The organism is Streptomyces decoyicus (assembly GCF_019880305.1).
Classification (GTDB): Bacteria; Actinomycetota; Actinomycetes; order Streptomycetales; family Streptomycetaceae; genus Streptomyces; species Streptomyces decoyicus.
In genome coordinates this window covers 3,314,520-3,372,190 of sequence record NZ_CP082301.1, presented here as the reverse complement: position 1 = coordinate 3,372,190, position 57,671 = coordinate 3,314,520, and the positions used below count along the sequence as shown (strand labels likewise).

Sequence of the window (57,671 nt, the reverse complement as noted above, 5' to 3'; positions counted from 1 at the left end):
TGGAAGGGCTGGCGTGCCACTGACCACGCAGGCAACACCGACGACGTACTGGCTCGAACACGCCTGGCTCGGCACCCACGTCGAGCCGGGCGTCACCCTGGACGTCGCGGACGGGCGGATCACGGCCGTCCGCACCGGGGCGGACACCCCGCCGCCCGGCGCCACCGCGCTGCGCGGTCTGACCCTCCCCGGCCTCGCCAACGCCCACTCGCACGCCTTCCACCGCGCCTTGCGCGGCACGGTCCAGGTCGGCACCGGCACCTTCTGGACCTGGCGCGAGATCATGTACAGCGTCGCCGACCGGCTCACCCCGGAGACCTATTACGCTCTCGCCCGCGCCGTCTACGCCGAGATGGCGCTGGCCGGCATCACCTGCGTCGGCGAGTTCCACTACCTCCACCACGCGCCGGGCGGCACCCGCTACGACGACCCCAACGCCATGGGCGAGGCGCTGGTCTCCGCCGCCGAAGACGCCGGTATCCGCATCACCCTGCTCGACACCGCCTATCTCTCGGCCGGCTTCGGAGCCGCGCCCAACCACCACCAGCTGCGCTTCTCCGACGGCACCGCCGAGCGCTGGGCCCAGCGCGCCGACGCACTCAAGGAGCGCGCCCACGCCCGCATCGGCGCCGCCATCCACTCCGTACGCGCCGTCCCCGCCGGGCAGCTCGGCACCGTCGCGGACTGGGCCCGCGAACGGCAGGCACCCCTGCACGTCCACCTCTCGGAGCAGACCGCCGAGAACGACGCCTGCCGCGACGCCCACGGCCGCACCCCCGCACAACTGCTGGCCGACCACGGCGCGCTGGGCCGGCGCACCACGGCCGTGCACGCCACGCACCTCACCACGGAGGACATCGAGCTGCTCGGTGACTCCCACACGGGCGTGTGCATGTGTCCCACCACCGAACGCGACCTCGCCGACGGCATCGGCCCGGCCGCCCGGCTCCAGGGCCGCGGCAGCCCGCTGTCCCTCGGCAGCGACAGCCACGCCGTCATCGACCTGCTCGAAGAGGCCCGTGCCATGGAGCTCGACGAACGGCTGCGCACCCGCACCCGCGGGCACTGGACGGCCGCCGCCCTGCTGCGCGCCGCGACCGCCGACGGTCATGCCGCCCTGGGCTGGGACGACGCCGGCGCCCTGGAGGCCGGCGCGCTCGCCGACCTCACCACGATCGCACTGGACTCCGTACGCACCGCCGGACCACTGCCCCGGCTGGCCGCCGAAACGGCCGTATTTGCCGCCTCCGCGGCGGACGTACGGCACACCATCGTCGGCGGCCGGCAGATCGTCCGGGACGGGGTGCACACCCTCGTCCCCGACGTACCCACCGCCCTCGCAGAGTCCATCGCCGCGGTACGCGGCTGAAGGAGAACACCCCCGCGATGACGACGACTTCCACGCCGACCACCACCGCCATCACCCACATCTCCCAGCTCGTCACCAACGACCCCTCCCTCGGTGAAGGCCCCCTCGGCCTGATCCAGGACGCCGCGGTCGTCATCGACGGCGACCGCATCGCCTGGGTCGGTGCCACCAGCAAAGCACCTGCCACCGACAACGCCGTCGACGCGGGCGGCCGGGCGGGCATTCCCGGCTTCGTCGACTCCCACTCCCACCTGGTCTTCGCCGGCGACCGCACCGCGGAGTTCAACGCCCGGATGTCCGGCCGCCCGTACTCCGCCGGCGGCATCCGCACCACCGTCGCGGCCACCCGCGCCGCCACCGACGAGGCGCTGCACGCCAACGTCGCGCGCTATCTCGCGGAGGCGCTCCGGCAGGGCACCACCACCCAGGAGACCAAGTCCGGCTACGGACTCACCGTCGAGGACGAGGCCCGCGCACTGCGCATCGCCGCCGAGCACACCGACGAGGTCACCTTCCTCGGCGCGCACATCGTCTCGCCCGACTACGCCGACGACCCGGCCGGCTATGTCGACCTGGTCACCGGCCCGATGCTGGACGCCTGCGCCCCGCACGCCCGTTGGGTCGACGTCTTCTGCGAGAAGGGCGCTTTCGACGGCGACCAGGCCCGCGCCGTCCTCACCGCGGGCAAGGCCAGGGGCCTGGTGCCGCGGGTGCACGCCAACCAGCTCGGCCACGGCCCCGGCGTCCAGCTCGCCGTCGAGGTCGGTGCCGCCTCCGCCGACCACTGCACCCACCTCAGCCGAGCCGACATCGACGCCCTCGCGCACTCCGACACCGTCGCCACGCTCCTGCCGGGCGCCGAGTTCTCCACCCGCGCCCAGTGGCCCGACGCGCGTCCGCTGCTCGACGCGGGGGCCACCGTCGCCCTGTCCACCGACTGCAACCCCGGCTCGTCCTTCACGAGTTCCATGGGGTTCTGCATCGCGCTGGCGGTCCGCGACATGGGGATGACGCCCGACGAGGCCGTGTGGTCGGCGACCGCGGGCGGCGCCCGTGCCCTGCGCCGCACGGACGTCGGCCGGATCGCCCCCGGAGCCCGCGCCGACCTCGCCCTCCTGGACGCGCCCTCGCACGTCCATCTCGCCTACCGGCCGGGCGTCCCGCTCGTCTCGGCCGTGTGGCACAAGGGAGTTCGCGTCTGATGGTCACGCGCGCAGGGTGACGTCCGCCCCGGCCTCACGGAGCCGGGCGCGGGCGCTCTGCGGCAGTACAGCAAAGGAGGGCCCGTCCCGAGCAGTCCCGGGGCAGGCCCTCTTTTGCGCGGGCGGCTGCCGGCCACGTGGGCCGGCAGGGACCGCGGTCCCTCACTCCTCGACCATCAGGCCCTTGCGGAGCCGCACGAGAGTGCGGGAGAGCAGACGGGAGACGTGCATCTGGGAGATGCCCAGCTCCTCGCCGATCTCGGACTGCGTCAGGTTGGCGACGAAACGCAGCGAGAGGATCTTGCGGTCGCGCGGCGGGAGTTCGGCGATCAGCGGCTTGAGGGACTCGACGTACTCGATGCCCTCGAGTCCGTGGTCCTCGTAGCCGATGCGGTCCGCCAGCGCGCCTTCGTTGTCGTCCTCCTCGGGCTGGGCGTCCAGCGAGCTCGCCGTGTAGGCGTTGCTCGCGGCCATGCCCTCGACGACCTCGTCACGGGTGATGCTGAGGCGTTCGGCGAGTTCGAGCACGGTGGGGGCGCGGTCCAGCTTCTGCGCTAGCTCGTCGCCGGCCTTGGCGAGGTCCAGGCGCAGCTCCTGAAGGCGCCGCGGTACCCGCACCGACCAGCTGGTGTCACGGAAGAAGCGCTTGATCTCGCCGACGATGGTCGGCATCGCAAACGTCGGGAACTCGACGCCACGGCTGATTTCGAAGCGGTCGATCGCCTTGATCAGGCCGATCGTGCCGACCTGGACGATGTCCTCCATGGGCTCGCTGCGGGAGCGGAACCGGGAGGCCGCGAACTTCACCAGCGCGAGGTTGAGCTCGACCAGAGTGTTGCGGACGTACGCGAATTCGTGGGTGCCTTCCTCGAGCGTTTCGAGCCGCTCGAAGAGGGTCTTGGACAGAGCCCTCGCGTCCACCGGGCCCACCTCGTCGAACGGCGGGATCTCGGGCAGAGCCTCGATCTCAGTCATTTCTGCCAGATCTGATTCGGCAGGGAGCGACTGGGAAGGGATGTGCCCGGTCGGGTCGGACGGGGGTGTCGACGATGCGGGCTGCCGGGTGTCGTCGGTGCGCAGTTCGTCGAGCCGGGGTGACATGGTCTCCTCCATCGTTCTCGGCATATGGCTGCCGATGCCTCTACGTGAAGCTGCGGTGTGCGGCGCCTCCAAAGCCGGCCGTTTCGAATGTGTGCTTCTACGCCTACCTGGCTTTGCCTGAAGATGGCAAGTGCGTGTTGTCCGTATATTGAGCAATATGCGGATTGTTCAGCTACCGGGAGGCGTCAGGAGGGCGTAGGGTTCGACGAGCGCAGTCGTAAGCAAACAGTTGTCTAGACAGCAAGAGGGGTGCGCGCGCATGGACCGCGGGACGGTCGGCAGTGCAAGCCGGGGCCGGCTTCATGTCGAGATCCGCCATCACGGCGCCAGCGCGGTCGTGACGGTTTCGGGTGAGTTGGATCACCACACCGCAGACCTGTTGCGTGAGTCACTCGAGGGCTGCGTGGACGATGGATATGCACGCCTGGTGGTGGACTGCTCACCCCTTGAGTTCATGGACTCCACCGGCCTCAATGTGTTGCTCGGCGCGCGCCTGAAGGCGGAGGCCGAGGGGGGCGGAGTTCATTTGGCCGGGATGCAGCCGGTGGTCGCCCGCGTCTTCGAGATCACTGGCGCGGAGGCGGTCTTCACGGTGCACGACTCGCTCGACGCGGCCCTGGCCGAGTGACATGGCGGCGGTGTCCGGAACGTTGCATTCCGGGCACGTAGTCCGTGTCACAACTTCCGTACCCAAGAAGTGGGTGTTCTCACGGTCCGGTCGGGCAGGAGACATCTGAATCCGTTGAATCAGTCAGTATCTGTTTTCCGTGAACAGGCGAATCGGTGAGGTGAAGCGCTGATGAGCACCACCCGGCCGTATCCGCCGGGCGATCTCGGCCCGGAGTCGGGCGGCGCGGGCGCTTCCGCCGCCCCGGCTGGCGCCACCCCGGTGGGCCAGATCCGCCGGCTGCGCCTGGCGGGCACCCGAGGCGCCGTGGCGCGTGGCCGTGACTTCGCCCGGCAGGCCCTGCACGACTGGGGCTGGCTGCCGGCCGCCAGTGCCGACCGGCGTGCCGCGGCCGAGGATGTGCTGCTCGTCGTCTCGGAACTGGTCACCAACGCCTGTCTGCATGCCGAAGGGCCCGAGGAGCTGCGGCTGCGCTGCACCTCCAAAGTGCTGCGCCTGGAGGTCAGCGACCTCGGTGCGGGCTCGCCGGCGCCGCGCAGCCCGCACCGTCCGGGCCGCCCCGGCGGTCACGGCATGTTCATCGTGCAGCGCCTGTGCCTGGACTGGGGCGTGGTGCGTCACCCCGACGGCACGGGCAAGACCGTCTGGGCGGAACTCGCCGCGCCGTCCTGAACGGCGGGCGGAGGGGTCGGAGAAGAGCTGGGCGCGGGCCTGTGGGCCCGCGCTTCGTCGTGTGCGGACCCTGCCGCACGGCGCCCCCGGGCCGCCGCGCACACGGCCGGATTTCCCCGCCGCACGGGCCGCGGGCCGATCGGGGCTGCGCATTGCCTTCCCTCGGCAAGGTCCCCGGCGTACCTTGAGCGGCCAATCTGATGTGCCGTCAGTAACATCCGGCGGTGCGCTCACCGGGAGAAGGGGAATCCGAGGTGGCCCGCTTCTACGAACAGCACGGCAGGCGCCCGGGGCGGACGGCCGGCCTCGCCGCGGCCGTGGCGATGGCGGCGGGATCCGCGGTGATGCTCACCGCACCGGCTGCCCACGCCGAGGTCGTCGACGTCAACTACCAGTGCAAAACGCCGATCGGCAACAAGGGCGCGGTCTCGCCCATCGACATCAGGAGCACCGCCGACGGTGGTGCGTACAAGCTCGTCATGTCCTTCCAGAAGGGCGTCTCCTCCAGCCCCGTCGAGCTGGGCAAGGGCGCCATGAAGCCGAGCGCGCTGATCAGGCTGGGCGGCGCGGAGAGCGGTACGGTGCCGGTCGCCGGACCGCCGAACGACAAGGCGATACCGGCCAACACCCCCATCAAGATCAGTGACTTGAGCGGTACGTACACCCCCAAGGGCAGCGGCAAGGTCACCTTCACGGCCGCCACGCTCACCATCAAGGCGCTGGGCACCACCACCACCTGTACCCCGAGCAATCATCCCAAGCCCTCGCTGACCCTCGATGTGAAGGGCTCCGGCGGCTCGGGCGGCGCCTCCGCAAGCGCCGGTGCCTCCGCCACGGGCGGTGGTTCGTCCGGCGGGCAGCTGCCGCAGACCGGACCCGCGGACTCCGCGATCGCGCTGGGCACCCTCGGCGGCACCGTGCTGCTGGCCGGTGCGGCCGGTGCGCTCTGGCTGACCCGCCGCCACCAGCGGGTGTGACGCGCCGCGCGGGGCGCCAGGACCCGCGGCGCGCACCCCCGATCCCCGCCCGACCCCTTGCCCGGCCGGCACGGGGAGGTACCCGCCTGCAGCAGGAGCCGCCGATGCCGTTCCGTACCCGCACAGCGGTCAGCGGTGCGATCCTCGCCACCGCCGCCGTGCTGCTGTGCCCCACCGTGGCCGTGGCCCGGCCGGCCGCCGCGCCGGCACCACCGGGCTGGTCCGCGGCGCCCGCACCCGGCAACGGCGCCGAGCCGCGCGCCCAGGACCGCCCGTACTTCTACCTGGCGGGCGCGCCGGGCACCGTCATGAACGACCGGCTGTCCCTGAGCAACCCCACCGGCCGCGCCGTCACCGTACGGCTGCGCAGCTCCCTGCCCGGCTCGTGGCTCACGCTCGCCTCGACGGAGGTGAAGGTGCCGCCGCGCACCCGGGCGAGCGTTCCGTTCACGGTGACCGTGCCGCGGGGCGCGGCCCCCGGCGACCATTCCGGAGCGCTGGTCGCCACCGGCGGTGGCAAGGGGGGCGGGGCGGGCGGACGGGACGCCGTACCGGTCCATCTGCGGGTGACCGGGCCGACGTTGTCCGCGCTGACCGTCGAGGACGTGTCGGTGAGCGGACGGGACGGTACGGCGGTCATCCGGTACACGCTGGTCAACCGCGGCAACACGGTGCTCGCGCCGCGGCTCGCGGTCCGCGCCGACGGGCTCTTCGGCCCGGTGCTGCGCCGGGCCGCCCGCACCCTCCCGGTCGGGCTACGGCCCGGCCAGGGCATCGATCTGACGGAGACATGGCCCGATCCGCCCGATCTGGACCGGGTGGACGTGCGGCTCACGGTGACGGCGGGCGGCGGTGCCCACGGGACCGCCACTGCCACGTACACCGCGGCCCCCTGGGGTGCCGTGGCCGGAACAGCGCTCCTCCTGGCGGTGGGCGCGGGCGCGGGCCGCCTGGCGGTCGTCCGCCGGCGACGCCGCGCCCAGGCCGTGAGCGGGGTACCGGGTGCGGACACCGCGCGGACTGCGGCCGAGGAGGCGCGGCCGTGCGAGGGCGGAAGGCCGGACGCGGCGGACCAGTTGGCGAGCACCGGATCAGGAGCGCGGTCGTGAACGGCGAGACGGGGGCGGGGACGGGGACGGGTACGGCCACAGGGGCGGGTACGGAGACGGGTGTGGCGACGGGGGCGGGCGGGGCGGCAGGCCCGGCGGCCCGCGCCGGGCGTCGTGTGCGGCGGCGGGTGGTGGCCGTGCTCGTGCTGTGCGCGGCGCTCGCTTCGGCCCCCCTTGCGGGTGCCGTCGCGGTGCCTGCCGCCCCGTACGCCCCGGCGGCCGAGGGCGAGCCCACCGTCCACCTGTCCCAGAAGGAAGCCGGCAAGGGCGGCAGCCTCACCGTGACCGGCCGCGGCTGGCGGCCCGAGGCGCTGCTCACGCTGCTGATCTGTGGACAGAACATGATCGGCGGCACCAATGCCTGTGCCAACGGCGACGGGCGGGCGGTCACCACCGACGCGCACGGTGCGTTCCACAAGAGGCTCCCGGTCGCCGAGCCGCCCAAGCCCTGCCCCTGTGTGGTGCATGTGGCGACCGTGACCGGTGAGGCCCCGGACGCCGATGCCGCGTTCAAGGTGGCCGGCCACCCGGTGGCCCCGCTGCCCCAGGAGGGCGCCGGCGGCCGGCTGACGGTGCTCGCCCAGCCGCGGCTGGCCGGCAGCAGCGGCCTGCTGACCTGGTTCGGTGCCCCCGCACAGCGCGAGTTGACCCTCACGATCGGCAACCTCGGCTCGGAACCGGCCCGGAACCCGGTCTTCCAGGTCGGCACGTCGCACGGGGTCTTCGCGACCGAATGGGAGGAGCAGCAGTGGCGGGGGACCGTACCCGCCGGGAAGAAGGCCGAGGTCAGGCTGCCGGTCGAACTGCCGGCCGGCGCGCACGGGGACTATCTGGTCTCCCTCAAATACGGCGGCAAGGTGCTGGCCGAGCAGCCCTGGGGCGTCGGCAGGCCATGGGGCGTGACGCTCTTCTGGGTGCTGCTCTGCGTAGTCGTCCCGACGGCGGTGTTCCGCATCGGGATGGCCCTCGTGGACCGGATGCGCCCGCGCCGGGCGGGCGGGACCCGCAGGCGCACCGCAGGACGTACGCATCCGGCCGGAGGCACCCGCGCCGCCGGCCGGTGGCCCGGCGAGGCCGGCATCGGATCACGCATCAGAAACCGAACCGCGGGCGAGAGCTCGACGGCCGGCCCCGGTACGCCGGGTGACTCCGCCGCGCTGCCGTGGTTCACCCCGGACACCGCACCGTCCACCACCACATCAACCGAACGACCGACGTCGAAAGGTTCAGCGTGATGAGGCAACGGAGGAGAGCTGCGGTGGCCTCGGCGGCCGCGCTGGTGCTCGCGGGTGCGGGCATCGTGGCAGCGGCCGGGACCGCCCAGGCAGCGGAGGTGTCGTACAAGACGGAGTGTCTGCCGCCGCCGATATCGGGGCTGCCGCCGATCCAGGGCACCACGAAGGTGGCGGTCAGCGCGCCCGCGACCGCGAAGGTCGGCGACGAGATCGAGGTGGTCTGGAAGACCATCGAGGGGGCCTCCAAGAACCCCGACATCCTCGATCTGGGGGAGAACACCGTCCAGCCGACCGGCACGATCAAGGTGGCCGGTGCGCAGACCGGCGATCTGGCGATGCAGGGACCGCGCCAGAACCCGCCGATCCCCAAGGGCAGTCCGATGAAGCTGTCCGACATGAAGGGCAAGCTGAAGCTGGACAAACCGGGTGAGGTCACCCTGGCGCCCGGCTTCTACAACATCAACGTCAACAAGCCGATCTCGACGGACACCAAGTGCTCTCCCAAGGAGGCCGTGCAGCCCGCGGTCACCATCAAGGTGACCGACGGCGGGGGCAGTTCCGGCGGCACCACGAGCGGGACCACTACCGGCACGACCAGCGGGACCACCACCGGCACGACTACCGGGACATCCGGCGGCACCACCACCGGAACGACCGGCGGGACCACGTCGGGGACGACCAGCGGCACCACCGGCGGCAGCACCGACGGCGGTACGAGCGCCGGCTCGTCCGGCGGCACGACCACCGGCGGCTCCGGCGGCGACCCCGACGGCACCGCGTACCAGGGCAAGCAGGTGCAGGTCCCGTACGCCTGCAAGACGCCCATCGGGGACAAGAAGGCGACCTCCCCGGTCCAGATCAACGCCGTGAAGAAGGGCGGCAGTTACGACCTGACGGTGAAGTTCGCGAAGTCCGTCATGGACAGCCCGGCGGACATCCCCAAGGACTCGGTCAAGCCGTCGATGGACGTCAAGGTCGGCGGTGCGGACAAGGGCTCGGTGAAGGTCGAGGGCCCGACGAACGCCGAGCCGATCAAGTCGGGCCAGCCGATCGCGATCCCCGACCTGAAGGGCACCTACAAGCCGGGCGCCACCGGCAAGGCCACGCTCACCCCGGGCGTGCTCACCGTCAACGCCCTCGGGACGACCACCACCTGTACCCCGGAGAAGGACCCGGGAGTCTCGCTCGCGCTGGACACCTCGGCGCAGCAGGGCGGTACCTCCGGCGGCACGACGGGCGGCGCGGCAGCCTCCGGGGGCAGCGCGGCGGGACCTGCCAGTGTGTCGGGCGGCAGCGGCGGCGGGCTCGCCGAGACCGGTGCGAGTGACCACGGCGCGCTGACCGCGCTCGGTCTCCTCGCCGGCACGGTCATCCTGCTGGGCGGCGCGGTCTTCACGTTCCTCCCGCGCTTCCGGGCACGGGTCCGCTGACGCGGCACGTCCACGGGACGCACGAAGGGGGCGTCGCACCCGGCGGTGCGACGCCCCCTTTCGTTGTCCGGGGCCGGCAGACGTCAGTTGACGCTGCCCATCAGCTCCTTGATCCGCTTGCGGTACATCCAGATGCCGAGGCCGGCGACGACCGCGAAAGCGGCCTCGACGGTGACCGCACCCGAGGTGTTCAGGTCGATGTTCAGCTGCGGCGACGTCAGCAGACCTGACACGGAGTCACCCGCGGTGACCGCGAGGAACCAGACACCCATCATCTGGGAGTTGTACTTGGCGGGCGCCATCTTCGTGGTGACCGACAGGCCGACCGGGGAGAGGCACAGCTCACCGACGGTCTGGATGAAGTAGATCGACACCAGCCACATCGGGCTGACCTTGCCGCCGTCGCCGGCGGTGGCGAACAGCGGCATGAGGAAGACGACGAAGGAGATGCCGATCAGGGTGAGGCTGGACGCGAACTTGACGGCGGTGCTGGGCTCCTTGCCGCGCTTGTTCAACCACAGCCACGCCGAGGCGACCAGCGGGGCGAGCGCCATGATGAAGACCGGGTTCAGCGACTGGTACCAGGACGTCGGGAAGTGGAATCCCAGCAGGTTGTTCGTCGTGGAGTGCTCGCCGAAGATCGACAGGGTCGAGCCGTTCTGGTCGTAGATCATCCAGAAGACGGCGGCGACCACGAAGAACCAGACGTAGCCCGAGAGCTTGGACTGCTCGAGGTCCGTGAGCTCCTTGTCGCGCTTCATGCGGACCAGGACGGCGATCGGGATGACCAGGCCGGCGATGGTGATCGGCATGAGCGCCCAGTCGGCGAAGTTACCGGTCACGCCGAGCAGGGTGTAGAACACGGCCGCGACGATCAGCCAGATCAGGCCCTTGCGCAGCACGGACGCCTTCTCCTGGGCCGTCGCGGGCTGGGCGACGACGCTGCTCTCCGCGCTCAGGTGGCGGGTACCGAGCAGGAACTGGACCAGGCCGAGCGCCATGCCGACGGCGGCGAGCGTGAACCCGAAGTGCCAGTTGACGGACTCGCCGACGGTGCCGATGCTCAACGGGGCCAGGAACGCGCCGAGGTTGATGCCGATGTAGAAGAGCGTGAAGCCACCGTCACGGCGCGGATCCTCCGGGCCGTTGTAGAGGTGGCCGACCATCGTGGAGATGTTCGCCTTCAGCAGGCCGGAGCCGAGCGCGACCAGCACGAGACCGGCGAAGAAGGTCGCTGCGGTCGGCAGGGCGAGTGTGATGTGGCCGGCGATGACGACACCGGCGCCGATGGCGACCGTCTTGCGCGGTCCCCAGAAGCGGTCGGCCACCCAGCCGCCCGGCATGGCGAGCAGATAGACCATCGCCATGTAGACGGAGTAGATCGCCGTGGCCGTGGTGGCCTGCATATGCATGCCGCCGGGCGCGATCAGGTACAGCGGGAGAAGAGCCTTCATGCCGTAGAAGCTGTAGCGCTCCCACATCTCGGTCATGAAGAGCGTGGCCAGTCCGCGGGGGTGGCCGAAGAAGGTCTTGCCGCCGTCCGCAGGGTTCCCCTGCTGGGCCGCGTCCTTCGTCAGGCTGGACGCCATGGATGCTTCCTTGCTGCTACGGGACGCGTTCGCACGCCGTACGCGCCCGGGTTGGGGGGAGTGACCGGTACCGGCGTAACTCCGCCCGCCCCCCACGTCCGGGAGGTTCGGCTCCCCGTGGGGGGTCGGCAGGACGGTCGTACACCGGGATCCACGCCCCCCGTGATACAAGCGCGGTGGAACCGGTCGACAGGTCGATCACTGCGTAGCGGGACTGGTGATTCCAGCCCTGCACACAACGAGGGACCGTTGACGTCAGTGAGAGTCAAAGGTCCCGAAGGTTGAGCGATGGACGTCCTGCCACCATACGTCTCGTCGCACCGACGTTGGGCAGCGTGAGACAACGCTCACACTGCGATGGGGAACTACAGGCGCCCCTCCGTGCGACCGCGCGCTCTCGCGCGCGCCGGCGCTTGTGCAGCTCAGGGTGCAGGAACGGTCCGTCGTCGGCCATCCGCGCTGGTCCGCCCCTCGGCCCGGATGCATCGGACTACCATCGGGCCATGACCCGTGTACTGCTCGCCGAGGATGACGCGTCCATCTCGGAGCCGCTCGCCCGCGCACTGCGCCGCGAGGGTTACGAAGTCGAGGTGCGCGAGGACGGCCCGACGGCGCTCGACGCCGGTCTCCAGGGCAATATCGACCTCGTCGTCCTGGACCTGGGGCTGCCCGGTATGGACGGCTTGGAGGTCGCCCGCCGGCTGCGCAACGAAGGCCATTCCTTCCCCATTCTGGTGCTGACCGCCCGCGCCGACGAGGTGGACACCGTCGTCGGCCTGGACGCCGGCGCCGATGACTACGTCACCAAGCCCTTCCGGCTCGCCGAACTCCTCGCCCGCGTACGGGCCCTGCTGCGCCGCGGCTCCACCGCCGAGCCCCAGCAGCCGCCCGCCACCCACGGCGTACGGATCGACGTCGAGTCGCACCGCGCATGGATGGGGGACGAGGAACTCCAGCTCACGGCCAAGGAGTTCGACCTGCTGCGGGTCCTGGTGCGGGACGCCGGCCGGGTCGTCACCCGTGACCAGCTGATGCGCGAGGTCTGGGACACCACGTGGTGGTCCTCCACGAAGACGCTCGACATGCACATCTCCTGGCTGCGCAAGAAGCTCGGGGACGACGCCGCCAACCCCCGCTACATCGCCACCGTCCGCGGAGTCGGCTTCCGCTTCGAGAAGAGCTAGGGGCCCGTGCGCCGTCGCCTGATCAACTCCACGCTCGCCGTGGTGCTCGTCGTGATCGCCGTCTTCGGCGTCTCGCTCGTCATCGTCGAGACCCGCACCATCCAGGCCGGCGCCCAGGAGAGTGTGGCGTCCGAGGCGGTCCGGCTGGTCGGGATAGTGGAGAGCCGGCTGGGCAGCGGCGAGAAGATCACCCCGGACATCCTCTCCGAGCAGATCACCGCCAAGCGGTACGCGAAGATCAAGGTGCCCGGCAAGGAGCCGATCGAGATCGGCGAGCGGCCCACGGGCGATGTCATCCAGTCGCAGGTGCGCGGCGACCGCGGCGAGTCCGTCACGGTCAAGGCGTCCCGCTCCATGGTCAGTGCGGAGATCGGCCGGACGCTGCTGGTCATTCTGGCCGTGGCGCTGCTGGCGATCGTTGCGGCCGTCATTCTGGCCGTCCGCCAGGGACGCCGGCTGACCGCGCCGCTCACGGACCTCGCCGAGACCGCCGAGCGGCTCGGCTCCGGCGACCCCCGCCCGCGCCACCGCCGCTACGGCGTCCAGGAGCTGGACCGGGTCGCCGATGTGCTGGACGCCAGTGCCGAGCGGATCGCGCGGATGCTGACCGCCGAGCGGCGGCTGGCCGCGGACGCCTCCCACCAGCTGCGGACGCCGCTGACGGCGCTGTCCATGCGGCTGGAGGAGATCACCCTCACCGACGATCCGGACACCGTGAAGGAAGAGGCCACCATCGCGCTGGCGCAGGTGGAGCGGCTGACGGATGTCGTCCAGCGGCTGCTGACCAATTCCCGGGACCCGCGCAGCGGCTCCGCGGTCGCCTTCGACCTCGACGAGGTGGTCAAGCAGCAGATCGAGGAGTGGCGGCCGGCCTACCGCAGTGCGGGGCGGGCCATCGTGCGGTCCGGCAAGAAGGGGTTGCGGGCCGTCGGCACACCGGGCGCGGTCGCCCAGGTGCTGGCCACGCTCATCGAGAACTCGCTGATGCACGGAGACGGGACCGTCGCGCTGCGTACCCGCGTCACCGGCAATCAGGCGGTCGTCGAGGTCACCGACGCCGGTCCGGGGGTTCCGCCGGACCTCGGCTCGCGGGTCTTCGAGCGGACGGTGTCCGGCCGGAACTCCACCGGGCTCGGGCTGGCCGTCGCGCGCGATCTGGCCGAGGCGGACGGCGGGCGGCTGGAACTGCTCCAGCAGCATCCGCCGATCTTTGCGCTGTTCCTGGCCCGGGAAGCCGATTCAGTCGAGGAGTGAGCCCGCGGGACCGGTGCGCCCTGCGGGGCCCGGCTGCCCTGCGGGGCCCGGCGTGCCACTGGCTACTTCCGGGAGGCGCTGCGCGGGCGCTGTGCGCGGTCGGCGAGGAAGGACTCGGCGGTCTCCACGGCTTCCCGCGCGGGCAGCGCACGGAAGACCCAGGTGCGGTAGGACCAGAAGCGGAAGAGCGTGGCGACGCCGATGCCGAGGAACTTGAAGATGTTGCTCTGGAGCGGGCTGTCCCAGTGGAACCCGTACGTCGCGACGTAGAGCAGTCCGTTCTCGATCACCAGGCCGACCGCGCTGAACAGCAGGAAGAGCGTCAGCTCCTTCGTCCGGCCCTGCTTGTCGCGGTCACGGTAGGTGAAGTAGCGGTAGCCCAGATAGTTGGTGCCGGTCGCCACGACCGTCGCGATGATGCTGGCCCGGACGACGGGTACCTCGGTCAGATGCCGCACGAGGTTGAACACCGCGAAGTTCACCACGACACCCGCGCCGCCGACCGCGCCGAACTTCGCCACTTCGCGAACCAGCGCCTCCAGCCTCGACCGCAGCGCGCTCCGTTCACTCATGGTGATCGTTCAGCTCCCGTCGTGGGCGGTGTCCGCGGCCGTCGACCCGGTCCGCTCCCTCATGCTAACCAGGGGCGGAGAGCCGTGCCTGCCATCTGTCCTGTCCGTGCGCAAGGCCTCACGGTCCGAACGGGTCAGCCGAGAGTGACGGCCGATCAGCCGACGGTGACACGGAAGTTGAGGCTGCGGGTGCCCTTCTCGTCGGCCGCGCCGCTGCCGCAGCGCCGGCAGCGCAGCAGCCGTAAGTCCGTACGGCCAGGGTGGACGGCCTCGAAGGAGAGGTAGCGGGCGGTGCCGGAGCCGGTCGGGGGCGGGCCGCCGGTGACCACGCGCCCGCCGGCGGCCTTGAGGACCGAGGGGTCGGGGCGGGGCTCGGCGATGATCCAGTGGTAACCGTCGGCGGGGTCGTCGGCGACCTTCACGCTGAAGCGGTCGCCGGCGGAGACGGTGATCTCGGTGTCGTCCGCGTCATAGACCTTGGGCGCCGATAACTGGCTGAAAACGGAGTACAGGGCGATCAGCAGCGCGGCGATCGCGACGGCGATCACCAGCGTCCTGGAGCCCCTCGATATGCCGCTGTTCTCCATCCGGCCTCCCCTTTGCCGGGCCCGGTCCGGGCACCGGTCCCGCCCCGGACCCGAGAGTAACCGCCGGTTTCGATCTTCAACCGACGATCTTCGAACGTGCGCACTCAGAGGATCATCCAAGCCCGCGTCGGGGCAGCGACGGCATGCAGATACCCTGGGGGGCGTGACGTTCCCGGTAGTCGGCATGGTCGGCGGCGGTCAGCTCGCCCGTATGACCCACGAGGCGGGTATCCCCCTCGGCATCAAATTCAAGCTCCTCAGCGACACCCCGCAGGATTCGGCGGCTCAGGTGGTCGGTGATGTCGTCATTGGCGACTACCGCGACCTGGACACGCTGCGCGCCTTCGCCCGTGGCTGCGATGTGATCACCTTCGATCACGAGCATGTTCCCACCGAGCATTTGCGGGCACTGGAGGCCGACGGGATCCCCGTACGGCCCGGTCCCGATGCGCTGGTGCACGCCCAGGACAAGGGGGTGATGCGGGCGAAGCTGGACGCGATCGGCGTGCCCTGTCCGCGGCACCGCATCGTGTCCGATCCCGCCGATGTCGAGCGGTTCGCGGCGGAGGGTGCGGGGTTCCCCGTGATCCTCAAGACCGTCCGCGGCGGCTATGACGGCAAGGGCGTCTGGGTCGTGCGATCCTCCAAGGAGGCCGCCGAGCCATTCCGCGCCGGGGTGCCCGTCCTTGCGGAGGAAAAGGTCGATTTCGCCCGCGAACTGGCCGCCAACATCGTCCGTTCCCCGCACGGCCAGGCCGTCGCCTACCCGGTCGTGGAGTCCATCCAGGTCGACGGCGTCTGCGACACCGTGATCGCGCCGGCACCCGGCCTCGACCCGGAGCTCGCGGGCCAGGCCCAGGAGCTGGCGCTGCGCATCGCCCAGGAGCTGGACGTGGTCGGTCATCTGGCCGTCGAGCTCTTCGAGACCGCCGACGGCCGCATCCTGGTCAACGAGCTCGCCATGCGCCCGCACAACTCCGGCCACTGGACCCAGGACGGCGCGATCACCTCGCAGTTCGCCAACCACGTCCGTGCCGTGCTCGACCTCCCGCTCGGCGATCCGCGCCCGCGCGCCCGCTGGACGGTCATGGCCAATGTCCTCGGCGGCGACTACCCCGACATGTATTACGCGTACCTCCATTGCATGGCGCGGGACCCGCAGTTGAAGATCCATATGTACGGCAAGGATGTGAAGCCCGGCCGTAAGGTCGGCCACGTCAACACCTACGGCGACGACCTGGCGGATGTGCGCGAGCGCGCCGCGCACGCCGCCGGCTATCTGCGAGGAACGATCACCGAATGACGTCCAGCATGTCGCCCGAGAACGCCGACGCCCCCTCCTCCGCTCCGTCCCCCGTGGTCGGCATCGTCATGGGTTCCGACTCCGACTGGCCCGTCATGGAGGCCGCCGCCCAGGCCCTCGCCGAGTTCGAGATCCCCTACGAGGTCGACGTCGTCTCGGCGCACCGCATGCCGCGCGAGATGATCGCGTACGGAGAGGAAGCGGACGGGCGCGGCCTGAAGGCGATCATCGCGGGCGCCGGCGGCGCGGCCCACCTCCCCGGGATGCTCGCCTCGGTCACCCCGCTGCCGGTCATCGGTGTCCCGGTCCCGCTGAAGTACCTCGACGGGATGGATTCGCTGCTGTCCATCGTGCAGATGCCGGCCGGGGTTCCGGTCGCCACCGTCTCCGTCGGCGGAGCCCGTAACGCCGGGCTGCTGGCCGCCCGCATCCTCGCCACCCAGGACCCCGAACTCCTCGGCCGGATGCGGGAGTTCCAGCAGGAGCTGAACGACCAGGCCACCGAGAAGGGCAAGCGGCTGCGCAACAAGGTCGCCTCCCCGGCCGGCTTCGGCTTCGGGGGCGGCAAGTGAGCTCCTCCCGGGACGCCGCCCGGGATCTGCTCGCCCGCTGGCCCGTCGTCGACGGCCACAACGACCTGCCGTGGGCCCTGCGCGAGCAGGTCCGCTACGACCTCGACCGGCGCGATATCGCCGCCGACCAGTCCGCGCACCTCCACACCGACCTGCCGCGGCTGCGGGCCGGCGGCGTGGGCGCGCAGTTCTGGTCGGTGTACGTACGCGCCGACTACGCGGGCGACAAGGCCGTCAGCGCGACCCTCGAACAGATCGATGTGGTGCGGGAACTGGTCGCCCGCCACCCCGACGCGCTGCGCCTCGCGTTCACCGCCGACGACATGGAGGCGGCCCGGGACGAGAGCCGGATCGCGTCCCTCATGGGCGCCGAGGGCGGCCACTCCATCCACAACTCGCTGGCCACCCTGCGTGCGCTGCACCGGCTGGGCGTGCGCTATATGACGCTCACCCACAACGACACCCTCGACTGGGCGGACTCCGCGACCGACGAGCCGCGCCACCACGGCCTGTCGGCCTTCGGTGAGGAGGTCGTCCGCGAGATGAACCGCTGCGGGATGCTGGTCGACCTCTCGCATGTCTCGGCCGACACCATGCGCGACGCGCTGCGCGTCAGCACCGCGCCGGTGATCTTCTCGCACTCCTCCGCGCGGGCCGTCTGCGACCACCCGCGCAACATCCCCGACGACGTGCTGGCGCAGCTGCCCGCCAACGGGGGTGTCGCGATGGCCACCTTCGTGCCGAAGTTCGTGCTGCCCGCGGCCGTCGAGTGGACGCTGCGCGCCGACGAGAACATGCGGGCCCACGGTCTGCACCACCTCGACACCACCGAGGCGGGCATGCGGGTCCAGCGGGACTTCGAAGCCGCGCACCCCCGCCCGATGGCCACCGCGGCCACGGTCGCCGATCACCTCGACCACATGCGTGAGGTCGCCGGTGTCGACCACATCGGTATCGGCGGCGACTTCGACGGCACCGCCTTCACCCCGGCCGATCTGGCCGATGTCGCCGGCTACCCGAACCTGATCGCCGAGCTGCTGGACCGCAAGTGGTCCGAGGCCGACCTGGCCAAGCTCACCTGGCAGAACGCCGTCCGCACGCTGCGCGCCGCCGAGGACGTGGCGCGCGCCGAGCAGCGGCGGCGCGGACCGTCCCACGCGACGATCGAGCAGCTGGACGGCTGACGCACCGGGCCGGGGCCCTCACCTCAGACAGAGGCAGAACGGGTGCCCGGCCGGGTCGAGATAGACCCGCCAGTCGCGTTTCCCGTCGTCGTGCTGGACGAGCTTGGCGCCCAGCGCGACGATCTTGCGCTCGGCCTCGTCGATCTTCGCTCGCGGTACGTCGAAGTCGAGGTGCAGCTGCTGCGGCACGTCCTGGCCGGGCCACTGCGGCGGCCGGTAGTCCGCCACCCGCTGGAAGGCGAGGGCCCGGCCGTCCGGTCCGGCGACCTCGACCCATTCGTCGTCCCCTCCGGTCACCTGCCAGCCGAGCACCCCGGCGTAGAAACCGGCGAGCGCATGCGGGTCGGGACAGTCCAGTGCGACGACGCCGAGTGTGATGAGGCTCATGCCGTCACGATAGCTGCGCCTGGGGTGGCTTCCCGCGTTTTTGGCTTTCCCGCCGTGGGGCTTGCGGCGCCGCGTACGTCTTTGGCTGTCCCGCCGTGGTCCGTCCCGCCGTTGCGCCTGCGGCGGGCGTGGTGTTGTCGGGTGCGGTGCCGCTCCTCCGGACTTCGTCCTGCGGCGCGGCCCCTCCCGTGGGTGGGTAGGAGAAGGGGCCGGTGGGGGCGAAGTTGAAAGATCAGGCGCGCCCTGTGGACGTATCAACGGGGAAGCGGGACAGACGGCGCCCGCCCCCGCTCACCTCTCCACCCACCCACGGGAGGGGACGGACCGAAGGACGAAGTCCGTAGGGCCGTCACCGCACCCGGCAAACCCACGCCCGCCGCAGGCGCAACGGCGAACCACCACCACGGCGGGGCAGCCGGAAACGTGGGCCGGAAGCAAAGCGCGCAACGGCGAGCCCCGTGGCGGGAAAGCCAGGTACGTGGGGAACTAGGCGCGCGGGCGCCCCAGCGCCCGATATGTCCAGCCCGCCTTGCGCCACAGCTCCGGGTCGAGGGCGTTGCGGCCGTCCAGGATGCGGCGTTCGGCGACGACGTCGCCCAATGCGGCCGGGTCCAGCTCGCGGAACTCGCGCCACTCCGTCAGATGCAGCACCACGTCCGCGCCACGCACCGCCTCCAGCGCGCTGTCCGCGTACGCCAGCGTCGGGAAGAGCCGCCGGGCGTTCTCCATGCCCTTGGGGTCGTACACCGTCACCTGGCCGCCCTGGAGGTGGATCTGGCCGGCGACATTGAGCGCGGGGGAGTCCCGGACGTCGTCCGAGTCCGGCTTGAAGGTCGCTCCCAGAACGGCGACCCGCTTGCCGAGGAAGCCGCCGCCGACCGCGTCCCGGGTCAGCTCGACCATGTGACCGCGGCGCCGCATGTTGATCGAGTCGATCTCGCGCAGGAACGTCAGCGCCTGGTCGGCGCCCAGCTCACCGGCGCGCGCCATGAAGGCCCGCAGGTCCTTGGGCAGGCAGCCGCCGCCGAAGCCGATCCCGGCCCGCAGGAACTTCTTGCCGATCCGGTCGTCGTGCCCGATGGCCTCGGCCAGCTTCACCACATCGCCGTCGGCCGCCTCGCAGACCTCCGCCATGGCGTTGATGAAGGAGATCTTCGTCGCCAGGAAGGAGTTGGCGGAGGTCTTCACCAGCTCGGACGTCGGGTAGTCCATGACGATGAACGGCGAGCCCTCGGCGATCGGGGCGGCATACACCTCGCGCAGCAGCTCCTCGGCCCGCTCACCGGCCACGCCCACGACGATCCGGTCCGGGTGCAGGGTGTCCTTGACGGCGAACCCCTCGCGCAGGAACTCCGGGTTCCAGGCCAGCTCGGCGGCGGCGCCCGCCGGGGCGGCCGCGGCCAGCCGCTCGGCGAGCCGGGCCGCGCTGCCGACCGGCACCGTCGACTTGCCGACCACCAGCGCGGGCCGGGTCAGATACGGCGCCAGCGAGTCGAAGGCGGTCTCCACGTACGACATGTCACAGGCGTACTCGCCGTGCTTCTGCGGAGTGTTCACGCAGACGAAGTGGACATCGCCGAAGGCCCCGGCCTCCTCGTAGGAGGTGGTGAAGCGCAGCCGGCCGGTCGACCCCTCGATCCCGTCGACATGGCGGCGCAGCAGCTCCTCCAGGCCGGGCTCGTACATCGGGACCTCGCCCCGCTGAAGCATCTCGATCTTCTCGGGGACCACGTCCAGCCCCAGCACCTCGAACCCCAGCTCGGCCATGGCCGCGGCGTGGGTCGCGCCGAGGTAGCCGGTGCCGATCACGGTGATCTTGAGGGCCATGGATGCTCCAAACAGGCAGTGCGGCGCGGGGCGCCGGCGTCGAGGGGCGGGGTCGGGTGACGGGACGGGGGAAAACGGCGCTGACCGAGCATAGTCGGGCCCGGTAGGGGCTCCGCCGGGCCGTGGCGGGCAGCTCTGTAACTGTCGGCAACCTCACGTATCCGCAGGCCCGGTCAGGCCCCTAGAATCCGGAGAGGTAAAGGGTTACTTAACGGTAGTTAGCACTGCCGACAGCTCACAGGGGAGTGAGAAAGCGTGGCGGGAACCGCTGATTTCGATCTGTACCGGCCGTCCGAGGAGCACGACATGCTCCGCGAGTCGGTGCGCTCGCTCGCCGAGGCGAAAATCGCGCCGTTCGCCGCCGCGGTGGACGAGGAGGCCCGCTTCCCCCAGGAGGCGCTCGACGCGCTGGTCGCCAACGACCTGCACGCCGTCCACGTACCGGAGGCCTACGGCGGTGCCGGCGCCGATGCGCTGGCGACCGTCATCGTCATCGAGGAGGTCGCCCGCGTCTGCGGCTCGTCCTCTCTCATACCGGCGGTCAACAAGCTCGGCTCGCTGCCGGTGATCCTCTCCGGCTCCGAGGAGCTGAAGGCGAAGTACCTGGGCCCGCTGGCCAAGGGCGACACGATGTTCTCGTACTGCCTGAGCGAGCCGGACGCCGGATCCGACGCGGCGGGCATGAAGACCAAGGCCGTCCGCGACGGTGACCACTACATCCTCAACGGCGTCAAGCGCTGGATCACCAACGCCGGCGTCAGCGACTCCTACACGGTGATGGCCGTCACCGACCCGGAGAAGCGCTCCAAGGGCATCTCGGCCTTCGTCGTCGAGAAGGGCGACGAGGGCGTCTCCTTCGGCGCCCCGGAGAAGAAGCTCGGCATCAAGGGGTCCCCGACCCGCGAGGTCTACCTCGACAACGTCCGGATCCCCGCCGACCGCATGATCGGCGCGGAGGGCACCGGCTTCGCCACCGCCATGAAGACCCTGGACCACACCCGCATCACCATCGCGGCCCAGGCGCTCGGCATCGCCCAGGGTGCCCTGGACTACGCCAAGGGCTATGTCCAGGAGCGCAAGCAGTTCGGCAAGCCGATCGGTGACTTCCAGGGCGTCCAGTTCATGCTCGCCGACATGGCCATGAAGGTGGAGGCGGCCCGGCAGCTCACCTACGCCGCGGCGGCCAAGTCCGAGCGGATCTCCGCCGGCGGCAAGGGCGAGGACCTGACGTTCTTCGGCGCCGCGGCCAAGTGCTACGCCTCGGACGCCGCCATGGAGATCACCACGGACGCCGTCCAGCTGCTCGGCGGCTACGGCTACACCCGTGACTACCCGGTCGAGCGGATGATGCGGGACGCCAAGATCACGCAGATCTACGAGGGCACCAACCAGGTGCAGCGGATCGTGATGGCGCGCAACCTGCCGCAGTAAGCAGCGCAACCTGCCGCAGTAAGCAGGCGCGGGCACGGAAAGAGCACGGAAGAGCACAGCAGAGGGGCCCCGGACCGCAGTGGCGGTCCGGGGCCCCTCTTGGTGCGGTGGGCCGCCGGTCAGTTGCCGGAGACCGTGACCTTCTCGTCGTTGTTCAGCTGCTGGACCAGCTGCCGGAGCTTGGCCTTGTCCCAGACCAGGTTGCCGCCGGTGCTGCCGGAGATCGGCATGTTCATCGACTTGCCCTCGCCGCCGGTCACGCCCTTCATCGCGAAGAACATGTTGCCCAGGGACCACAGGCCCATGTCCTTGTCGACGATGAGGGTGTCCAGGCCGGCGCTCATCGTCGGGTAGAGCTTGAACGGGTTGAGGACGGTGCCGGGGGTGGCGGTCTGGCTGGCCAGGGTCGCCAGGAACTTCTGCTGGTTCTTCGTCCGGTCCAGGTCCTGTCCGGCGAAGGCGTGCCGGGTCCGGACGAAGGCGAGCGCCTGCTGGCCGTTGAGCGTCTGCTTGCCGGCCGGGAAGTCGGCGCCGGAGCTCTTGTCCTTGAACGCCTTGGGGATGTCCATCTCGACGCCGCCGATGGCGTCCACGATGTTGGCGAAGCCGGCGAAGCCGATCTCGACGTAGTGGTCGATGTGCAGCTTGGTGTTGAACTCCACGGTGCGCACCAGCAGCTCGGGGCCGTCCTCGGCGTACGCCGCGTTGAGCTTGGTGTGCCGCCCGGTGCCCGGGTACTTCTTGCCGGAGTCCGAGCCGACGAACGAGGGTATTTCCACGTCCGAGTCACGCGGCAGGGATATCAGCGTCGGGCCGTTGCTGCCGTCGTGCAGGATCATCATCGAGTCGGTGCGTTTGCCCTCGGCGGAGCCGGTGTGCAGCTTCTGCTTGTCCGCGGCGGACATGCCCTCGCGGCTGTCCGAGCCGACGATCAGGTAGTTCGTGCCGTCGCCCGTCACGGGCCGGTCGATGACCTTGCTCAGGTCCACCTTGCGGCGGAGCTTGCCGTCGGCCCAGAAGTAGGTGGCCACCGAGGTGACCGCCAGCACGGCGACCAGGGTGATGACCGTCCACTTGATGCGCTTGCCCCAGCGGGGGCGCGGCCGGCCGCCGCGGCCGGGACCGTCGCCGTAGCCGTCACCGCCGCCACGGCCGCCGCCGTAGACCTGGCCGGTGTTGTAACCGTCGTCGTATGCGTCGTCGTAGCCCTGGGACTGCTGCGGCGGCACGGTCGCGCCCCGGCGCGGGGACATCGACGGCGGCAGCGGAGGCTCGTGCCGCTGATAGCCGGGGCCCGCGTCGCGCTGCACCCGTGGCATCGCGCGCGCACCCTCCGGCTCGGCACTGCCGCTGCCGTGTCCGTACCGGTTGCCGCTCTGGTCGCCGGACCACCCATTGGGCCACTCATTCATACGGGGAAGTGTGCATGCCGCAGAGGGATACTCCATAGAGCGGGTGCCGGATCGGGGCATGGCTGTTGCAGAGCTGATGCAAAGCTACGGCGGCCTTCCGCCGCATACCGCAAGCGGCCGTGACCATTCCGACCTGCATGAATGGAAGCAACCATTCCGGATGGTTTCCGGCGAGGGGTGTGAGACCTGTGTCACGGACCTGCGCAAACGGCGAGACCAGTTTCACGATCGGCGCGGGTCGGTGCCCTTCGGTCGACACTTAGGCTGGCTGCATGACCGAACTCGTCACCGACAACCCCGAGGGCGAGGTTGTGGGCAAGCCCACGTCCGTATCCCGCATCACGCTCAGCCACATCATGACGGCCGGTGACACGAACCTGCTGGGCACGGTGCACGGCGGCGTGATCATGAAGCTCGTCGACGATGCGGCGGGCGCCGTGGCCGGACGCCACTCCGGCGGGCCCGCCGTGACCGCCTCCATGGACGAGATGGCCTTCCTCGAACCCGTCCGGATCGGCGACCTCGTGCATGTACGCGCCCAGGTCAACTGGACCGGCCGCTCCTCGATGGAGGTCGGCGTACGAGTCCTGGCCGAGCGCTGGAACGAATCCCTCCCGCCCCAGCAGGTCGGTTCCGCCTACCTCGTCTTCGCCGCCGTCGACGAGCAGGGCAAGCCGCGCCGGGTGCCGCAGGTGCTCCCCGAGACCGAGCGGGACAAGCGCCGCTACCAGGAGGCGCAGATCCGCCGGACGCACCGCCTCGCCCGGCGCCGCGCGATCATGGAGCTGCGCGAACGGCGCGCCGCGGAAGGCCTCGACGACGCATAGCGGCGACCGCCAGCTGCCCGAGCAGCGCCAGTCCCGATCCGACGACCGTGCCGGCCGCCGCGCAGATCACATCGTCGATATCGGCGATCCGGCCGGCCCGCATCAGCACCTGCGCCGTCTCGGTGACCAGACACAGGCCCACGCCCAGCAGGAACGCCACGGCGGCCGACGCGCGCGGCGCCGCGAACCTCAGCAGCAGCGATACGGGCACGAACAGCGCGGCATCGGCGACCTGCCGCCGCATCAGCATCGTCAGCTCCCCGGGCTCCAGCTGGGCCCCCAGATCGAACAGCCCCTCGCCGGGCCGCCACCACACCGTCGCGTCCGTGGAGCCGATCGGCTGGCTCGGCGCGAGCGTCACCACCAGGAGCAGCAGCAGCCACCCGGCGAGCGCCGTCCGGGCCGCGGTGCGCGGCGCGGCGCTGCCGGGGGTGAGCGCCGTCCACTGGGCGAGCGCCATGGCCACCGCCAGGGACAGAACCAGGAAGAGCGCCACCGTGGTGGGGGTGACGCCCAGCACAACCTGCCACACGATGCGCCCCTTTCAGGAAATCCGGAACATCCGGAACATTCGGAGCGTGAAGAACATGCGGGACATCAGCTGCAGCTCCACTTGGTGACATAGACCGTCTCGCCGCGCTCCATGACGCCCCGGATGCATTCGTCCGCGAGCATCTCCACCCGGCCGCTCAGCACGACGGTGCCGCCCTGTGTCCGCCGGGTGCCGAACCAGCCCGGGAAGGCGGTGATCCGGTCGTTCTTGCGCTGATACCCGAGCCGCACGGTGATCGCCTCCCGGCCGCCCGCCCGCCGGTCGCCCGCCACCGGCCCGGCAGAAGTCGCTTCGCGGCGCTCTGACGCGCCGTACCGCCGGTAGGTCGCGGTGTACGTACCGTCGGCCCCCACCGGACCGCGCAGACACAGCTGACCGCGCACCAGGTCCCCGCAGCCGGTCGGCTCGGTGGGAGCCGCCGGTGCCGCGGCGGCGGTGGCCGCGACCAGGCACATCGCCGCGATGGCCACCGCGATCCGGCGTGCGTCGCGACGTGGGTCCGGGCGGCGAGCGGGCGGCCTGGCCGCGGTGCGACGGGGCGCGGGGACACTCATGCCGCCCCCTCGCTCCGCTCGTCCTCGCATTCGCGAGGCGCGCCCCCTTCAACGATGAGCTCGCTGCGTTCGTTCATGGGCACACAGCCTCGTCGCCGGTGATCGCCGAGATCCCGCCCGGCTTCTGCGGCGGCGCCTCGGCCCGTACCCGCTGCACCGCCTGCCGGACCCGGCCGACCGTCACCTGCATCACCGGCCCCCGCCCGGCCGCCGGGCGCAGCTCGGCGCCGGGCAGCGCGACGGCCAGCGAGCGGGCCGAACGGTCCCAGCGCGGGTCGTAGGCGATGACCGTACGGGGCGGCGTGCCGGGAGAGGAGCCGGCGGCAGGGGCGGCGGTGGCGGGGGTGGCGGCGGGGGAGGCGAAGCCGGTGGCGCGCAGGGCCCTGGTCACCGTGGCGGCCGGGCCGGGCCGGTCGCCGCCGTCGCCGACCTGTACCTGGACCTGTCCCGGCGGTACGTCCACGACCCTCGCCGGCGGCTCCTTGCGGTCCCGGTGCACCGCGATCGGCTTGTCCTCGCGGATCGCCTGGAAGAGCTTCGGTGCCTGCACCGGATCCCACCGCACGGTCGAGCCGACCCCCGGCACCGGCTGGGCCACCTCACCCAGGGGTACGGAGGTGAACTCCGAGGACGAGGGGGTGAAGCCACGCATGGCCTGCCCGAGATCGACCAGGTCATTGGCCGCGAAGCCCGAGTCGGCCCGTACCGACTTGAGCATCGTGTCGGCGACATCCCTGAAGCGGATCGGGTTCATCAGCACTCCGGAGGAGGTGATCTTGTGAATGAGGGCGGCCAGGAAACGCTGCTGGCGCTGCATCCGGCCGAGGTCGGCGGACCCGTCGATATGCCGTGAGCGCACGTACTGGAGCGCCTGGCCGCCGTTGAGCTTCGACTTGCCGACCGGCAGATCCAGGCCCGTATAGCTGTCGCGCAGCGGCCGTACGGTGCAGATATCGACCCCGCCGACCGCGTCCACGCTGCGCATGAAGCTGGTGAAGTCGACCTCCAGGTAGTGGTCGATATGCACCCCCGTCATGTGCTCGACGGTCCGCACGGTCAGGCTGGGGCCGCCCTCGGCGTACGCCGCGTTCAGCTTGATGGCGTGCTTCGCGCGCTGCCCGCCGGTCACCGCGTCCGTATGCGCGGGGACCTCGGCATAGGAGTCGCGGGGGAGGCTGACGACGCTGGCGCGGTCCCGGTCGGCGGAGAGGTGCACCAGCATCAGGGTGTCGGTGCAGTGACAGGGCGCGCCGCCCAGGTGGTACTTCTGCTTCTCGCCGGGGGTGAGCTTGTCGCGCCCGTCCGTGCCGACGACCAGGAAGTTCAGGCCGTCGCCGCCCCCGGGCCGGTCGCTCATGCCCTTGAAGGCGTCCACCCGGCCGATACCGCTCTCCACACCGGTGACCACGGCGTGCCCGACGCCGCTCGCGGCCAGCACCACCACGGACGTGACGGCGCCGATCCGCAGCCCCCAGCGCGGGCCCGGCGGTCGCCGGCGCGGGCCGGGCCGGGCCCGGCGCCTGGCCGGACGGGGGGAGCGGAACGGCGCGGTCACGGGGGACACCTCCGCGGCTGGACGGGCGTGATCGGTGCCCGGCGGGGGGAGCGGATCAGGGCGGGCAGGGGACAATCAGGGGCGAATACGGCGAGAGCAATGTAAGTCCATATGATCGGATGCAAAGCGCCACACGCCGGGCATCCATTTCTGGCCCACCCGGCTGCGTCCGACGCCGTCCCCCATTCGCGGTAACGTGGGCGCGATTCTGCAGTCTCCCGGCGAGCGCTGCCGTCGCTGGCGGCTCCGCCGCGGGCCGTACCCCTGAGGAACCATGCCGCAGCAGCAGCCCCCGGCCGTCTCCGTGATCATGCCGGTGCTCAATGAGGAACGACACCTGCGCAACTCGGTCCGGCACATCCTGGAGCAGGAGTACGCCGGCGAGATGGAGGTGGTGATCGCCCTCGGCCCGTCCACGGACCGTACGGACGAGATCGCCGCCGAGCTCGTCGCCGAGGATGCCCGGGTGCACACGGTGCCGAACCCCACCGGCCGTACCCCCGCCGCGCTGAACGCCGCGATCAAGGCGTCCCGGCATCCGATCGTGGTCCGCGTCGACGGCCACGGCATGCTCTCGCCGAACTACATCGCCACCGCCGTGCGCCTCCTGGAGGAGACCGGCGCCGCGAACGTCGGCGGCATCATGCACGCCGAGGGGGAGAACGCGTGGGAGGACGCGGTCGCCGCCGCGATGACCTCCAAGATCGGTGTGGGCAATGCCGCCTTCCATACGGGCGGGCAGGCCGGCCCCGCCGAGACCGTCTTCCTCGGCGTCTTCCGCCGCGAGGTGCTGGAGCAGCAGGGCGGCTACAACGAGGAGTTCATCCGCGCCCAGGACTGGGAGCTGAACTTCCGTATCCGTGAGGCCGGCGGGCAGATCTGGTTCTCGCCCGAGCTGCGGGTGCAGTACCGCCCGCGGCCGAGCGTCAAGGCGCTGGCCAAGCAGTACAAGGACTACGGCAAGTGGCGCCATGTCGTCGCCCGTTACCACGCCGGTTCGATCAACCTGCGCTATCTCGCGCCGCCGACCGCGGTGTGCGCCATCGCGGCGGGCCTGGTGGTCGGCGCGGCGGTCACCCCCTGGGGCCTGGTCGTGCCGGCCGGCTATCTCGCGGCCATCACCGCGGGGTCGTTGCCCGCCGGCAAGGGCCTGTCCCTCAAGGCCCGCGCCCAGATCCCCCTCGCCCTCGCCACCATGCACCTGACCTGGGGCATCGGCTTCCTGACCAGCCCCCGCTCCCTCGCCAAGAAGGTCATCGCCAGCCGCCGCCCAGCGGTCATGCCCCCGGCGGCCGGGGCGGAGCGGGCCGGGGCGGAGTAGGTCAAGGCCGAGCAGGCCGGGGCGGAGCGGGCCGGGGCGGAGTAGGCCGGGCGCTGCGGCAAACCTCCCCTCTACACCCGCCCACCCCCCGAAGGGGGGTGGGCGGCGGGGGAAAAACCAACAGGGCCGCCGGCAGCCCCAGTAGGTGCCGGCCCTGGAAGGCCGGCCAAGGCGCTGGCCCTAGAAGGTGTACTGCGGATTCACCTTCATGCAGGCCTTGGAGTCCTCGCCGTTGAGCGCATCCGCGCTGTCCGGCGCCTTGTCGGTGGCCTTTTCTTCGCCCGACTTCTTCGGGTACGCCGAGCCGTTGCGCCAGTCGTTGCCGACCACCAGCCGCATCCCGGTGGCCGAACTGGACTCCCGGACCGCGCTCTTGGGCAGTCCGAGCGCCTTCGCCAGCGCCAGGGCGTCGCCGCGCTGCCCCTTGTCCCGGTACGTGAGGGTGGTGTCGGCCTGGGTGGTGAGCGCGGAGTCGGTGCCGGCCGCGGCGTAGCCGAGGCCGGACAGCCGCTGCTGGACGACCGCAGCGCGGCCGGAGACCGGGCCGTTCACCGTGCTGTTGGTGCCGTTCTGCACCACAACCTTCAGCCGGCCCTTGGGAGTCGACGGCTCGGGGTCCGGCGTCGCCTTCTTCTTCTTGTCCTTGCCGTCCAGGGCGGTGTCGTTGCGCAGCAGCCCGAAGGTCGCCTCCGCGTCGCCGGGCTTGGGCATCACATACGCCTCGTCGGCGCTGTACTGCCAGGGCATGGTGACCATCGTGATGCGCTTGGTCGGCACCCGGCTGAGGTCGCCGCCCAAGTCGTAGAGCTTCTTGACGGTGTCGAGGCCGTCGTCGACGGTCAGCGCCTTGGTAGCGGCCTCCGCCAGGTCACGCAGCTGCCCCGGGTTGGAGAGCTTGGTGCCCTTCTTCAGCTGACGGACCATCGAGTTCATGTACATGTGCTGGGCCTTGGCCCGGCCGATGTCGGTGTTGTCCTCGAAGCCGTAGCGGGTACGCAGCCACTGGAGCGCCTGCACGCCCTTGACGGGATGGGTGCCCTTCTCCATCCGCAGCCCGCTGCCGTGGCCCTTGCTGTCGTGCGAGTAGACGTTCTTGTCGACGCAGACCGGGACGCCGCCGATGGCGTCCGCCATGTCCACCACGCCGGAGAAGTCGACCATCATGAAGTGGTCGACGTAGATGCCGGTCAGCTCCTGCCAGGTGGCGAGCGTGCAGCCCGGACCGCCGTGCTGGAGCGACTCGTTGATGGCCGCGGAGGTCTGCGGATAGATCTTGTGGGTCTTCGGGTCGGTGCACTCCGGGATCGTCACCCGGGTGTCCCGGGGTATGGAGACCACCGACATGTTGCTGCGGTCGGCGGAGACATGCAGCAGCATCTGCACATCGGCGAGCGGTTTGCGGTCCGCGTCCTGCCGGGCGCCGCCGAGCTCGATGTTCTTCTTGCTGTTCCGGCCGTCCGAGCCCAGCAGCAGGATGTTCAGCGGGCTCTGCCCGAAGGCATTGGGGTCCGGTTTCTTCAGACCGCCCCCGCCCAATGACCTCGGTGCCTTGCGGAGGTTCGCGTTGAGGTGCTCGTAGTACCAGTATCCGGCGCCCGCGCCGCCCACTATCAGGACGGCGACGGTGAGGGCGGTCCAGCGCAGCACCTTGCGGCCCTTGCCGCCGCGCGGCCGGCCCCCTTTGCGGTGCCCGCCCCCCTCGGCGGGCTCGTCCCCGTCACCGGAGGGCACGGCACCGCCCGCGGGGGGCGTCCAGCCGGGTGCGTCCGGCGGCAGTCCCTGGTCCTGGTACGGACCGTCGTCCCAGTCCGGCTCCTGTGCATCCGGCTGGCGTCGCCGGCGTGATCGGTCACCACGCACACTGCTCTGCCGCATTGGGCTCTCTCCCCGTTTTCGGTCCGGTGGTGCGCTCGGCGCCTCCGCGGGGCGGCCGGATCCCGCTCAGGTCACTTCGCGCAGACGTTCTTGTCATCTGCATTGACGTTCTGCACCCCGTCCGGGGTTTCGGTCGGCGCCTCGATCGGCGAGCCCGGTGCCTTGAAGTCCTTGCCGAGGGTGAGCTTCATCGGTACGCGGTCACCGGTGTTCTGCGAGGACTTCTTCAGCGCGCTCTTGGGCAGCCCCATCCAGTCGGCCAGGGTGGCGGCCTGGTCGGCCTGGTTGGGCGCGTATTCGAGGCGGGTGGCGGCCAGCTTCGCCGGCGCGTTGCCGGCGTTGGTGGAGAGCTTGGCGGCCTTGGTGTTCTGGAGCCAGTCCACGGTCTCCTGGGCCGAGCCGATCGGCCCGCCGCCGTTGGTGACGTCGACCCGCACCTGCTCGGGCGGAGCCTTCTTCGCCGGAGCGGACTTCTTGCCCTTGCCCTTCTTGCCCTTGGCCAGCGCGTGGTCCGCTCGCACCATCGCGAACAGCGGGTCCGCCGCGGTCTTGTTGAGAATGACGGTGGCCGGGTCGTCGGGGTTGTCCAGCACCGGCACCGTGGCGAAGGTGACCTTGTCGATGTCGACCTTCTTGAGGTCGGTACCAAAGTCCAGCAGCTTGTTCGCGCTGCCGATACCGGTGTCGACGGTGAGTGCCTTGGTGGCCGCCTGGCTGACGTCGTAGAGCTTGCCGGGGCTGCTGAAGGCGCTGGACTTCAGCTTGCGGATCAGCGAGCTGAGGAACTGCTGCTGCATCTTGATCCGGTCGAGGTCGCTGCCGAAGCCGATGGCGTGCCGGGTACGGACGAAGGCCAGTGCCTGCTCGCCCTTGACGATGTGCCGGCCGGCCTTCAACTTCAGGTGCGACTTGGGGTCGTTGAGGTCCTTGCCCGCACACACCTCGACGCCGTCGACCGCGGTGGACAGCGACTTGACCGCATTGAAGTCGGCCATCATGAAGTGGTTTATCTTCAGGCCGGTCAGCTTCTCGACGGTGCGCCAGGTGCAGCCGGGGTCCCGGCCCTCCTGGCCCAGGCTGGTGTTGAAGCGCACCCCGCGCTCGCCGGGGATGTTCTTCGTCGAACCGTCCTTCTGCTTCGTCGGGCAGTTCGGGATGTCGGTGATCATGTCGCGCGGGATGCTCAGCGCGGTGGCGTTCGACCGGTCCTTGGAGATGTGCATCAGGATCGTGGTGTCCGCGTGGCCCACGCTGCCGGCGTCGCCGTAGCCGGAGTTGCCCTTCCCGGAGCGGGCGTCCGTGCCGATGATGAGGACGTTGACCGGGCCGTCGGAGACCGCGTCGTTCTCCACGCCGACGTCGACCTTGGAGATGTTCCCGTTCAGCTGCTGGTAGAGGTAGAACGCGCCACCGCAGCCGGCGACGAGGACGAAGCCCACCACACCGGCCGTCCAGTACAGCACCTTCTGCTTGCCGGACTTCTTCGGCTTGCGCTTACGACGGCTGGCCGGAGCCGCCGCCGCTGCCGCCGCACGGCTGCCGGCCGCCCGGCGCGATGCCCGGCCGCCGCCCGGGCGCTCGTCGGCGTCGGCACTCTCGTCCCCGCGCGCACGCTGGGTCGGCAGCGGCCGGGTGTCGGTGTCGCCGCCGGACTTGCCCGCGGCGCGTCTGGAGCCGGCCGTCTTGCGGTCGGCGGGGCGAGCGGGGGCTTGACCTGCATGGTCAAGCCGCAGCTCGTAGTTGCCGGTGTTCGGGTCGAACACCCACTGATCGGCGGGATCGACATTGTTGTCGCCCGCCCGCCCACGGCCTTGCGCGTCCACGGTGCCTTGAGTCCTCCGTCGGTGCCACGCGGCGCCATCCCCTCAAGGCGCTCGGTCGGTCGATCGTGCATTGCATGGTTCATCGGTCAGCTGGTCCTGCGACCGGATCGCTCACACTATCCGCCCAGTTCAGCGCCCCGCGACGCTCGTGACAAATTCCACTTGCCTACAACTGGGCAATCCGCCCAATCCATTCGAGTCACCGGCTGTACTTTGCGGCATCTTTATTCGCAGATCCCGTGTTCCGCCGTCGTTCCGGGAAAGGCGGGGCTCGAACTCGGCGACGGCGAGGGCGGCCCGGTCGCCCGGCCGGCCGGCGATCCGCCTCCCGTGCGGACCGGCTTCTCCCGGGCGTCGGGCGGAGGCTTCACCGTCACCGGAAGATCCCCGTGCAGCTGCCCGAAGAGCCGGCCGGCGTCCGGCTGGAGCAGCTCATCGCGGTTGGGGTCGTAGCGGTACTCCCGGCGCGGCACGGTCATGAACTGGACCCGGCCGGTGGGAATGCTGCGGGTACTGCGCACCAATTCGTACAGCCCCTTCAAGGAAGCCAGCGCGGCGTCCGTGGTCAGTGAACTGGTCGCGGCATCCAGCACCGGATACAGCCGGGTCGGATTGAGCAGGACACCATTACTCTGCACTTTCTTCACGAGAGCGCCAAGAAAGTCTTGTTGCCGCTGCATGCGCTGGGTGTCGCTGCCGTTGCCCAGGCTCTTACGGGCCCGTACGAATCCGAGCGCGGCCTCGCCGTGCAGCGTCTGCCGGCCCGCGGGCAGGGAGAGCTCCGCCTCGCGGTCGTGGACGGGCCGGGTCAGACAGATCTCGACGCCGTCCACCGCGTCCACCATCTTCTTGAAGCCGACGAAGTCGATGATCAGGTAGTGGTCGACACGGATACCGGTCAGCTTCTCGACCGTCCGGATCGTGCAGGCCGCGCCGCCGAGCGCGAACGCCTCGTTGAACCGGGCTGTCCGCGGTTCGGTCTCCGTGGCGTCCGGGTTCTTGCAGTGCGGAACGGTCACCACCAGATCGCGCGGGATGCTCACCGCGGTGGCGCTCTTCCGGTCCGCCGCGAGGTGCAGCAGCATCGTGGTGTCCGAGCGCTCGCCGTTGCTGCGGCCGTACCGGCCGTTGTCGCCCGTACGGCTGTCGGAGCCGAGCAGCAGCACGTTCTCGGCGTTCGGCGGGCCCGCGGGGGGCCGCTCGGACTCCCACTTCCGCAGCTCCCTCTCGGTGGCGCTGTCGGTGTGGATATTGCCGTTGAGCTTGGCGTACACCGCCCAGCCGGTACCGGCCCCGCCCAGCAGGAAACCGGCGATCCCCAGCGCGGCCCAGCGCCGCCGGCCCCACCGGTGGGGCGGAATGCGCGGCGGTCCCGGCCGGCCCGGCCCCAGCCCCCGGGCGGGGCGCTCGCCCCAGCCGGCGAACCTGGGGGGTTCGGGGGTCTCGGTCACCTGTGCGTCCATCCCTCACGGAGTCGGCGTCGCGCCCGCACACGGGCTCGGACGGAACAAGAGACGGACGAAACCCGCGCAGGGTTGTACGTACTCAAGATCATGGACCGAAAAGGGCGAACCGGCCCGCCGCGGGCGCCACCGGTCCGCCGGACGGGGGAGCGCCGCTCAGTGCGGCAGCGGCGCCCTGAACGTGATCTTCTCGCTGCTCTCGCGGGTGGCCGTGGCCGGTGCGTCCAGCTGGTCCAGGTGGCGGCACAGCACCACGGAACCGCCGGTCACCAGCGGCGCGTACAGCCCGTACGACAGGCCCTGCCAGGTGTCGTACGGCAGCCCCGACAGCACCCGGGGCGCCTCGGGCAGCCCGGCCGCGTCCGCGTCGGCCAGCGCGCGGGCCACGATCCCGGCACCGGTCAGCTCCTCGCCGCCGACGACCAGGGCCGCGGCCGCCGGGTCCACCGGTGCGAACGGCGCGAACCGGTCGCCCTGGCCCGGCACCTCGACGGCGTAGTCCGCGAAACCCTCCGGGGGCTGCGGGAAACGGCCGCCCAGCGGGCGCAGCGCCAGCGCCACCCGCTCCCCGGAGCAGCCGCGCCCCGCATCGAGCCGGTCCGGCCCGGCGACGACGAGATCGGCGGCGGCCGGATCGCCGTCCACCTCCGCGACCACGCCCACCGACGAGCAGGCCAGCAGCCAGACGGCGGTCTGCCAGTGCGCGGGCAGCAGCAGCGCGAGCCGGTCGCCGGGCTCGGCGGCCAGATCGCCCTGGAGGTAGTTGGCGGTCTTGGCCACCCAATTGGCGAAGGTCGCGACGGACAGTTCCACGCGCTCGCCGGTGGCGTCGTCGTAGAAGGTCACCAGCGGGCGGGCCGGGTCCGCGGCGAGCGCGGAACTCAGCAGGTCGGCGGGGGTGCGATCGGTGGCGTTCATCGCGGCCAGGGTACGCGCGGCGGCGGCCGGCGGCGGGCCGGGCACAGCAGCTCCCGGCCACCGGATCGGCCGATGCGCCGTCAGGCCACCGTTGGCGCGTTCGGTCCGCCCATGTCCAGGATTTTGTCCATGCGCCCCTTCCTCGTGACCTGCCTCGGCGCCGTGTGCACCGCCGCCCTTGCCCTCTCCCTCACCCCGACGGCCGGTGCGAGCGCCGCCCCCGCCCCGGCCGCCGCGCCGGACGCCACGAGAACCGGTGATCTGCCGGGCAGCACCCAGTCCCTGCCGGTGGCGACGCTCGGCGCACCCGGCCCGCACACCACCGACCGCGACACCACCACGGTGCCCACCCCCGGGACGCTGGGGCTGCCGGCCCGCACCGTACGGCCGTTCTCCCTGCTCGGGATCGTCTGGGACGACGCCGCCGCCGAGCTGCGGGGCCGGGTCCAGGTCCGCACCCGTGCCACCGGCGGCCACTGGTCCGACTGGCAGGACGTCCAGGTCCACAACGACGACGCTCCCGACCTCGGCTCCGCCGAGCGGCACGGCAGCGGCGTACGGGGCAGCACCGCTCCGTTGTGGGTGGGCGACTCCGACGCCGTCCAACTGCGCATCACCCCCGAGACCCACGACCGCGCACCGGCCACCGTCCCGGCCGGGCTACGGCTGGAACTCGTCGACCCCGGCAGGAAACCGCGCTCCGTCCGCGGTGCGCACGCCGACCCCCCGGCCCCGGTCAGCGCCGAAGCCGTCGCGGCCTCCGCCGCCAACGACGGGCTCGCCCCGCTCGGCGCCACCGAGATCCCGGCCCTCGACCAGGCCGCCTCCGAGGCCGACATCGCCGCGGCGGGCGGGGCGCCCTCCGCCCACCCCGCCATCGGACCGCGTCCCCGCATCGTCACCCGGGCCGGCTGGGGCGCCGACGAGCATCTGCGCGAAAAGGCGTTCACCTACACCCGCACCGTCCGCGCCGCCTTCGTCCACCACAGCGGCTCCGGCAACAACTACTCCTGCGAAGAGGCCCCTGCGCTGATCCGCGCCATGTACCGCTTCCACGTCATGAGCAACCACTGGCGGGACATCGGCTACAACTTCCTCATCGACAAGTGCGGAACGGTCTACGAGGGCCGGGCGGGCGGCGTCGCCAAGCCCGTCATGGGCGCCCACACCCTCGGCTTCAACTCCGACAGCACCGGCATCGCCGTCCTCGGCGCCTTCACCGACACCGAACCGCCCCGGCCCGCCATCGACGCCATCGCCCGTCTGACGGCCTGGAAGCTCGGTCTCTACGGCGTCGATCCGCGCACCATGACGAAGCTGCTCTCCGCCGGCGGAAACCGCTTCCCCAAGGGCGCCAAGGTCCCGCTGCACGTCATCTCCGGCCACCGGGACGGCTTCACCACCGACTGCCCCGGCCTCCACCTCTACAACAAGCTCGCCGCCACCCGCATCGCCGCGGCCGGCCTTCAGGGCCGCTGACCTGCTCCGTCACGCCGGGCGGCAGCACCCGGGTTTGCGGGCGTCCGGCACGGTGCATGTTGCAGGGACCACTGAACCGTTCCGGCCGTCGACACGTCTTAGCGACCACGACGTTTGCGCTCCCGGCCCGCGCGGCCCCGTGATCCGAACGGCGCGGGGCACCCCCCACCGCTGAGGGCGCCTGCCAGCCCGTCTGCCTACACTGGTCCGCCGATCGGCCGACCCAGCAGGAAGCAGAGAAGACACCGTGAGCGTCGCACGTGCAGCCGCCGGGCTGTGGTCGACGACGAGAGCCGCACCGCTGCGCTGCGCGGGCGGAGAAGCGAACAGAGGACACCGTGAGCGTCGTACGTGCAGCCGCCGGGCTGTGGTCGACGACGAGAGCCGCACCGCTGCTCCCTCCTTGCCCGCCATCGGGCAGGAGGGGTCCAGCGGGCGGAGAAGCGAACAGAGGACACAGTGACTGAAGCGATCCTCCTGGTCGGCGGCAAGGGCACGCGGCTGCGTCCGCTGACGGTGCATACGCCCAAGCCCATGGTCCCGGCGGCCGGCGTGCCGTTCCTCACCCATCAGCTGGCCCGCGCGCGGGCCGCGGGCGTCGAGCACATCGTCCTCGCCACCTCCTACCTCGCCGAGGTCTTCGAGCCGTACTTCGGCGACGGATCGGCGCTGGGCCTGCACCTGGAGTACGTCACCGAGCACGAGCCGCTGGGCACCGGCGGCGCCATCCGCAATGTCGCCTCCCGGCTGCACTCCGGCCCCGACGACCCGGTACTGATCTTCAACGGCGACATCCTCACCGGTCTGGACATCGCGGCCCTCGTCGGTACCCACCGCACCTCCGGTGCCGATGTCTCCCTGCACCTCACCCGGGTCGAGGACCCGCGCGCCTTCGGCCTCGTACCCACCGACGACACCGGCCGGGTCACCGCCTTCCTGGAGAAGCCGCAGACCCCCGAGGAGATCGTCACCGACCAGATCAACGCCGGCGCCTACGTCTTCAACCGGTCCGTCATCGACACCATCCCGGCCGGCCGCCCGGTCTCCGTCGAACGCGAGACCTTCCCCGGCCTGCTCGCCGACGGCGCCCACCTCCAGGGCATGGTCGACTCCACGTACTGGCTCGACCTCGGCACCCCGCAGGCCTTCGTCCGCGGCTCCGCCGACCTGGTCCTGGGCCGCGCCCCGTCCCCGGCGGTGCCCGGCCGCCGCGGTGACCGCCTGGTCCTGGAGACCGCCGAGGTCGCCCCCGACGCCAAGCTCACCGGCGGCACCGTCGCCGGAGCGCGCACCGTCATCGGCTCCGGCGCCCGGATCGACGGCAGCGCCGTCCTCGAAGGCGCGGTCATCGAGGAGGGCGCCCAGATCCGTGACTCGCTGATCGGCGCCGGCGCGCGCATCGGGGCCCGTACGGTCCTGGACGGTGCGGTCATCGGCGACGGCGCGCGGATCGGCGCCGACAACGAGCTGCGCGGCGGCATCCGCATCTGGTGCGACGCCGACATCCCGGCCGGGTCGGTGCGCTTCTCCTCCGACCAGTAGGCCGGTCACCGGGGCCGTGACCGTGCTTGTCCACAGGGCCCGGCCCGCCCCGGCCGCATCGCCTAACCTGGCCGCATGCCCGCCCGTACCTGGCTGCCGCCCGGCCCGTTCGACCTGCACCGCACCCTTGGTGTGCTCCAGCGGGGTCCCGGCGACCCCGCGTTCGCGGTGCGCGGCGGCGAACTGTGGCGGGCCTGCCGTACGCCCCAGGGCCCCGGCACGCTGCGCGTCGCGGCCCGCCCGGCCACCGGCAGCGTTGAGGCGGAGGCCTGGGGACCGGGCGCCGACTGGCTGCTGGCACACCTTCCCGACCTGCTGGGGGAGTCCGACGACCCGGCGCAGCTGACCGCCCGGCACCGCATCGTCCATGAGGCGCGCCGCCGTCACCCCGGCGTCCGGCTGGCGAGGACCGGCCTGGTCCTGGAGTCGCTGATCCCTTCGGTCCTGGAGCAGAAGGTCACCAGCGACGAGGCCTACCGCGCCTGGCGCCTCCTGCTCCAGCGGCACGGCGAGCCCGCCCCCGGCCCCTGGGAGCGGATGCGGGTGATGCCGGACCCGCGCGGCTGGGCGCTGGTCCCCTCCTGGGAGTGGCACCGCGCGGGCGTCGACGCCAAGCGCTCGTCCACGATCCTGCGCGCGGTGCGGGCCGCCCGCCGGATGGAGGAGGCCGCACGGATGGATCTCGCGGACGCCACCCGCCGGCTGACGGCGATACCGGGCATCGGCCCGTGGACGGCCGCCGAGACCCTTCAGCGCACTCTCGGCGCGCCGGACGCGATCACGGTCGGCGATCTCCATCTGCCGAAGATCATCGGCTATGCCCTCACCGGCCGCCGCGGCACCACCGACGAGGAGATGCTCGAACTCCTCGCCCCCTACGAGGGCCAGCGGCACCGCGCGGCCAGGCTGATCCTGCTGTCCGGCCGTGTCCCGCCGCGCCGCGCCCCGCGGTTCCCCGTGGGGGACATCGCCCGGCTCTGACCCGGAGCGACGGCGCGGTCCGGCGCACGACGACGGATCAGTGCGCGACGACGGATCAGCACACGCTCACGGATCACGCTCACGGATTCGCACACGAGACGGATCAGCGCACGACGACGGATCAGCGCACGATGACGAAGTCGTCGGCGTCCCGCGCCGGACGTGGCGCGGGTGCCGCCGCCGGGTGCCCGACGGCCACCGCCCCCATCGGCTCCCAGTCCGCGGGAAGCCCGAGCACGTCGCGGACCACGTCCCGGCAGAACATCGTCGACGAGATCCAGGCGGAGCCCAGACGTTCGCCCGCCAGCGCGACCAGGAAGTTCTGGATCCCCGCGCCGTGGGCCACGACGAACATCTCCCGCTCCGCAGCGCTCCGCCGCGCGTCGGGGTAGTCGTGCGACCCGTCCAGCACCATGCACGGCACCGCCAGATACGGCGCGCTGCGCAGCACCTCGCCGCGCCGCACCCGCTTGGCGATGGACTCCTCCGACTTGCCGTCGCCGCGCAGATCCGCGATCCAGGCGTCCCGCATCGCGTCCAGCAGCCGCGCCCGCGTCTGCGGCGACTCCAGGAGGACGAACCGCCACGGCGTGGTGTGATGCGGCGCCGGCGCCGTGAGCGCCGCCGCCACCGCGCGCCGGACCGCCCCCGGGTCGACCGGCTCCCCCGTGAAGGCGCGGACCGTACGCCGCGTCGTCACCGCTTCACGGACGGCCTCCGAAGTGCCCAGCCGGAACATGTCGTCCTCGGCGCCGCGCACCATCGCGCGCGCCCCGGCGCCCTCGCCCGCCTCCTCGACGACATGGGACAGGCCGCGCACCACCGCGACCGGCAGCCCGGCGGCCTTGCCCTTCACCAAATCGCCCGCGGCGGCCAGTTCGTCGGCGGTGGCCACCACCGTCGCGCTGAGCGGATTGCCGTACGCATCCGTCCCGCCGCGCAGATCGTCCAGCACCCGCACCCCGGCCGCCCCGATGGCGACATCGGTGAGGCCGTTGCGCCACGGCCGCCCGAAGGTGTCGCTGATGACGACGCCGACATCGACGCCGAGCGCGGTGCGCAGGCCCGCCCGCAGGGCGCGCGCCGAGGCGTCCGGGTCCTCCGGCAGCAACAGCACCGTCCCCGAAGGGGTGTTGGAGGCGTCGACGCCGGCCGCGGCCATCACCAGGCCCTGCCGGTTCTGCACGATCCGCAGCGGGCCGCGCCGGGCCACCACCCGCACCGTCTCCCGGTCGATCGCCGCCTCGCGGTCGGTGGCCTCGACCACCCGGCCCTCGGCCTTGCTGACGATCTTCGATGTCACCAACAGCACGTCGCCGTCGGCGAGTTGAGGCAGGCCGTCGGCGGTCGCCGCCGCGACGATCAGCTTGACGAGGTCATCGCCCGGCCGCACCTCGGGCACCCCCGGCAGCGCCCACACCCGGTACGCGGGCACCTGGGCGGCGTCGTTCACGCCCGGACCTCCTCGGCCATGGCCAGCGCCTCGCGCACCATCGCGGTCGTCGCGTCCAGGTCCGTCATCATCAGGGGCACGGCCCGGCAGCGGATCCCGGCCGCCTCGACCTCCGCCACGGCGTCCGCGTCGACGGAGTCGACCAGCCAGCCGTCCAGCAGCCCGGAGCCGTAGTGGCGGGCGACGGCCGAGGCGGTCGCCTCCACACCCACCGCCGCCAGCACCTTGTCGGCCATCCCGCGCACGGGGGCGTCACCGACGATCGGCGAGAGACCGACCACCGGTACCCCGGCGTCCGCGATGGCCTCACGGATGCCCGGCACCGCCAGGATCGTCCCGATGCTGACCACCGGGTTGGACGGCGGGAACAGCACCACGTCCGCCTCGGCGATGGCCTCCAGCACGCCCGGAGCGGGCTTGGCCTGGTCCGCGCCGACCGGTACCACGGCATGCGCCGGCACCGAGGCGCGCAGCCGCACCCAGTACTCCTGGAAATGGACCGCCTTGCGCTCGCCGTCTTCGTCGATCGCGACATGGGTCTCGACCCGGTCGTCGGACATCGGCAGCAGCCGGACGCCGGGCTTCCAGCGCGCGCACAGCGCCTCGGTGACGGCGCTGAGCGGATATCCGGCGCCCAGCATCTGGGTCCGCACGATGTGGGTGGCGAAGTCCCGGTCACCGAGCCCGAACCACTCGGGGCCGACGCCGTAGGCGGCCAACTCCTCCTTCACCCGGAAGGTTTCGTCGGTCCGGCCCCAGCCCTGCTCCTCATTGATGCCGCCGCCGAGCGTGTACATCACGGTGTCGAGGTCGGGACACACCTTGAGCCCGAACAGATGGATGTCGTCGCCGGTGTTGCCGATGACGGTGAGGTCCGCGTCCGGAGCCGCTGCCTTCAGTCCCCGCAGAAAGCGGGCGCCGCCGATACCGCCGGCCAGAACCACGATTCGCATGGCCCCAGCATGGCAGGGGCGCGCGACCCGGTGTCAGGGGGCCAGTACCTCGGACGGGGCGGCCGCGCCCCCGGAGACCGTGGTCTGGCTGGGGTGCATCGGCATATTGGTCAGGCCCGGGAAGTAGACGTGCAGGCTGACCGCGGGCGCCAGGGCGTCGTTGACGACCTCGTGGACGTAACCGGGGGCGAACACCCGCTGGGAGCCGGCCGTGAGCGTACGGGGCCCGGTCCCGGTGTGCTCGGTCAACTCGCCTTCCAGGACGGTCAGCACACCGGAGGACGCCCCGTGGTCGTGCCGGCCGCTGCCCTGCCCCGGCACCCAGCTCAGCAGCCACACCTCGTAGCCGGGGCCGGTGCGCAGCCGGTGGTACCAGCGGGTCGTGGTGTCGTACCGGACGAGCGGGGCCCAGGCGGCGCGGTCGGCGGCGAGCGAGCGGGCCAGCCCCGCGAAGCCGGCGACGGTGGCCGGGTGGGCGGGGACGGGCGGCAGCAGGTGGGGGATGGCGAGCGGGTCGCCGGCGATCTGGACGTCGCTGTTCATGGGGTTTCGGGTTCCTCGGCAAAAGTGCTGGGGGAGGGGTGCGGCACGGCGCGGGCTCTCCCTGTGGGGGGCGCGGCGCGGCGACGCGGAGCAGAAGCGCTGCGGGGGTGGTGCGAGCGAAAAGGCTGGAGCTCAGTGGCTTCAACAGCTGGAACAGCGACAGCGAGCCTGCGCAGCGCAGAGCGACCCGTAGGCACGGGTCAGTCGGAGCGCGGGGGTCACTGGCATGGGGTCAAGGAGACCGGGTTCGCGCGGCGATGTCAACTGGATGACTGGTTTGCCGTAAATCTTTCACCTCATCCGGTTACTCCGCCCGGAGAAAGGTTTGTGCAGTCGTTGGCACGGAGACATCGACCGGCAACCGCACCTTCAAACGCCGTTGCGGTCCCGTGATCCGTCTGTGATCTCCCCCGCTTCGGCGCGCGGGGTGCAACGTTGATGCCGCCTGATCGCGTCTTGGTGAGCAGTGAGGATGTGCCGGGTGGCACGCCCTGGGAAGTGTCCTGGTTTTTACTGATATGAACACTTTCCGCATACGCTTGGTTCCGCCGAGTGAATAAGAGGCCCAATAGCAGATCTCGGCTTGACTGGCCCGGATCACCACACTTGTAATTTCACTCGTGTCGTTCAGCCGAAATCGATCACGGCTTGATCACGGGGACGTAAAGACAGACGAGGGGCGCACATGACCGAGCTGTTCCAGGAATTGCTGGTCGAGGAGGCGGATGAGGAGCTCGGCTGGCAGGAGCGCGCACTGTGCGCCCAGACCGACCCCGAGTCCTTCTTCCCGGAGAAGGGTGGCTCCACCCGCGAGGCCAAGAAGGTCTGTCTCGCCTGCGAAGTCCGGTCCGAATGCCTTGAGTACGCGCTCGCCAATGACGAGCGCTTCGGCATTTGGGGCGGCCTGTCCGAGCGCGAGCGGCGCCGGCTGAAGAAGGCCGCCGTCTGACGATGACAGCGCAGCCGGCCGGACCGACCGGGCGCGGCCACACGGACCATGCGGCCGTACCACCCCAACTCCCCATATCCCCCTATAGCGAACACTCCGCCTCCAGCGACTCGTGCGCCGGAGGCGGACTGCTGTGCACTGCTTCGTACGGGCCCCGTCGGGGCACCGGCGCGAACCATTAGTGTGGGGCCCCGTCCGAGATGCGCCGCCGCCCTACAGTGCGCGCGCGTCGCCTCGTAGTCCGTCGCAGTGTCTTCCGGGGGCGGGGGCCCAGACTTCGCCGCGGGCCTTCGAACTCCCGGGTCCGGAGGGCCCGTACCTCGATGTCCGTGCACAGCCAGTCGGCGGCCCAGGCCGCCTCATATGCAGCCGCCACCCCAGAGTTCCCGCGGCACGTCGTCACCGCCGTGATCGTCTCCCATGACGGTGCCCGCTGGCTGCCCGACGCGCTCGGCGGCCTGCTCGGCCAGGAGCGCCCGGTGCAGAACGTCATCGGCGCCGACACCGGCAGCGCGGACCACTCCGCCCAGCTGCTCGCCGAGGCCATCGGGGACCAGCGGGTGCTGCACCTCGCCCGCCGCTCCGGATTCGGCACCGCCGTCGACGAGGCCGTCCGCACGGCCCCCGAGCTCACCCCCGACGATCTGCCGTATCTGCGCCGGCCCAGCGGCTGGGACCCGGTCAGCCGGACCTGGCGCGACGAGGCGTACGACATGCCGGAGTTGCCGCACGGCGAACCGGTCCAGTGGCTGTGGCTGCTGCATGACGACTGCGCGCCCGAGCCGGACGCGCTCGCCGAGCTGCTGCGGGTCGCCGATGCCAGCCCGTCCACCGTCATCGTCGGCCCCAAGCTGCGCAGCTGGTACGACCGCCGGCAGCTGCTCGAAGCCGGGGTCAGCATCGCCCGCAGCGGCCGCCGTTGGACCGGTCTGGACCGCCGCGAACAGGACCAGGGCCAGCACGACCAGGTCCGTCCCGTGCTGTCCGTCTCCACCGCCGGCATGCTCATCCGCCGTGACGTCTACGAGGAGTTGGGCGGCTTCGACCGCCGGCTGCCGCTGATGCGCGACGACGTCGACCTGTGCTGGCGCGCCCAGGCCGCCGGACACCAGGTCCTGGTCGCGCCGGACGCGATCCTGCGGCACGCCGAGGCAGCCGCCCGCGAGCGCCGCCCCATCGACTGCGTCGGCCGCTCGGTCGCCAACCCGCACCGCGTCGACAAGGCCGGCGCCGTCTACACGCTGCTGACCAACACCCGCGGCGCGATCCTCCCGTACGTCCTGCTGCGACTGCTGCTCGGCACCGTCCTGCGGGTCATCGCCTACCTCGTCGGCAAGGTCCCGGGCCAGGCGCTCGACGAACTCGCCGGGCTCTTCGGCACCCTGCTGCGGCCCGGCAAGATCCTCGCCGCACGCAAGAAGAGAGGCCGCCCCGCGGTCGACACGAGCGAGCTGCGGCCGCTCTTCCCGCCACCGGGCGCGACCGTGCGGGCCACCGTCGAGCAGATCGCCGGCAACCTCGCCGGGCGGGCCGCACCGGATGTGGCCTCGGCCGGCCGGCACGGCGCGGTCGAATCCGGGCCCGGCGGCGACGACGCCGACTTCCTGGAGATCGAGCAGTTCGCCCGGCTCAAGCGGATCGCCCGCAAGCCCGCACCGGTGCTCTTCGTCCTGCTGCTGCTGGTCTCCCTGGTCGCCTGCCGCGGACTGCTCGGCTCCGGCGCGCTGACCGGCGGTGCGATGCTGCCCGCGCCCGGCAGCGTGTCCGACCTGTGGTCGGCGTATCTCGACAGCTGGCATGCGGTCGGGGTCGGCGGCAGCGCCTCCGCGCCGCCCTACCTGGCGATCGTCGCCCTGGTGTCGAGCATCTTCTTCGGCAGCACCGGCTTCGCCGTGACCCTGCTGCTGGTCTGCTCCGTCCCGCTGGCCGGCCTCACCGCCTACTTCGCCTCCCGCCCGCTGGTCGCCTCCCGGCTGCTGCGGGCCTGGGGGAGCATCGCGTACGCCTTCCTGCCCGCGGCCGCCGGTGCGCTGGCCGGCGGCCGGCTGGGCACCGCGGTGCTCGCCATCCTGTTGCCGCTGATGGCGCGTGCCGCCGTCGCGGCGAGCGGTCTGCGGCTGCCGGCGGGCGTGCGGCCCAGCTGGCGCGCCACCTGGGCGTATGCGCTGCTAATCACCTTCACCATGGCCTTCACCCCGGTCGTCTGGCCGGTCGCGGTGCTGCTCGGCATCGGGCTGCTGGTGCTGCGCTTCCTGGATGGCAGCCGCGATCAGCTGGCCGCCCACGGGCTGCGCTTCCTGGTCGTGCTCCTCGCCCCGCTCGTCGTGCTCGCCCCCTGGTCGCTGTCGCTGCTGACCCAGCCGTCCCGCTTCTTCCAGGAAGCCGGGCTCGACTACGGCGCCGGCTCCGCCTCCGTGCTCGACCTCATCGGCCTCAGCCCCGGCGGCCCCAAGGCCGTCGGCGGGGTGCTGCTCTTCGGCATCGTCCTGGCCGCGCTCGCCGCGACGCTGCGCGACGAGCGGCAGCGCGCGATCCGTACCGCCTGGGTGGTGGCCCTGACCGGGCTGCTGCTCGCGGCGCTGGGCAACGGCTCCGGCTGGACCGGGCCCGCGATGCTCGTCTACGGCCTGGCGCTGCTGTGCGCCGCCGCGATCGGCGCCGAGGGCATCCGCACCCGGATGGCCAACCTCGGCTTCGGCTGGAAGCAGCCGGTCGCCGTGCTGATCGCGCTGGCGTCCGTGCTCGCCCCGCTCGTCGCCGCGGTCAGCTGGATGATCACCGGCGCGGCCGGACCGCTGGAACGGCGCACCCCGGAGCAGGTCCCGGCCTTCGTCGCCGAGGAGTCCGGCACCGCCGACCGGGCCCGCACCCTGGTCCTCGACGGCAAGCCGGGCCATGTCGACTACTCCCTCGTCCGCGGCTCCGGCGCCCGGCTCGGTGACGCCGATCTGGCCGCCGCGGCGGGCGAGGACAAGCGGCTCGGCGGCATCGTCGCCAACCTCGTGGCCGGCTCCGGCGCCGACCAGACCAACCAGCTCGGCGGCTACGCGGTGCGCTACATCCTGGTCAGGGACGGGGCGCCGCGCGAAATGGGCCGGGTGCTCGACTCGACCCCGGGGCTGACCCGGCTCAGCCAGGACGACGGCAGCGCCCTGTGGCGTGTCGACCGGCGGGTCTCGCGGGTCTCGATCGTCGCGGGCGAGGCCAAGGACGGCACCAGCGCGGGCGAGGCCGCCGCGCCCCTCGCCGTACCGTCCGGCCCCGTCGAGGCGCACACCAAGGTGCCCGACGGCGCCGACGGCCGGGTGCTGCGCCTCGCGGACGCCGCCGACGAGGGCTGGCAGGCCACGCTCAACGGCACCCCGCTCAAGCCGCTGAAGGTCGACGGCTGGGCCCAGGGCTTCACGCTCCCCGCGGGCGGCGGCACCCTCGACCTCACCCACGAGAACCCGATCGGCCACACCCTCTGGCTGTGGGCGCAGGGGCTGCTCGCCCTCGTCCTGGTGGTCCTGGCGCTGCCGGGCCGCCGCCGGGAGATCGACGACGACCTGCCCGAGGACACGGCCGCCGCGCAGGCTGCCGCGGTCACCGGCGACGGCCGCCGGGCGCGGCGTCTGCGGGCGCAGGCCGAGGCCGCAGGCACCCCCGAGGCGGCCGGGCCCGGCATCCCCGGGGCCCGGACGGGCGAGCAGCCGCTCGACCCGGCCGGCCCGATGGACGCGGCGGTCCCCGGCCAGGGGGCCGAGGGCGTGCCGCAGGCCGTTCCGCCCATGGAGGACGCCGACCCGTACGGCGCGGTGCCGCAGCAGCCGTCGTACGACGACTGGCAGGCCGCCCAGCAGGGCGGGCCCGTCCCCCCGGCCCACCCGGCCGACCAGCAGCCCTACGCGCCCGCCGAGCCCTACCAGGCCGGGCAGTACGGCCAGCAGCCCTACCCGCCGGGCGCTCCCTACCAAGCCGCCGACCCGTACGCCGCGGACCCCTACCAGGCGGGCGCCTACGACCCGTACGGGTACGGGCAGCAGCAGTACGGCGACGGCGGACCGCAGCACCAGCAGCCCTACGACGACGGCACCGAGTACCCGGGGTACTCCGGCTCCTACCCCGAGCCGCGCCGTGACGGGAGCGACCAGCAGTGAAGCGCACCATGATGTCCCTGATCGGCGTGGCCGTCGCGCTGGCCGCCGTCACCGGCGTCGCCGCCGTGGCCGGCCCGGACGGCGGCGCCCAGGACACGCCCCGCGGCAGCACCCGGCTGCCCGTCCAGCGCTCCGCGCTGCTCTGCCCGGCCCCGACCTCCTCCGAGGTCGGCGAGACCGCCTACACCGCCTTCGCGCCCAAGGGAGCCGCCGCCGGCGCGGACGGCAAGAAGGGCACCGCCCAGCTCCTGCCCGCCGGGACCGTCCAGGACGCCGGCGGGGCCGGGGACGGCAAGGGCAAGGGCAAGAAGAACCCCAAGGGCGGCAAGGGCAAGGGCAGCGCTGCGGACTCCGCCGCCGGGCAGACCGTCCCGCCCCGGGACGCCAAGCCCGTCGTGCCGCTCCGGGAGGCCGGCCGGCCGGTCACCGCGACCACCGACAGGCCCGACGCCCCCGCCCTCGTGGGGACGGCGGACGGCGCCCTCGCCCCCGGCTGGACGGTCCAGCAGACCACCTCGGTCGCCGCCGGCGCGGGCCGCGGCCTCCTCGGCCTGAGCTGCACCACCCCCGACACCACGTTCTGGTTCCCCGGCGTCAGCACCGCCACGGACCGCCAGGACTATGTCCACCTCACCAACCCCGACTCGACCCCGGCCGTCGTCGACCTCGAACTGCGCGGCAAGGACGGGGCGTTGGGGGGCTCGGCCGGCGAGGACGTCTCCGTCCCGCCGCACACCACGGTCCCCGTCCTGCTCTCCACCCTGACCGGCGCCCCCACCACCAACGCGTCCCTGCACGTCGTCGCCCGCGAGGGCCGGGTCGGCGCCGCCGTCCAGGCGAGCGACAGCAAGCTCGGCAGCGACTGGTTGCCGGCCGCCGCGGATCCGTCGCCGAGCGTGGTGCTGCCCGGCATCCCCAAGGACGCCACCTCCGTACGGCTGGTCGCCCTCGCCCCCGGCGAGGCCGATGCCGACCTCAAGGTGCAGCTGGCCACCCCGACCGGCATGATCACCCCCGCCGGTGTGGAGACCCTGCACCTCAAGAGCGGGATGACCACGGCGGTGGACCTCAAGGACCTGACCAAGGGCGAGGCCGGCTCGCTGGTGCTGACGCCCTCCGACAGCGGCTCCAAGGTCCCGGTCGCGGCCGCGCTGCGGGTGACCCGCGGCAAGGGCGACAAGCAGGAGATGGCGTTCATCCCCGCGACCCGGCCGGTCGAGAAGCGCGCCACCGCCGTCGACAACCGCGGTAAGGACAGCACCCTTTCGCTGGTCGCGCCCCAGAAGGGCAAGGACGCCAAGGTGAAGGTCACCGCGTCGGCCGGCAGCGGCGGCGGGACCCCGGCCACCAAGACGTACACGGTCAAGGGCGGCACCAGTCTCGACGTCGCCCCGCCCCGCCCGGCGGGCCTGAAGGGGAGCTACGCCCTGACGGTGGAGCCGGAATCCGGCAGCGGCCCCGTCTATGCGGCCCGCATGCTCGCCCGGCCCCAGGGCGGGCTGCCCGCCTTCACCGTCCAGCCGCTGCCCGACGACCGGGGCTCGGTCCTCGTCCCGACCGCCGGCCAGGACCTGTCGGTCCTCACGAACTGACCGCAGCCGTCTCCACGGACCCGCGCGGCGGCCTCAGTCCTGGCCGTAGCGCGGGTCCACCGACTCCGGGGCCAGCCCGAGCAGTTCGGCGACCTGCTCGACCACCACCTCATGGACCAGCAGCGCCCGCTCGTCACGGCTCTTCGTACGGATCTCCACCGGCCTGCGGTAGATCACGATCCGGTCGCGATATCCGCCCGCGGCCGGCACCACCCGCCCCAGCGGCACGGTCTCCTCGTCGGTGTCCGCGTCCGGCCCGTCGTCCGGCCCAAAACCGGGCACCTCCAGGACCAGGAAATCGACCTGGGAGAGCTGCGTCCAGCGCCGCTCCAGCCGGTCCCGGGAGTCATAGACGAGATCCACGAACGCGTCGGCGCGGGTCACCGACAGCGGCACCTGGGGCGGCGCGATCGGGCCGCGCATGCCGCGGCCGTGGCGGTCGCGGCGGCGGGTCCGCGGCTGTGCCGGTCGGGGAGGTACGGGACTGTCCATCAGGATCGAGCGTAGCCGTCGAGCACCGCCGGGCACCGGGGAGCGCGGCAAGACGTGGCATGTCGCCGGCTGACCGGACCTGTCCGCGTCGAGTTCGTTTGCCTCCCCGCATGAGATCGCAGATCGACGGCGGAATGGCAGGAAATGTATCGGGTCGTGACGGGATTCTTCGCCGCGCGCCGTCCGTCCCGGCGCACCCGGCTCAGGTCAGGTCGAGCGGGTGCAGGTCAGACGCATCGGACGAAGCGGGACGACACGGTTGGGTGAGCCTGGGGAGAGTCGTCGCGGCCCGCTCAAGAGTGCGGTACCGTCCAACGTCGTGAGCCCTGTACGTCGCTGTTCGCGCACTGCGTGCGGCCGCCCCGCCGTCGCAACGCTGACGTACGTCTATGCGGATTCGACCGCCGTGCTCGGACCGCTCGCGACTTACGCTGAACCGCACTGCTACGACCTGTGCGCCGAGCACTCCGAGCGGCTGACCGCGCCCCGCGGCTGGGAAGTTGTCCGCCTCGCCCTCGACTCCGGTCCGCCCCGTCCCAGCGGCGACGACCTCGAAGCCCTGGCGAACGCCGTACGCGAGGCGGCCCGCCCCCAGGAACGCGCCGCAGGCGCCGGCGGCTCCCCCCACCCCGGCGACCGCGACACCCACCCCATGGAAGTCGCCCGCCGAGGCCATCTACGGGTGCTGCGCTCGCCGGATTCCTGAGCGGGGCGGCCCTTTTGGGCCCGCTCGCGGCCCCGCGGCGACGGCCCGCCGCCCGCCCCGCACGGCGGACCCGACCGGCAGCGGCGCCGCGCCCGGCAATGGCAGAGATGCACGGCCCACATGCGGAGCAGCCCGGGTAGGTTGGAAGTCCGTAGAGACTCTCCAGGAGGGCTGGCTGTGACTGATCTGTCGCAGATCGTGAAGGCGTACGACGTGCGCGGCGTCGTCCCCACCCAGTGGGACGAGGCGCTGGCCGAGCTGTTCGGGGCGGCCTTCGCAGAGATCACCGCCGCGGACGCGATCGTGATCGGGCACGACATGCGGCCCTCCTCGCCCGGCCTGTCCGGGGCCTTCGCCCGCGGCGCCGCGGCCCGCGGCGCGGACGTCACGGAGATCGGTCTCTGCTCGACCGACGAGCTGTACTTCGCCAGCGGCGCACTGGGCCTGCCCGGCGCCATGTTCACCGCCTCGCACAACCCCGCCCAGTACAACGGCATCAAGATGTGCCGCGCGGGCGCGGCGCCGGTCGGCCAGGACACCGGTCTCGCCGATATCCGCGCGCTGGTCGAGCGGTGGTCCGACGAGGGCGCCCCGAAGCCGGCCGCCCAACCGGGCACCGTCACCCAACGCGACGTCCTCGGCGACTACGCCGCCCACTTGCGCGGCCTGGTGGACCTGAGCGGCATCCGCCCGCTGAAGGTCGTGGTGGACGCGGGCAACGGCATGGGCGGGCACACCGTACCGACCGTCTTCGACGGCCTGCCGCTCGAACTGGACGCGATGTACTTCGAGTTGGACGGCTCGTTCCCCAACCACGAGGCCAACCCGCTGGATCCCAAGAACATCGTCGACCTCCAGGCACGGGTGCGCGAGACCGGCGCCGACCTGGGCCTCGCCTTCGACGGCGACGCCGACCGCTGCTTCGTCGTCGACGAGAACGGCGACCCGGTCCCGCCGTCCGCGATCACCGCCCTGGTCGCCGCCCGCGAGCTGGCCAAGCACCCCGGCGGCACGGTCATCCACAACCTGATCACCTCCTGGTCGGTGCCGGAGGTCGTCAAGGAGAACGGCGGCAAGCCGGTCCGCACCCGCGTCGGGCACTCCTTCATCAAGGAGGAGATGGCCAAGACCGGCGCGATCTTCGGCGGCGAGCACTCCGCGCACTACTACTTCCGCGACTTCTGGAACGCCGACACCGGCATGCTCGCCGCGATGCACGTCCTGGCGGCCCTCGGCGGCCAGGAAGGACCGCTCTCCCAGCTGGTCGCGCAGTACGACCGCTACGCGGCCTCCGGCGAGATCAACAGCACCGTCGACGACCAGGCCGGCCGGCTCGCCGCGATCAAGGCGGCCTACGAGAACCGCGAGGGCGTCACCCTCGACGAGCTGGACGGACTGACCGTCACCGCCGACAACTGGTGGTTCAACGTCCGCGCCTCCAACACCGAGCCACTGCTCCGGCTGAACGTCGAGGCCCGCGACACCCAGACCGCCGAACGGACCCGCGACGAGGCACTGGCGATCATCCGCGCCTGAGTCCCGGCACGGGCCGCGCCGGGCCGGGTGCCGGGCCGGAGGCAGGCTCCGGTGGGTTCCGGGCGGCAGGAGCACCGTCCCTGCCGCCCGGCACTCCTCCCACCACCCCGAATCCCGCGGAGCACGCCCCCGCCCCCGGTCCGGCGGTACGCTGGCCAAGCCGTAACCACCCCGAAGGAGCAGTCTCCATGCCGGTCGACGCCAGCCTGATCCAGATCCTTGCCTGCCCGGCGTGCCATGCTCCCCTCGAGGACCGCACCGGAGACCCTGCGGACTCCGCCGCCGAGCCCGAGCTGCTCTGCACCTCCGGCGACTGCGGCCTCGCCTACCCCGTCCGGGACGGCATCCCCGTTCTCCTCGTCGACGAGGCCCGCCCCCATGGCCCGCAGGTCATGGGCGGCACCCCCAGCTCCGCCTGACCGGGCGCCGCCGGGCCCGTCCCGGCACCGCCCGGCGTTCCCCCCGCCCGTACCGGCGATCGGAGGCCGCGCCCACCATGCTCGACGAGTCACTCCTCGACACCCCTGACGCACTGGCGGGCGCAGACCGCTTCGGTCTGCTGCGCGGCGTCGCCGAATCCGGCGCCCGGGTCCGCACCGCCGCCCGCAGCGCCGTCGAATCCGGCATCCCCGAACTCACCCCCGACGGGCGGCCGCGCGCCGTGCTCGTCGCCGGGCCCGGCCCGGCCGCGGCCGGTGTCGCCGACCTCCTCAAGGCCCTCGGCGGCGGCAGCTGCCCGGTCACGCTCATCCCGCCCACGGGCGTCGCACCGCTGCCCGGCGCGCTGCGCTGGACCCTGCCCGGCTGGGCCGGCCCCCTGGACCTGCTGCTGCTCCCCGGCCCGGACGCCGCCGACCCCGGCCTCGCCGAGCTGGTCGAGCAGGCCTACCGCCGCGGCTGCGCCGTCGTCGCCGTCACCCCGGCCGGCGGACCGCTCGCCGACGCCGTCATCCAGGCCCGCGGCCTCGCCGTCCCGCTGGCGACCACCCCCTACGACGCCGAATTCGACGTCGAGGGCGCCCCGCCTGCCGCCCCCGGCACCCTCTGGTCGGTGCTCATCCCGCTGCTCGCGCTCGCCGACCGGATCGGCCTGCTCAGCGCCCCGCCGGAGGACCTGGGCAAACTCGCCGACCGCCTCGACCAGCTCGCCGAACGCTGCGGCCCGGCCATCCCGACGTACACCAACCCCGCCAAGACACTCGCCGCCGAACTCGCCGACTCCTTCCCGCTGATCTGGACGGAAGGCACCGTCGCCGGCGCCGTCGGCCGGCACTTCGCCACGGAGCTGGCCGGGCTCGCCGGACGCCCCGCCCTCGCCGCCGAGCTTCCCGAAGCGCTCACCACCCACCGCACCCTGCTCGCCGGTGCCCTGGCCGCCGGCGCCGACCCGGACGACTTCTTCCGCGACCGTGTCGAGCAGCCCGCCGCGATGCACGCCAGGGTCGTGCTGCTGCGCGAGCAGGAGCCGGGCCCGCTGTCCGCCACCCGCGCCGCCCAGGCGCTCGCCGAGGAGCGCGACACCGCCGTCAGCGAACTGGAACCGGACTCCGGCAGCGATCTGGAGAAGGCCGCGGAACTACTCGCCATCGTGGATTTCGGCGCCGTTTACCTGGCGCTCGCCGGCACCGGGTGATCATTGACGGCCGGTCCGCACCCCGCAGACCGGCCGCATGACTCCGCAGCCACGTACGCCCCTGAGGAAGCAGTAGCCCCATGGACCGCCTCGCCAACACCGTGCGCCCCTACGCCTGGGGTTCCACCACCGCCCTCCCGGAGCTCCTCGGCACCGCACCGACCGGCGAACCGCAGGCCGAGATGTGGATGGGCGCCCACCCCGGCGCCCCCTCCCGCATCGACCGCGGCGCGGGCCCCGTCTCCCTGGCCGAGGTCATCGACGCCGCCCCCGAGGCCGAACTCGGCGCCGACACGGTCCGCGCCTTCGGCCCCCGGCTGCCCTTCCTGCTCAAGCTGCTCGCGGCGGGCTCGCCGCTCTCCCTCCAGGTCCACCCCGACCTGGCGCAGGCCAAGGAGGGCTTCGCCGACGAGGAGCGGCGCGGCGTCCCGATCGACGCCGGCCACCGCAACTACAAGGACGCCAACCACAAGCCCGAGCTGATCGTCGCGCTCACCCCCTTCGACGGCCTGTGCGGCTTCCGGCACCCCGCGCAGGCCGCGGACCTCCTGGCGGGCCTGGGCGTCGACGACCTCAAGCCCTACGTCGACATCCTGCGCGCCAGCCCGGAGGAGGACGCGCTGCGCGAGGTGCTCACCGCCGTACTGAGCGCCGAGCACCACGCGATCGCCGACACCGTCGAGCGGGCCGCCGTCGCCGCCGGCCGGCTGGCGGCCAAGGGCGGCCCGCACGCCGACGACTACGCCGCGTACGCGGGCATCGCCCACCACTACCCGGGCGACCCCGGCGTGCTCGCCGCCATGCTGCTCAACCACGTCCAACTCCAGCCCGGCGAGGCGCTGTTCCTCGGCGCCGGCATCCCGCACGCCTACCTGAACGGCCTCGGCGTCGAGCTGATGGCCAACTCGGACAATGTGCTGCGCTGCGGTCTGACCCCCAAGCACGTCGACGTGCCGGAGCTGCTGCGGGTGGTCCGCTTCGAGGCCGGCGACGCGGGCGTGCTGCGCCCTGAGGCGGTGGACGGCGAGGAGATCTACGAGACCCCCATCGACGAGTTCCGGCTCTCCCGCTTCGTCCTGGCCCCCGGCGCCGCACCGCGCCCGCTGGTCTCGCGTACGCCGCAGATCCTGCTGTGCACGGCGGGCACGGTCCGGCTGCGGGACGGGGAGGCCGGCGCCGGGGACGGTGCCAAAGCCAATGGCGGAGACGGTGCAGGTGCCGGCGCCGGCGCCGGCGCCGGTGCCGGTGCCGGTGCCGAACTGACTCTGGCGCCCGGCGAGTCCGCCTTCGTACGGGCCGGTGAGCACCTCACGCTCACCGGGGAGGGCACGCTCTTCCGTGCGACGGTGGTGGCCTAGCGGGTTCTCCCCTGGGGAGTCCTCCTCGCGCTCGGCGGCCGTTGCCGAGGGGCGGGACAGGCCGACGGCCGTTGCCGGGGGCCGGGGCAGGACAGACCGGCGGGCACGGACGGGCACGCATCGGACCTGCGGGCACAGACGGGCACGCATCGGACCTGCGGGCACGGACGGGCACGCATCGGACCTGCGGCACAGACGGGCACGCATCGGGAGGGCTCCCCGCTCACCGGAAGCGCGCGCCCGGTGCCGGAAGCCGTCCGTCAGGTGGCCTCATGGCGGCTGCCGGGGACCGGGCTGCAACAATGACCGCCGCAGCAGCATTAAAGCGGCGGTAAAGCCGGACGACGGAAGGGACATGCGGCACTTATGAGCGCATCAGGCGGGACAAAGGCGATCGTTGCGGCGCTGGGCGCCAACCTGGCGATTGCCGCAGCGAAGTTCGTGGCGTTCGCCTTCAGCGGCTCGTCCTCGATGCTGGCCGAAGGTGTGCACTCCATCGCGGACTCCGGCAACCAGGGCCTGCTGCTGCTCGGAGGCAAGAAGGCCAAGCGCGCGGCGACCGCCGAGCACCCCTTCGGCTACGGCCGCGAGCGCTACATCTACGGCTTCCTCGTCTCCATCGTCCTGTTCACCATCGGCGGCGTCTTCGCGCTCTACGAGGGCTACGAGAAGATCCACGAGCCGCACAAGCTGGACAACTGGTACTGGCCGGTCGGCGTCCTGGTCTTCGCGATCATCGCCGAGGGCTTCTCCTTCCGTACGGCGATCAAGGAGTCCAACGAGCTGCGCGGCAAGCAGACCTGGACCCAGTTCGTACGCCGCGCCAAGGCCCCCGAGCTGCCGGTCGTCCTGCTGGAGGACTTCGGCGCGCTGGTCGGTCTGGTGCTCGCGCTGGGCGGCGTCGGCCTCACCCTCGCCACCGGCAACGGCATCTGGGACGGCATCGGCACGATGTGCATCGGCGCGCTGCTGGTGCTGATCGCCCTGATCCTGGCCGCCGAGACCAAGTCGCTGCTGCTGGGCGAGGCCGCCGGCCCCGAGCAGATCGCCCAGATCCGTGCCGCGGTCGCCGACGGCGATGTCGTCACCCGGGTCATCCACATGCGCACGCTCCACCTCGGCCCCGACGAGCTGCTGGTCGCCGCCAAGATCGCGGTCAAGCACGACGGCACCGCCACTCAGATCGCGGAGGCCATCAACGCCGCCGAGGTCCGAATCCGCGAGGCCGTGCCGATCGCCCGGGTCATCTACCTGGAGCCGGACATCTACGACGAGGCCGCGGCCGCTGCGGGCACCGACCCGTCGAAGACGCCGGGCGGGCACTGAGCCACCCCATGATCGAACGGCCCCCGCACTCCTGACGAGTGCGGGGGCCGCTGTCGTACGGCGCCAAGCGGATCGATCACGGCCCGTTCATCGCGTGGCGAGCCACGGCAATGTCATTCACGCGCTCGGCCACAGGATCCTCGCTCACCCGGCGGGCCACAGGATCCTCGCCCCCCTGGCGGACCACATTGCATCTCGCTCACATGGTGGGGCGCAGGGGTGCCGCTCACGTGGTGAGCCGCACAGATGTCGCTCACGCGGTCGACCACGAGAATCGGGAATACCGCCCCAGGACCGCTGCGTTGTGGCCCCGAGGGGGCGCTCGCACCCCCTACGGGATGTGTTCGCCCACGCCCTAGTGGATCTCGCGGAATGTCCGCTCTCGCGGAATGTCCGCTCTCGCGGAATGTCCGCCCAGCCCCTAGCGGATCTCGCCGAGGGCGTGCAGAATCGCCGCCTTGTCCTCCGCACCCTGTAGACGTGCCCGGAAGTCCGCATCCATCAGCTTCCGCGACAGCAGCGCCAGGATGCGCAGATGCTCATCCCCGGACGCCGCCTCCGGTACCGAGATCATGAAGACCAGCTTGGCGAGCGTGCCGTCCGGCGAACCCCAGTCGATACCCTCCGCCGATCGCGCGAAGCCGACGACCGGAGCGGTCACCGCGTCCGTCTTGGCATGCGGGATGGCGATCTCCTCACCGAGCCCGGTGGTGCCCTGCGCCTCACGTGCCAGCGCCACCCGGACCAGTTCGTCGACGTCCGTCACCTTGCCGGTGCCGGCCGCCAGCTCGGCCATCTCGCGGATCGCCGCCTCCTTCCCGCCGGCATCGAGCTGCGTCTTGACGGTCTGCTCGGTCAGATAGCCGGAGAGAACCTCGGCGGCGGGGGCACTGTCGCCGCTGTTGCTGTTGCTGCTGCTGTCGCTGTCACTGTTGTTGCCGCGGCCGCCGTCGGCGCCGTGACCGTCCCTGCTGACATCGTTGCCATCGGTGTCGACGCCATCAATATCGACGTCATCTATGTCGTCTGCCCCGCCGGCCGGCCGCTGCCCGGTCGCAGTGGCCGGCCCCGGGACCGAGGCAACCGCCACCGCCGTACGGGACGCACCACCGTCCGCGGCCTCAGCCCCGGCCCCCTCGCCGCCCCCGGCAACCACGGATTCCGCAACCACGGATTCCGCAACCACCGGCTCCGCCACTCCAGGCTCCGTAAGCACCGGCTCCGCCACCCCAGGCTCCGCAACCACTGGCTCCGCCACCATCGACGACGCCCCGCCGGCCGCCCCCGCGGCGTCAGTGGCAGCCACGACCCCGGCACCGCCCCCGGCACCGGCCCGCGCCCCGCTCTTCCTCCGCTCCGCGACATCCACCAGCGCCACCGTCGTCAGCGCCGTCACCACCGCTCCGATCACCACGGCGACGAAGAACATCGGCACCCCGTCGACCGCACCCAGCACCGCCACGAGCGGCCCACCGTGCGGCACCGCGTCCGCCACCCCGGCCATCCCCGCGAGGGCACCGGCCACCGCGCCACCGAGCATGTTCGCCGGAATGACCTGCGCGGGCCGCGCCGCGGCGAACGGGATCGCGCCCTCCGAGATCCCGAAGAGCCCCATGAACAGCGCCGCCATCCCCGTCTCCCGCTCCTGCTCGGAGTACAGGTGCCGACGGATCAGCGTGGCCAGCCCCTGACCGAGCGGCATCACCGGGATCGCGGCGGCGCACATGCCCATGACCGTCTGGTTTCCGGAGGCGATCAAGCCCGAACCGAACAGAAACGCCGTCTTGTTGACCGGCCCGCCCATGTCGAACGCGATCATCAGGCCGAGGATCGCCCCCAGCACGATCGCGCTGGTCCCGGTCATGCCACTGAGCCAGCCGGTGAGATGGGTGAACACCCACGAGATCGGCTTGCCGAGCACGTAGATGAAGAAGAGCCCGAGCGCGGTCGTGGCCACGATCGGGATCACGATGATCGGCATGATCGGCTGGGCGAACCTGGGGACCTTGACCTTCTTGATCCATACGACCAGGTACCCGGCCAGGAAGCCCGTGACGATGCCACCGATGAAGCCGGCGCTCGCGTCCTTCATGCCGTACAACTCGCCATGGGTGGCGATCCAGCCGCCGATCATGCCCGGCACCAGCGCGGGCCGGTCGCCGATCGCATAGGCGATATAGCCGGAGAGGATCGGCACCATCAGCTGGAAGCCGATGGTGCCGATGTTGTTGACGTCCTCCCAGAAGGAGCCCGGGGCGATCTTCAGCCCCTCGGGCGTCGCATGACCCCCCACCGCCAGCGAGATCGCGATCAGCAGCCCGCCGACCACCACGAACGGGATCATGTAACTGACGCCGTTCATCAGCGCCTTGTACGCGACGCTGCGTTCCTTGCCGCCACCGGTGCCACCGCCCGCGGAAGCCGCCGCCGCGCCGCCGCCGGCCCCGTCGCCCGGCTCGCCCCCGTACACGGGCGCACTCCGCACGCGCTCGATCAGCTGCTCGGGATGACGGATGCCCTCCGCGACCCCGACGGCCAAGACCTTCTTGCCGACGAACCGACTGCGGTCGACATCCTTGTCCGCGGCGATGATGACGCCATCCGCGTCTCTGACATCGTTGTCAGACAGTACATTCTCAGCCCCGATCGAGCCCTGGGTCTCCACCTTGATCTCGTGCCCGAGGGAACGGGCGGTCTGGGCCAGCTTCTCCGCGGCCATGTACGTGTGGGCGATACCGGTCGGGCAGGCGGTCACTGCGAGCAGCTTCAGGCCTTGCCCGCCCCTCCCCGTGCTCGTGGGGGGATCAGCTGGACTGGTGGTCACGTGGTTCTCCTTACGAACGTGCGCGCGGCCGTGCAGATGTTCCCGCGCTCCGAGGCATCCTGCATGACGTCCCGGCGCGAGCAAACCCCTCCGAAGCAACGGCCCCCAGCAGCGGGAACGCCGGTCGCCGGCGCCCCGGCCCCCGGGAATCACCGGCCGTTCCGCCACCCCTCCCTGGCCGGTACCGCACCGCATCGCCCCTCCGGGCTGGGGTTCGCTGGGCCGATCGGTGTAGATTCGTGACCAGTGCC

The 57,671-nt window shown here is 71.9% G+C and carries 48 protein-coding genes (1 of these 48 only partly in view); 29 read left to right on the top strand and 19 right to left on the bottom strand.

All coding sequences use genetic code 11. From position 1 onward, the window contains the following. The 3 genes in view from K7C20_RS14680 to hutI are tightly spaced (at most 17 nt apart) and all read left to right on the top strand, a layout consistent with a single transcriptional unit that may run on beyond the window. On the top strand, nt 1–23 hold the end of the coding sequence (locus tag K7C20_RS14680) for an allantoate amidohydrolase (RefSeq protein ID WP_245171549.1). It extends 1,195 nt beyond the left edge of the window; the window shows 23 of its 1,218 coding nt (coding positions 1,196–1,218); its start codon lies beyond the left edge, outside the window; its stop codon occupies nt 21–23. After that, nucleotides 14–1,369 (top strand): formimidoylglutamate deiminase, encoded by a 1,356-nt coding sequence (locus K7C20_RS14675; RefSeq protein ID WP_030086407.1) that lies wholly within the window; start codon nt 14–16, stop codon nt 1,367–1,369. The genes K7C20_RS14680 and K7C20_RS14675 overlap by 10 nt, the downstream gene beginning before the upstream one ends. A 17-nt stretch (nt 1,370–1,386) precedes the next feature. Continuing rightward, a complete protein-coding gene (gene hutI, locus K7C20_RS14670) occupies nt 1,387–2,571 on the top strand; it encodes an imidazolonepropionase (protein WP_030086408.1) in 1,185 nt (394 codons plus the stop codon). A 162-nt stretch (nt 2,572–2,733) separates the two neighbouring features. Here hutI and K7C20_RS14665 read toward each other — a convergent pair whose 3' ends face one another. Then, on the bottom strand, nt 2,734–3,546 hold the full coding sequence (locus K7C20_RS14665; RefSeq protein WP_400854190.1) for an RNA polymerase sigma factor SigF: 813 nt from the start codon (nt 3,544–3,546) through the stop codon (nt 2,734–2,736). Between the two features lie 385 nt (nt 3,547–3,931). Here K7C20_RS14665 and K7C20_RS14660 point away from each other — a divergent pair, with 385 nt between their 5' ends. From K7C20_RS14660 to K7C20_RS14635, 6 genes are all read left to right on the top strand, one after another. Beyond that, nucleotides 3,932–4,300: an STAS domain-containing protein gene (locus K7C20_RS14660; protein ID WP_030086413.1), complete on the top strand. Its 369-nt coding sequence runs from the start codon at nt 3,932–3,934 to the stop codon at nt 4,298–4,300. A 171-nt stretch (nt 4,301–4,471) separates the two neighbouring features. Further along, the gene (locus K7C20_RS14655) at nt 4,472–4,972 is read left to right on the top strand and encodes an ATP-binding protein (protein WP_053209705.1); all 501 of its coding nucleotides are present in this window, start codon (nt 4,472–4,474) and stop codon (nt 4,970–4,972) included. Between the two features lie 254 nt (nt 4,973–5,226). Then, nucleotides 5,227–5,949 (top strand): LPXTG cell wall anchor domain-containing protein, encoded by a 723-nt coding sequence (locus tag K7C20_RS14650; RefSeq protein ID WP_053209706.1) that lies wholly within the window; start codon nt 5,227–5,229, stop codon nt 5,947–5,949. Between the two features lie 104 nt (nt 5,950–6,053). Then, a complete protein-coding gene (locus K7C20_RS14645; protein ID WP_053209707.1) occupies nt 6,054–7,058 on the top strand; it encodes a COG1470 family protein in 1,005 nt (334 codons plus the stop codon). A 131-nt stretch (nt 7,059–7,189) separates the two neighbouring features. Next, the gene (locus K7C20_RS14640; protein ID WP_246655330.1) at nt 7,190–8,293 is read left to right on the top strand and encodes a hypothetical protein; all 1,104 of its coding nucleotides are present in this window, start codon (nt 7,190–7,192) and stop codon (nt 8,291–8,293) included. Further along, nucleotides 8,293–9,723: a hypothetical protein gene (locus K7C20_RS14635; protein ID WP_053209708.1), complete on the top strand. Its 1,431-nt coding sequence runs from the start codon at nt 8,293–8,295 to the stop codon at nt 9,721–9,723. Before K7C20_RS14640 ends, K7C20_RS14635 begins: the two co-directional genes overlap by 1 nt. A gap of 83 nt (nt 9,724–9,806) precedes the next feature. On the opposite strand, the gene K7C20_RS14630 is transcribed toward K7C20_RS14635, so the two are convergent. Then, complete coding sequence (locus K7C20_RS14630; RefSeq protein WP_030086428.1) at nt 9,807–11,312, bottom strand: peptide MFS transporter; 1,506 nt, start codon at nt 11,310–11,312, stop codon at nt 9,807–9,809. A 503-nt stretch (nt 11,313–11,815) separates the two neighbouring features. Here K7C20_RS14630 and K7C20_RS14625 point away from each other — a divergent pair. Further along, complete coding sequence (locus tag K7C20_RS14625; protein WP_030086430.1) at nt 11,816–12,496, top strand: response regulator transcription factor; 681 nt, start codon at nt 11,816–11,818, stop codon at nt 12,494–12,496. A 6-nt stretch (nt 12,497–12,502) separates the two neighbouring features. After that, nucleotides 12,503–13,750: an ATP-binding protein gene (locus K7C20_RS14620; RefSeq protein WP_053209709.1), complete on the top strand. Its 1,248-nt coding sequence runs from the start codon at nt 12,503–12,505 to the stop codon at nt 13,748–13,750. Between the two features lie 62 nt (nt 13,751–13,812). Here the strand turns inward: K7C20_RS14620 and K7C20_RS14615 are convergent, their stop codons facing one another. Continuing rightward, nucleotides 13,813–14,322, bottom strand: a complete 510-nt coding sequence (locus K7C20_RS14615; protein ID WP_030086432.1) for a GtrA family protein — start codon at nt 14,320–14,322, stop codon at nt 13,813–13,815. Nucleotides 14,323–14,477: 155 nt separating this feature from the next. Further along, entirely contained in the window at nt 14,478–14,909 is a 432-nt protein-coding gene (locus K7C20_RS14610; protein ID WP_245171545.1) for a protease inhibitor I42 family protein, read from the bottom strand. Nucleotides 14,910–15,093: 184 nt separating this feature from the next. Between K7C20_RS14610 and K7C20_RS14605 the strand changes: the two genes are divergently transcribed. From K7C20_RS14605 to K7C20_RS14595, 3 genes are read left to right on the top strand one after another with little or no spacing between them, the layout of a single operon-like run. Continuing rightward, nucleotides 15,094–16,212: a 5-(carboxyamino)imidazole ribonucleotide synthase gene (locus tag K7C20_RS14605; RefSeq protein WP_030086436.1), complete on the top strand. Its 1,119-nt coding sequence runs from the start codon at nt 15,094–15,096 to the stop codon at nt 16,210–16,212. Further along, nucleotides 16,209–16,784, top strand: coding sequence for a 5-(carboxyamino)imidazole ribonucleotide mutase (gene purE, locus K7C20_RS14600; RefSeq protein ID WP_030086438.1), 576 nt, complete (start codon nt 16,209–16,211; stop codon nt 16,782–16,784). The genes K7C20_RS14605 and purE overlap by 4 nt, the downstream gene beginning before the upstream one ends. Next, complete coding sequence (locus tag K7C20_RS14595; protein ID WP_030086440.1) at nt 16,781–17,968, top strand: dipeptidase; 1,188 nt, start codon at nt 16,781–16,783, stop codon at nt 17,966–17,968. The genes purE and K7C20_RS14595 overlap by 4 nt, the downstream gene beginning before the upstream one ends. 18 nt (nt 17,969–17,986) lie before the next feature. Here K7C20_RS14595 and K7C20_RS14590 read toward each other — a convergent pair whose 3' ends face one another. Both K7C20_RS14590 and K7C20_RS14585 read right to left on the bottom strand, forming a co-directional pair. Next, the gene (locus K7C20_RS14590; RefSeq protein ID WP_053209711.1) at nt 17,987–18,355 is read right to left on the bottom strand and encodes a VOC family protein; all 369 of its coding nucleotides are present in this window, start codon (nt 18,353–18,355) and stop codon (nt 17,987–17,989) included. 486 nt (nt 18,356–18,841) lie between these two features. Further along, nucleotides 18,842–20,182, bottom strand: a complete 1,341-nt coding sequence (locus tag K7C20_RS14585) for a UDP-glucose dehydrogenase family protein (RefSeq protein WP_030989921.1) — start codon at nt 20,180–20,182, stop codon at nt 18,842–18,844. A 255-nt stretch (nt 20,183–20,437) separates the two neighbouring features. On the opposite strand from K7C20_RS14585, the gene K7C20_RS14580 reads away from it, so the two are divergent. Beyond that, entirely contained in the window at nt 20,438–21,613 is a 1,176-nt protein-coding gene (locus K7C20_RS14580; protein WP_053209712.1) for an acyl-CoA dehydrogenase family protein, read from the top strand. Nucleotides 21,614–21,732: 119 nt separating this feature from the next. On the opposite strand, the gene K7C20_RS14575 is transcribed toward K7C20_RS14580, so the two are convergent. Continuing rightward, nucleotides 21,733–23,025: an LCP family protein gene (locus K7C20_RS14575; protein ID WP_030089462.1), complete on the bottom strand. Its 1,293-nt coding sequence runs from the start codon at nt 23,023–23,025 to the stop codon at nt 21,733–21,735. Nucleotides 23,026–23,297: 272 nt separating this feature from the next. On the opposite strand from K7C20_RS14575, the gene K7C20_RS14570 reads away from it, so the two are divergent. Then, a complete protein-coding gene (locus tag K7C20_RS14570; RefSeq protein ID WP_053209713.1) occupies nt 23,298–23,852 on the top strand; it encodes an acyl-CoA thioesterase in 555 nt (184 codons plus the stop codon). On the opposite strand, the gene K7C20_RS14565 is transcribed toward K7C20_RS14570, so the two are convergent. The 3 genes from K7C20_RS14565 to K7C20_RS14555 all read right to left on the bottom strand — a co-directional run bounded on the left by K7C20_RS14565 (nt 23,803) and on the right by K7C20_RS14555 (nt 26,514). Next, nucleotides 23,803–24,384 (bottom strand): VanZ family protein, encoded by a 582-nt coding sequence (locus K7C20_RS14565; protein ID WP_053209714.1) that lies wholly within the window; start codon nt 24,382–24,384, stop codon nt 23,803–23,805. The two genes, K7C20_RS14570 and K7C20_RS14565, sit on opposite strands and share 50 nt — an antisense overlap. A 65-nt stretch (nt 24,385–24,449) precedes the next feature. Further along, nucleotides 24,450–24,959, bottom strand: coding sequence for a hypothetical protein (locus K7C20_RS14560; protein ID WP_053209715.1), 510 nt, complete (start codon nt 24,957–24,959; stop codon nt 24,450–24,452). A 73-nt stretch (nt 24,960–25,032) separates the two neighbouring features. Then, nucleotides 25,033–26,514, bottom strand: a complete 1,482-nt coding sequence (locus tag K7C20_RS14555; protein ID WP_053209716.1) for an LCP family protein — start codon at nt 26,512–26,514, stop codon at nt 25,033–25,035. A gap of 274 nt (nt 26,515–26,788) precedes the next feature. Between K7C20_RS14555 and K7C20_RS14550 the strand changes: the two genes are divergently transcribed. Continuing rightward, on the top strand, nt 26,789–27,835 hold the full coding sequence (locus tag K7C20_RS14550) for a glycosyltransferase family 2 protein (protein ID WP_030083547.1): 1,047 nt from the start codon (nt 26,789–26,791) through the stop codon (nt 27,833–27,835). A gap of 180 nt (nt 27,836–28,015) precedes the next feature. Here the strand turns inward: K7C20_RS14550 and K7C20_RS14545 are convergent, their stop codons facing one another. The 4 genes from K7C20_RS14545 to K7C20_RS14530 all read right to left on the bottom strand — a co-directional run bounded on the left by K7C20_RS14545 (nt 28,016) and on the right by K7C20_RS14530 (nt 33,914). Further along, nucleotides 28,016–29,710: an LCP family protein gene (locus K7C20_RS14545; protein ID WP_053209717.1), complete on the bottom strand. Its 1,695-nt coding sequence runs from the start codon at nt 29,708–29,710 to the stop codon at nt 28,016–28,018. A gap of 71 nt (nt 29,711–29,781) precedes the next feature. Then, nucleotides 29,782–31,533: an LCP family protein gene (locus K7C20_RS14540; RefSeq protein ID WP_053209718.1), complete on the bottom strand. Its 1,752-nt coding sequence runs from the start codon at nt 31,531–31,533 to the stop codon at nt 29,782–29,784. 224 nt (nt 31,534–31,757) lie between these two features. Next, nucleotides 31,758–32,984: an LCP family protein gene (locus K7C20_RS14535; protein WP_245171546.1), complete on the bottom strand. Its 1,227-nt coding sequence runs from the start codon at nt 32,982–32,984 to the stop codon at nt 31,758–31,760. A gap of 168 nt (nt 32,985–33,152) precedes the next feature. Beyond that, nucleotides 33,153–33,914 carry a TIGR03089 family protein gene (locus tag K7C20_RS14530; protein WP_053209726.1) on the bottom strand — a complete coding sequence of 254 codons (762 nt, stop codon included), beginning with the start codon at nt 33,912–33,914 and terminating at the stop codon, nt 33,153–33,155. Nucleotides 33,915–34,025: 111 nt separating this feature from the next. On the opposite strand from K7C20_RS14530, the gene K7C20_RS14525 reads away from it, so the two are divergent. The 3 genes from K7C20_RS14525 to K7C20_RS14515 all read left to right on the top strand — a co-directional run bounded on the left by K7C20_RS14525 (nt 34,026) and on the right by K7C20_RS14515 (nt 37,916). Further along, on the top strand, nt 34,026–35,393 hold the full coding sequence (locus tag K7C20_RS14525; protein ID WP_245171547.1) for a peptidoglycan recognition protein family protein: 1,368 nt from the start codon (nt 34,026–34,028) through the stop codon (nt 35,391–35,393). 459 nt (nt 35,394–35,852) lie between these two features. Then, on the top strand, nt 35,853–36,935 hold the full coding sequence (manB, locus tag K7C20_RS14520; RefSeq protein ID WP_030083576.1) for a mannose-1-phosphate guanylyltransferase: 1,083 nt from the start codon (nt 35,853–35,855) through the stop codon (nt 36,933–36,935). Nucleotides 36,936–37,010: 75 nt separating this feature from the next. Continuing rightward, the gene (locus tag K7C20_RS14515; protein WP_053209719.1) at nt 37,011–37,916 is read left to right on the top strand and encodes a DNA-3-methyladenine glycosylase family protein; all 906 of its coding nucleotides are present in this window, start codon (nt 37,011–37,013) and stop codon (nt 37,914–37,916) included. 121 nt (nt 37,917–38,037) lie between these two features. Here K7C20_RS14515 and K7C20_RS14510 read toward each other — a convergent pair whose 3' ends face one another. The 3 genes from K7C20_RS14510 to K7C20_RS14500 are packed head-to-tail and all read right to left on the bottom strand — an operon-like array spanning nt 38,038 to nt 40,865. After that, a complete protein-coding gene (locus K7C20_RS14510; RefSeq protein ID WP_030083581.1) occupies nt 38,038–39,369 on the bottom strand; it encodes a coenzyme F420-0:L-glutamate ligase in 1,332 nt (443 codons plus the stop codon). Further along, nucleotides 39,366–40,322, bottom strand: coding sequence for a 2-phospho-L-lactate transferase (gene cofD / locus K7C20_RS14505; RefSeq protein ID WP_053209720.1), 957 nt, complete (start codon nt 40,320–40,322; stop codon nt 39,366–39,368). The genes K7C20_RS14510 and cofD overlap by 4 nt, the downstream gene beginning before the upstream one ends. A gap of 33 nt (nt 40,323–40,355) precedes the next feature. Then, nucleotides 40,356–40,865, bottom strand: coding sequence for a cysteine dioxygenase (locus tag K7C20_RS14500; protein WP_030083583.1), 510 nt, complete (start codon nt 40,863–40,865; stop codon nt 40,356–40,358). Nucleotides 40,866–41,550: 685 nt separating this feature from the next. On the opposite strand from K7C20_RS14500, the gene K7C20_RS14495 reads away from it, so the two are divergent. The 3 genes from K7C20_RS14495 (at nt 41,551) to K7C20_RS14485 (ending at nt 47,545) form a co-directional block, all read left to right on the top strand. After that, the gene (locus K7C20_RS14495) at nt 41,551–41,814 is read left to right on the top strand and encodes a WhiB family transcriptional regulator (protein ID WP_003983763.1); all 264 of its coding nucleotides are present in this window, start codon (nt 41,551–41,553) and stop codon (nt 41,812–41,814) included. Between the two features lie 323 nt (nt 41,815–42,137). After that, nucleotides 42,138–45,953: a glycosyltransferase family 2 protein gene (locus K7C20_RS14490; protein WP_053209721.1), complete on the top strand. Its 3,816-nt coding sequence runs from the start codon at nt 42,138–42,140 to the stop codon at nt 45,951–45,953. Next, nucleotides 45,950–47,545: a DUF5719 family protein gene (locus K7C20_RS14485; protein ID WP_030083597.1), complete on the top strand. Its 1,596-nt coding sequence runs from the start codon at nt 45,950–45,952 to the stop codon at nt 47,543–47,545. Before K7C20_RS14490 ends, K7C20_RS14485 begins: the two co-directional genes overlap by 4 nt. A gap of 33 nt (nt 47,546–47,578) precedes the next feature. On the opposite strand, the gene K7C20_RS14480 is transcribed toward K7C20_RS14485, so the two are convergent. Continuing rightward, nucleotides 47,579–48,037, bottom strand: coding sequence for a metallopeptidase family protein (locus tag K7C20_RS14480; protein WP_209443984.1), 459 nt, complete (start codon nt 48,035–48,037; stop codon nt 47,579–47,581). 259 nt (nt 48,038–48,296) lie between these two features. On the opposite strand from K7C20_RS14480, the gene K7C20_RS14475 reads away from it, so the two are divergent. From K7C20_RS14475 to K7C20_RS14450, 6 genes are all read left to right on the top strand, one after another. Beyond that, a complete protein-coding gene (locus K7C20_RS14475; protein ID WP_078953413.1) occupies nt 48,297–48,743 on the top strand; it encodes a DUF3499 domain-containing protein in 447 nt (148 codons plus the stop codon). Between the two features lie 177 nt (nt 48,744–48,920). Beyond that, nucleotides 48,921–50,279 (top strand): phosphomannomutase/phosphoglucomutase, encoded by a 1,359-nt coding sequence (locus K7C20_RS14470; protein WP_030083604.1) that lies wholly within the window; start codon nt 48,921–48,923, stop codon nt 50,277–50,279. Between the two features lie 188 nt (nt 50,280–50,467). After that, nucleotides 50,468–50,698: a Trm112 family protein gene (locus tag K7C20_RS14465; protein WP_030083606.1), complete on the top strand. Its 231-nt coding sequence runs from the start codon at nt 50,468–50,470 to the stop codon at nt 50,696–50,698. A gap of 77 nt (nt 50,699–50,775) precedes the next feature. Next, complete coding sequence (locus tag K7C20_RS14460) at nt 50,776–51,912, top strand: SIS domain-containing protein (RefSeq protein ID WP_030083608.1); 1,137 nt, start codon at nt 50,776–50,778, stop codon at nt 51,910–51,912. Nucleotides 51,913–51,992: 80 nt separating this feature from the next. Continuing rightward, complete coding sequence (gene manA, locus K7C20_RS14455) at nt 51,993–53,270, top strand: mannose-6-phosphate isomerase, class I (protein WP_030083610.1); 1,278 nt, start codon at nt 51,993–51,995, stop codon at nt 53,268–53,270. 366 nt (nt 53,271–53,636) lie between these two features. After that, complete coding sequence (locus tag K7C20_RS14450) at nt 53,637–54,596, top strand: cation diffusion facilitator family transporter (RefSeq protein ID WP_030083612.1); 960 nt, start codon at nt 53,637–53,639, stop codon at nt 54,594–54,596. 421 nt (nt 54,597–55,017) lie between these two features. On the opposite strand, the gene K7C20_RS14445 is transcribed toward K7C20_RS14450, so the two are convergent. Further along, entirely contained in the window at nt 55,018–57,351 is a 2,334-nt protein-coding gene (locus K7C20_RS14445; RefSeq protein WP_245171551.1) for a fructose-specific PTS transporter subunit EIIC, read from the bottom strand. Between the last annotated feature and the right edge of the window lie 320 nt (nt 57,352–57,671).

Excerpts from the sequence above, each read along its gene's own strand:
- K7C20_RS14625 (WP_030086430.1), top strand. The coding sequence starts at position 11,816 with ATGACCCGTGTACTGCTCGCCGAGGATGACGCGTCCATCTCGGAGCCG.
- K7C20_RS14560 (WP_053209715.1), bottom strand. The coding sequence starts at position 24,959 with ATGAGTGTCCCCGCGCCCCGTCGCACCGCGGCCAGGCCGCCCGCTCGC.
- K7C20_RS14655 (WP_053209705.1), top strand. The coding sequence starts at position 4,472 with ATGAGCACCACCCGGCCGTATCCGCCGGGCGATCTCGGCCCGGAGTCG.
- K7C20_RS14660 (WP_030086413.1), top strand. The coding sequence starts at position 3,932 with ATGGACCGCGGGACGGTCGGCAGTGCAAGCCGGGGCCGGCTTCATGTC.
- K7C20_RS14610 (WP_245171545.1), bottom strand. The coding sequence starts at position 14,909 with ATGGAGAACAGCGGCATATCGAGGGGCTCCAGGACGCTGGTGATCGCC.
- K7C20_RS14590 (WP_053209711.1), bottom strand. The coding sequence starts at position 18,355 with ATGAGCCTCATCACACTCGGCGTCGTCGCACTGGACTGTCCCGACCCG.
- K7C20_RS14605 (WP_030086436.1), top strand. The coding sequence starts at position 15,094 with ATGGTCGGCGGCGGTCAGCTCGCCCGTATGACCCACGAGGCGGGTATC.
- K7C20_RS14615 (WP_030086432.1), bottom strand. The coding sequence starts at position 14,322 with ATGAGTGAACGGAGCGCGCTGCGGTCGAGGCTGGAGGCGCTGGTTCGC.
- K7C20_RS14515 (WP_053209719.1), top strand. The coding sequence starts at position 37,011 with ATGCCCGCCCGTACCTGGCTGCCGCCCGGCCCGTTCGACCTGCACCGC.
- K7C20_RS14465 (WP_030083606.1), top strand. The coding sequence starts at position 50,468 with ATGCCGGTCGACGCCAGCCTGATCCAGATCCTTGCCTGCCCGGCGTGC.
- K7C20_RS14665 (WP_400854190.1), bottom strand. The coding sequence starts at position 3,546 with ATGACTGAGATCGAGGCTCTGCCCGAGATCCCGCCGTTCGACGAGGTG.
- purE (WP_030086438.1), top strand. The coding sequence starts at position 16,209 with ATGACGTCCAGCATGTCGCCCGAGAACGCCGACGCCCCCTCCTCCGCT.
- K7C20_RS14480 (WP_209443984.1), bottom strand. The coding sequence starts at position 48,037 with ATGGACAGTCCCGTACCTCCCCGACCGGCACAGCCGCGGACCCGCCGC.
- K7C20_RS14645 (WP_053209707.1), top strand. The coding sequence starts at position 6,054 with ATGCCGTTCCGTACCCGCACAGCGGTCAGCGGTGCGATCCTCGCCACC.
- K7C20_RS14585 (WP_030989921.1), bottom strand. The coding sequence starts at position 20,182 with ATGGCCCTCAAGATCACCGTGATCGGCACCGGCTACCTCGGCGCGACC.
- K7C20_RS14525 (WP_245171547.1), top strand. The coding sequence starts at position 34,026 with ATGTCCAGGATTTTGTCCATGCGCCCCTTCCTCGTGACCTGCCTCGGC.
- K7C20_RS14575 (WP_030089462.1), bottom strand. The coding sequence starts at position 23,025 with ATGAATGAGTGGCCCAATGGGTGGTCCGGCGACCAGAGCGGCAACCGG.
- K7C20_RS14450 (WP_030083612.1), top strand. The coding sequence starts at position 53,637 with ATGAGCGCATCAGGCGGGACAAAGGCGATCGTTGCGGCGCTGGGCGCC.
- K7C20_RS14545 (WP_053209717.1), bottom strand. The coding sequence starts at position 29,710 with ATGCGGCAGAGCAGTGTGCGTGGTGACCGATCACGCCGGCGACGCCAG.
- K7C20_RS14570 (WP_053209713.1), top strand. The coding sequence starts at position 23,298 with ATGACCGAACTCGTCACCGACAACCCCGAGGGCGAGGTTGTGGGCAAG.
- hutI (WP_030086408.1), top strand. The coding sequence starts at position 1,387 with ATGACGACGACTTCCACGCCGACCACCACCGCCATCACCCACATCTCC.
- K7C20_RS14495 (WP_003983763.1), top strand. The coding sequence starts at position 41,551 with ATGACCGAGCTGTTCCAGGAATTGCTGGTCGAGGAGGCGGATGAGGAG.
- K7C20_RS14460 (WP_030083608.1), top strand. The coding sequence starts at position 50,776 with ATGCTCGACGAGTCACTCCTCGACACCCCTGACGCACTGGCGGGCGCA.
- cofD (WP_053209720.1), bottom strand. The coding sequence starts at position 40,322 with ATGCGAATCGTGGTTCTGGCCGGCGGTATCGGCGGCGCCCGCTTTCTG.
- manA (WP_030083610.1), top strand. The coding sequence starts at position 51,993 with ATGGACCGCCTCGCCAACACCGTGCGCCCCTACGCCTGGGGTTCCACC.
- K7C20_RS14635 (WP_053209708.1), top strand. The coding sequence starts at position 8,293 with ATGAGGCAACGGAGGAGAGCTGCGGTGGCCTCGGCGGCCGCGCTGGTG.
- K7C20_RS14630 (WP_030086428.1), bottom strand. The coding sequence starts at position 11,312 with ATGGCGTCCAGCCTGACGAAGGACGCGGCCCAGCAGGGGAACCCTGCG.
- K7C20_RS14490 (WP_053209721.1), top strand. The coding sequence starts at position 42,138 with ATGTCCGTGCACAGCCAGTCGGCGGCCCAGGCCGCCTCATATGCAGCC.
- K7C20_RS14530 (WP_053209726.1), bottom strand. The coding sequence starts at position 33,914 with ATGAACGCCACCGATCGCACCCCCGCCGACCTGCTGAGTTCCGCGCTC.
- K7C20_RS14550 (WP_030083547.1), top strand. The coding sequence starts at position 26,789 with ATGCCGCAGCAGCAGCCCCCGGCCGTCTCCGTGATCATGCCGGTGCTC.
- K7C20_RS14500 (WP_030083583.1), bottom strand. The coding sequence starts at position 40,865 with ATGAACAGCGACGTCCAGATCGCCGGCGACCCGCTCGCCATCCCCCAC.